Origin of the sequence: Flavobacterium sp. (genome assembly GCF_041392085.1) — a bacterium.
Classification (GTDB): domain Bacteria; phylum Bacteroidota; class Bacteroidia; order Flavobacteriales; family Flavobacteriaceae; genus Flavobacterium.
Genome location: NZ_JAWKMW010000011.1, coordinates 57,672 through 115,342 on the forward strand (window position 1 = coordinate 57,672; position 57,671 = coordinate 115,342).

General features: G+C 33.9%; 54 protein-coding genes (2 of these 54 cut by a window edge). 33 read left to right on the forward strand and 21 right to left on the reverse strand.

Features of this window, described 5'->3' with window-relative positions; translation table 11 throughout:
• Positions 1 to 141, reverse strand: partial view of an Lrp/AsnC family transcriptional regulator gene (locus tag R2782_RS10645; RefSeq protein WP_371268228.1) — the beginning only. Its footprint begins 330 nt before the window's first position; 141 of the gene's 471 nt are visible here — the first part of the coding sequence; the start codon lies at positions 139 to 141; its stop codon lies beyond the left edge, outside the window.
• A gap of 176 nt (positions 142 to 317) precedes the next feature.
• On the opposite strand from R2782_RS10645, the gene R2782_RS10650 reads away from it, so the two are divergent.
• Entirely contained in the window at positions 318 to 923 is a 606-nt protein-coding gene (locus tag R2782_RS10650; protein ID WP_371268229.1) for a tRNA (guanine-N1)-methyltransferase, read from the forward strand.
• On the opposite strand, the gene R2782_RS10655 is transcribed toward R2782_RS10650, so the two are convergent.
• Positions 924 to 2,294 carry a saccharopine dehydrogenase family protein gene (locus R2782_RS10655; protein WP_371268230.1) on the reverse strand — a complete coding sequence of 457 codons (1,371 nt, stop codon included), beginning with the start codon at positions 2,292 to 2,294 and terminating at the stop codon, positions 924 to 926.
• 123 nt (positions 2,295 to 2,417) lie between these two features.
• Here R2782_RS10655 and R2782_RS10660 point away from each other — a divergent pair, with 123 nt between their 5' ends.
• Together R2782_RS10660 and pckA are read left to right on the forward strand one after the other, a co-directional pair.
• A complete protein-coding gene (locus R2782_RS10660) occupies positions 2,418 to 2,804 on the forward strand; it encodes a DUF423 domain-containing protein (RefSeq protein WP_371268231.1) in 387 nt (128 codons plus the stop codon).
• Positions 2,805 to 2,882: 78 nt separating this feature from the next.
• Positions 2,883 to 4,508, forward strand: a complete 1,626-nt coding sequence (pckA, locus tag R2782_RS10665; RefSeq protein ID WP_371268232.1) for a phosphoenolpyruvate carboxykinase (ATP) — start codon at positions 2,883 to 2,885, stop codon at positions 4,506 to 4,508.
• A 79-nt stretch (positions 4,509 to 4,587) separates the two neighbouring features.
• On the opposite strand, the gene R2782_RS10670 is transcribed toward pckA, so the two are convergent.
• Positions 4,588 to 5,337 carry a uroporphyrinogen-III synthase gene (locus R2782_RS10670; RefSeq protein ID WP_371268233.1) on the reverse strand — a complete coding sequence of 250 codons (750 nt, stop codon included), beginning with the start codon at positions 5,335 to 5,337 and terminating at the stop codon, positions 4,588 to 4,590.
• 19 nt (positions 5,338 to 5,356) lie between these two features.
• Positions 5,357 to 6,019, reverse strand: a complete 663-nt coding sequence (locus R2782_RS10675; RefSeq protein WP_371268234.1) for a DUF4271 domain-containing protein — start codon at positions 6,017 to 6,019, stop codon at positions 5,357 to 5,359.
• 108 nt (positions 6,020 to 6,127) lie between these two features.
• Between R2782_RS10675 and R2782_RS10680 the strand changes: the two genes are divergently transcribed.
• Genes R2782_RS10680 through R2782_RS10690 form a run of 3 tightly spaced genes read left to right on the forward strand, consistent with a single transcriptional unit; the run spans position 6,128 to position 8,662 of the window.
• Positions 6,128 to 6,853: a polyprenol monophosphomannose synthase gene (locus tag R2782_RS10680; protein ID WP_371268235.1), complete on the forward strand. Its 726-nt coding sequence runs from the start codon at positions 6,128 to 6,130 to the stop codon at positions 6,851 to 6,853.
• Between the two features lie 12 nt (positions 6,854 to 6,865).
• Complete coding sequence (locus R2782_RS10685; protein ID WP_371268236.1) at positions 6,866 to 8,203, forward strand: dihydroorotase; 1,338 nt, start codon at positions 6,866 to 6,868, stop codon at positions 8,201 to 8,203.
• Positions 8,204 to 8,206: 3 nt separating this feature from the next.
• The gene (locus R2782_RS10690; RefSeq protein ID WP_371268237.1) at positions 8,207 to 8,662 is read left to right on the forward strand and encodes a DUF4296 domain-containing protein; all 456 of its coding nucleotides are present in this window, start codon (positions 8,207 to 8,209) and stop codon (positions 8,660 to 8,662) included.
• Here R2782_RS10690 and R2782_RS10695 read toward each other — a convergent pair.
• The gene (locus tag R2782_RS10695; RefSeq protein WP_371268238.1) at positions 8,634 to 9,638 is read right to left on the reverse strand and encodes an SDR family oxidoreductase; all 1,005 of its coding nucleotides are present in this window, start codon (positions 9,636 to 9,638) and stop codon (positions 8,634 to 8,636) included. The genes R2782_RS10690 and R2782_RS10695 overlap by 29 nt on opposite strands.
• Positions 9,639 to 9,777: 139 nt before the next feature.
• On the opposite strand from R2782_RS10695, the gene tyrS reads away from it, so the two are divergent.
• Positions 9,778 to 11,085, forward strand: coding sequence for a tyrosine--tRNA ligase (tyrS, locus tag R2782_RS10700; protein ID WP_371268239.1), 1,308 nt, complete (start codon positions 9,778 to 9,780; stop codon positions 11,083 to 11,085).
• A gap of 19 nt (positions 11,086 to 11,104) precedes the next feature.
• On the opposite strand, the gene R2782_RS10705 is transcribed toward tyrS, so the two are convergent.
• From R2782_RS10705 to R2782_RS10725, 5 genes are all read right to left on the reverse strand, one after another.
• Positions 11,105 to 12,085 (reverse strand): acyl transferase, encoded by a 981-nt coding sequence (locus R2782_RS10705; protein WP_371268241.1) that lies wholly within the window; start codon positions 12,083 to 12,085, stop codon positions 11,105 to 11,107.
• A gap of 68 nt (positions 12,086 to 12,153) precedes the next feature.
• Positions 12,154 to 13,068 (reverse strand): T9SS type A sorting domain-containing protein, encoded by a 915-nt coding sequence (locus R2782_RS10710; protein ID WP_371268242.1) that lies wholly within the window; start codon positions 13,066 to 13,068, stop codon positions 12,154 to 12,156.
• A 110-nt stretch (positions 13,069 to 13,178) separates the two neighbouring features.
• Positions 13,179 to 13,520: a T9SS type A sorting domain-containing protein gene (locus tag R2782_RS10715; RefSeq protein WP_371268243.1), complete on the reverse strand. Its 342-nt coding sequence runs from the start codon at positions 13,518 to 13,520 to the stop codon at positions 13,179 to 13,181.
• Between the two features lie 107 nt (positions 13,521 to 13,627).
• Positions 13,628 to 14,803, reverse strand: a complete 1,176-nt coding sequence (locus R2782_RS10720) for a hypothetical protein (RefSeq protein WP_371268244.1) — start codon at positions 14,801 to 14,803, stop codon at positions 13,628 to 13,630.
• Positions 14,804 to 14,926: 123 nt separating this feature from the next.
• Complete coding sequence (locus R2782_RS10725) at positions 14,927 to 17,668, reverse strand: TonB-dependent receptor domain-containing protein (RefSeq protein WP_371268245.1); 2,742 nt, start codon at positions 17,666 to 17,668, stop codon at positions 14,927 to 14,929.
• Positions 17,669 to 17,849: 181 nt separating this feature from the next.
• On the opposite strand from R2782_RS10725, the gene R2782_RS10730 reads away from it, so the two are divergent.
• Both R2782_RS10730 and R2782_RS10735 read left to right on the forward strand, forming a co-directional pair.
• Positions 17,850 to 18,533, forward strand: coding sequence for a response regulator transcription factor (locus R2782_RS10730; RefSeq protein WP_371268246.1), 684 nt, complete (start codon positions 17,850 to 17,852; stop codon positions 18,531 to 18,533).
• Between the two features lie 66 nt (positions 18,534 to 18,599).
• Positions 18,600 to 19,643 carry a sensor histidine kinase gene (locus R2782_RS10735; RefSeq protein ID WP_371268247.1) on the forward strand — a complete coding sequence of 348 codons (1,044 nt, stop codon included), beginning with the start codon at positions 18,600 to 18,602 and terminating at the stop codon, positions 19,641 to 19,643.
• Position 19,644: 1 nt separating this feature from the next.
• Here the strand turns inward: R2782_RS10735 and R2782_RS10740 are convergent, their stop codons facing one another.
• Positions 19,645 to 20,673: a LacI family DNA-binding transcriptional regulator gene (locus R2782_RS10740; protein ID WP_371268248.1), complete on the reverse strand. Its 1,029-nt coding sequence runs from the start codon at positions 20,671 to 20,673 to the stop codon at positions 19,645 to 19,647.
• A gap of 153 nt (positions 20,674 to 20,826) precedes the next feature.
• On the opposite strand from R2782_RS10740, the gene R2782_RS10745 reads away from it, so the two are divergent.
• From R2782_RS10745 to R2782_RS10765, 5 genes are all read left to right on the forward strand, one after another.
• Positions 20,827 to 23,463: a TonB-dependent receptor gene (locus tag R2782_RS10745; RefSeq protein ID WP_371268249.1), complete on the forward strand. Its 2,637-nt coding sequence runs from the start codon at positions 20,827 to 20,829 to the stop codon at positions 23,461 to 23,463.
• Between the two features lie 123 nt (positions 23,464 to 23,586).
• Positions 23,587 to 23,925, forward strand: coding sequence for a glutaredoxin family protein (locus R2782_RS10750; protein ID WP_371268250.1), 339 nt, complete (start codon positions 23,587 to 23,589; stop codon positions 23,923 to 23,925).
• A 10-nt stretch (positions 23,926 to 23,935) separates the two neighbouring features.
• On the forward strand, positions 23,936 to 25,312 hold the full coding sequence (locus tag R2782_RS10755) for an MFS transporter (RefSeq protein WP_371268251.1): 1,377 nt from the start codon (positions 23,936 to 23,938) through the stop codon (positions 25,310 to 25,312).
• Positions 25,309 to 26,484: a glycoside hydrolase 100 family protein gene (locus R2782_RS10760; RefSeq protein ID WP_371268252.1), complete on the forward strand. Its 1,176-nt coding sequence runs from the start codon at positions 25,309 to 25,311 to the stop codon at positions 26,482 to 26,484. Before R2782_RS10755 ends, R2782_RS10760 begins: the two co-directional genes overlap by 4 nt.
• A 1-nt stretch (position 26,485) precedes the next feature.
• Positions 26,486 to 27,415, forward strand: a complete 930-nt coding sequence (locus tag R2782_RS10765; protein WP_371268253.1) for a carbohydrate kinase family protein — start codon at positions 26,486 to 26,488, stop codon at positions 27,413 to 27,415.
• Here the strand turns inward: R2782_RS10765 and R2782_RS10770 are convergent.
• A complete protein-coding gene (locus tag R2782_RS10770) occupies positions 27,408 to 28,493 on the reverse strand; it encodes a glycosyltransferase (protein WP_371268254.1) in 1,086 nt (361 codons plus the stop codon). The two genes, R2782_RS10765 and R2782_RS10770, sit on opposite strands and share 8 nt — an antisense overlap.
• Before the next feature lie 71 nt (positions 28,494 to 28,564).
• Between R2782_RS10770 and trmB the strand changes: the two genes are divergently transcribed.
• The 7 genes from trmB to R2782_RS10805 all read left to right on the forward strand — a co-directional run bounded on the left by trmB (position 28,565) and on the right by R2782_RS10805 (position 33,567).
• Positions 28,565 to 29,239: a tRNA (guanosine(46)-N7)-methyltransferase TrmB gene (gene trmB / locus R2782_RS10775; RefSeq protein WP_371268255.1), complete on the forward strand. Its 675-nt coding sequence runs from the start codon at positions 28,565 to 28,567 to the stop codon at positions 29,237 to 29,239.
• Positions 29,240 to 29,265: 26 nt separating this feature from the next.
• Positions 29,266 to 29,898, forward strand: a complete 633-nt coding sequence (locus R2782_RS10780; RefSeq protein WP_371268256.1) for a LysE family transporter — start codon at positions 29,266 to 29,268, stop codon at positions 29,896 to 29,898.
• A gap of 7 nt (positions 29,899 to 29,905) precedes the next feature.
• Complete coding sequence (locus R2782_RS10785) at positions 29,906 to 30,232, forward strand: MGMT family protein (protein ID WP_371268291.1); 327 nt, start codon at positions 29,906 to 29,908, stop codon at positions 30,230 to 30,232.
• 266 nt (positions 30,233 to 30,498) lie between these two features.
• Positions 30,499 to 31,644 carry a P-loop NTPase gene (locus R2782_RS10790; protein ID WP_371268257.1) on the forward strand — a complete coding sequence of 382 codons (1,146 nt, stop codon included), beginning with the start codon at positions 30,499 to 30,501 and terminating at the stop codon, positions 31,642 to 31,644.
• Positions 31,644 to 31,883 (forward strand): NifU family protein, encoded by a 240-nt coding sequence (locus tag R2782_RS10795; protein ID WP_026712115.1) that lies wholly within the window; start codon positions 31,644 to 31,646, stop codon positions 31,881 to 31,883. Before R2782_RS10790 ends, R2782_RS10795 begins: the two co-directional genes overlap by 1 nt.
• Positions 31,884 to 32,111: 228 nt before the next feature.
• A complete protein-coding gene (locus R2782_RS10800; RefSeq protein WP_371268258.1) occupies positions 32,112 to 33,164 on the forward strand; it encodes an NAD(P)/FAD-dependent oxidoreductase in 1,053 nt (350 codons plus the stop codon).
• A gap of 70 nt (positions 33,165 to 33,234) precedes the next feature.
• Positions 33,235 to 33,567, forward strand: a complete 333-nt coding sequence (locus R2782_RS10805; RefSeq protein WP_371268259.1) for a ferredoxin — start codon at positions 33,235 to 33,237, stop codon at positions 33,565 to 33,567.
• Here R2782_RS10805 and R2782_RS10810 read toward each other — a convergent pair whose 3' ends face one another.
• Positions 33,568 to 34,281 carry an SGNH/GDSL hydrolase family protein gene (locus R2782_RS10810; protein WP_371268260.1) on the reverse strand — a complete coding sequence of 238 codons (714 nt, stop codon included), beginning with the start codon at positions 34,279 to 34,281 and terminating at the stop codon, positions 33,568 to 33,570. It lies immediately after the preceding gene.
• Positions 34,282 to 34,286: 5 nt separating this feature from the next.
• On the reverse strand, positions 34,287 to 35,186 hold the full coding sequence (locus tag R2782_RS10815) for a metallophosphoesterase (protein WP_371268261.1): 900 nt from the start codon (positions 35,184 to 35,186) through the stop codon (positions 34,287 to 34,289).
• Between the two features lie 237 nt (positions 35,187 to 35,423).
• Here R2782_RS10815 and R2782_RS10820 point away from each other — a divergent pair, with 237 nt between their 5' ends.
• From R2782_RS10820 to R2782_RS10840, 5 genes are read left to right on the forward strand one after another with little or no spacing between them, the layout of a single operon-like run.
• Positions 35,424 to 37,784, forward strand: coding sequence for a CotH kinase family protein (locus tag R2782_RS10820; RefSeq protein WP_371268262.1), 2,361 nt, complete (start codon positions 35,424 to 35,426; stop codon positions 37,782 to 37,784).
• A gap of 38 nt (positions 37,785 to 37,822) precedes the next feature.
• The gene (locus R2782_RS10825) at positions 37,823 to 38,179 is read left to right on the forward strand and encodes a hypothetical protein (RefSeq protein WP_371268263.1); all 357 of its coding nucleotides are present in this window, start codon (positions 37,823 to 37,825) and stop codon (positions 38,177 to 38,179) included.
• 11 nt (positions 38,180 to 38,190) lie between these two features.
• Positions 38,191 to 38,925, forward strand: coding sequence for a polyphosphate polymerase domain-containing protein (locus R2782_RS10830; RefSeq protein ID WP_371268264.1), 735 nt, complete (start codon positions 38,191 to 38,193; stop codon positions 38,923 to 38,925).
• A gap of 2 nt (positions 38,926 to 38,927) precedes the next feature.
• On the forward strand, positions 38,928 to 39,566 hold the full coding sequence (locus R2782_RS10835) for a DUF4956 domain-containing protein (RefSeq protein ID WP_371268265.1): 639 nt from the start codon (positions 38,928 to 38,930) through the stop codon (positions 39,564 to 39,566).
• Positions 39,559 to 40,266: a DUF2490 domain-containing protein gene (locus tag R2782_RS10840; protein WP_371268266.1), complete on the forward strand. Its 708-nt coding sequence runs from the start codon at positions 39,559 to 39,561 to the stop codon at positions 40,264 to 40,266. The genes R2782_RS10835 and R2782_RS10840 overlap by 8 nt, the downstream gene beginning before the upstream one ends.
• Here R2782_RS10840 and R2782_RS10845 read toward each other — a convergent pair.
• The 5 genes from R2782_RS10845 to R2782_RS10865 form a co-directional block, all read right to left on the reverse strand.
• Positions 40,259 to 41,041: a DUF3050 domain-containing protein gene (locus tag R2782_RS10845; RefSeq protein WP_371268267.1), complete on the reverse strand. Its 783-nt coding sequence runs from the start codon at positions 41,039 to 41,041 to the stop codon at positions 40,259 to 40,261. The two genes, R2782_RS10840 and R2782_RS10845, sit on opposite strands and share 8 nt — an antisense overlap.
• Positions 41,042 to 41,159: 118 nt before the next feature.
• Entirely contained in the window at positions 41,160 to 42,338 is a 1,179-nt protein-coding gene (locus tag R2782_RS10850) for an acyl-CoA dehydrogenase family protein (protein WP_371268268.1), read from the reverse strand.
• Positions 42,339 to 42,461: 123 nt separating this feature from the next.
• Positions 42,462 to 43,169, reverse strand: a complete 708-nt coding sequence (locus R2782_RS10855) for a tRNA1(Val) (adenine(37)-N6)-methyltransferase (protein WP_371268269.1) — start codon at positions 43,167 to 43,169, stop codon at positions 42,462 to 42,464.
• Positions 43,170 to 43,248: 79 nt separating this feature from the next.
• The gene (gene rimM, locus R2782_RS10860) at positions 43,249 to 43,773 is read right to left on the reverse strand and encodes a ribosome maturation factor RimM (protein ID WP_371268270.1); all 525 of its coding nucleotides are present in this window, start codon (positions 43,771 to 43,773) and stop codon (positions 43,249 to 43,251) included.
• Positions 43,774 to 43,785: 12 nt separating this feature from the next.
• A complete protein-coding gene (locus tag R2782_RS10865) occupies positions 43,786 to 44,370 on the reverse strand; it encodes a 30S ribosomal protein S16 (protein WP_371268271.1) in 585 nt (194 codons plus the stop codon).
• 198 nt (positions 44,371 to 44,568) lie between these two features.
• Between R2782_RS10865 and R2782_RS10870 the strand changes: the two genes are divergently transcribed.
• The 4 genes from R2782_RS10870 to trxA all read left to right on the forward strand — a co-directional run bounded on the left by R2782_RS10870 (position 44,569) and on the right by trxA (position 50,677).
• A complete protein-coding gene (locus R2782_RS10870; RefSeq protein ID WP_371268273.1) occupies positions 44,569 to 45,069 on the forward strand; it encodes a DUF6252 family protein in 501 nt (166 codons plus the stop codon).
• 146 nt (positions 45,070 to 45,215) lie between these two features.
• Positions 45,216 to 45,542, forward strand: coding sequence for an RNA recognition motif domain-containing protein (locus R2782_RS10875; RefSeq protein WP_371268274.1), 327 nt, complete (start codon positions 45,216 to 45,218; stop codon positions 45,540 to 45,542).
• 185 nt (positions 45,543 to 45,727) lie between these two features.
• Complete coding sequence (gene dnaE, locus R2782_RS10880) at positions 45,728 to 50,242, forward strand: DNA polymerase III subunit alpha (protein WP_371268276.1); 4,515 nt, start codon at positions 45,728 to 45,730, stop codon at positions 50,240 to 50,242.
• A gap of 117 nt (positions 50,243 to 50,359) precedes the next feature.
• Entirely contained in the window at positions 50,360 to 50,677 is a 318-nt protein-coding gene (gene trxA / locus R2782_RS10885; RefSeq protein WP_371268277.1) for a thioredoxin, read from the forward strand.
• A 61-nt stretch (positions 50,678 to 50,738) separates the two neighbouring features.
• Here trxA and R2782_RS10890 read toward each other — a convergent pair whose 3' ends face one another.
• Positions 50,739 to 52,688, reverse strand: a complete 1,950-nt coding sequence (locus R2782_RS10890) for an ATP-binding protein (protein WP_371268278.1) — start codon at positions 52,686 to 52,688, stop codon at positions 50,739 to 50,741.
• Entirely contained in the window at positions 52,685 to 53,389 is a 705-nt protein-coding gene (locus R2782_RS10895) for a LytR/AlgR family response regulator transcription factor (protein WP_371268279.1), read from the reverse strand. The genes R2782_RS10890 and R2782_RS10895 overlap by 4 nt, the downstream gene beginning before the upstream one ends.
• Positions 53,390 to 53,520: 131 nt before the next feature.
• Between R2782_RS10895 and R2782_RS10900 the strand changes: the two genes are divergently transcribed.
• The 3 genes from R2782_RS10900 to R2782_RS10910 form a co-directional block, all read left to right on the forward strand.
• On the forward strand, positions 53,521 to 56,349 hold the full coding sequence (locus R2782_RS10900) for a tail fiber domain-containing protein (protein WP_371268280.1): 2,829 nt from the start codon (positions 53,521 to 53,523) through the stop codon (positions 56,347 to 56,349).
• A 282-nt stretch (positions 56,350 to 56,631) separates the two neighbouring features.
• Entirely contained in the window at positions 56,632 to 56,988 is a 357-nt protein-coding gene (locus tag R2782_RS10905) for a helix-turn-helix transcriptional regulator (protein WP_313324943.1), read from the forward strand.
• A 67-nt stretch (positions 56,989 to 57,055) separates the two neighbouring features.
• Positions 57,056 to 57,671 carry the 5' portion of a DUF58 domain-containing protein gene (locus tag R2782_RS10910; RefSeq protein WP_371268281.1) on the forward strand. Its footprint extends 311 nt past the window's final position, so 616 of the gene's 927 nt are visible here — the first part of the coding sequence; the start codon lies at positions 57,056 to 57,058; the stop codon falls past the right edge of the window.

Here is a 57,671-nt window from a genome sequence, read left to right on the forward strand (position 1 = left end):
AAGCCGTTGATGAATTGCTGCTCCGGAAATACCAATTTTATTGGCGATTTGCAAAATGGGTTTTCTAGCATCTTCCATCAAATCTCGAAGAATTTCTTTATCAATGCCGTCAATTTCTATTTCTAGCGAATTAATTTTCATACTTATAAATTTTAACTAAAAGTATAAAAATACTTTTTAAAAATAGTAATAAATAGGTTTTAATATTTCAAAATAATACAAATTGTGTATTTAAACTATCTAAACATACAAAACCTATTAGGATACTTAAATTAAAAAAATTAAATTTGTTAATCAACTTGACTAAACATCTTCTTATGAAAAAATATATTTATTCCTTTGTATTTCTATTTTTTACTTCCTTTTTATTAGCTCAGGATTCTATTCAAAATGAAAGTAAAGCTTCTATGAATGGAACACTTGACAAACAATTTGATTATGTAACTCAAAAGTCAAATAACTTTCAGGAATACAAAGTAGTTAAGAAAGATTTTCTGACGATTCTAAAGCGAAACAGCCTTGATTCTGTAAATCGATTTAAAGAAGAATTAGCAAATTTGAAGATTGAATATGCCTCGCATACATCAACTATTAATCAATTAAAAAACGACTTGCAAAAAACTCAAGCAGATCTTGATAAGCTTACAATAGCTCAAGATAATGTTTCTTTTTTAGGAACTCCCATCAGTAAAACTAACTACAACATGATTATGTGGGGAATTGTTTCTCTATTGATGCTAGTTGTATTAGTTTTTTTGTTTCAGTTAAACGGAGCAAAATCAGCGGCAAAAGACGCTAAAAATAATTTAGATAAATTAGAAGAAAATTTTGAAGACTACAAGCGTAAAGCTCTTGAAAAAGAGCAAAAATTAGGACGTCAACTGCAAGATGAAATTAATAAACACAAAAAGAACACGAAGTAATTAACTACCGACATTATTTGGATTATAGCCCATATAAGGAACTTCCTTGTCATTAAAAATTACTCCAAACGTTTCCAATTCCTTTAATATAGGTTTGTAAACTTCCTTGTTAATAGGTAATTGAACCCCTGGAGTTTTTATGTTTCCATTTAAAATTTGAATTGTAGCTATTGCGACCGGTAAACCTACGGTTTTTGCCATGGCCGTAAAGGTTTGGTCATCTCCTAAACAAACCATACTACTGTCGATTTGCTTTTTTTGCCCGTTAAGTTCATAACCAAACTTATGATACATTACAATCATATCTTTATCTTCAGGTTGAAGAGCCCATTTTTCGGCTAAAATATGTTCTAAATATTGAGCAGGTGTTGCATTTTTAATTCCTGCTTTTTTGGTAGAATCAAATAGATCCAATTCCTCAAATTTATCCCAAATCACATCGTCTTGATCAATTTTCAAATAATGACGCAATTTCAATTCCACCGAATCCGAAGGATGATAAGGCAAAAATGAATTCGTAAAATCACGATAAGACATGTTCTCGGAGTTTTCCATCGAATAGGTATCGTCGGTCATTCCTAATTGAACCAACATATCCCACGCTTTTGAATACCCCACTCGTCGCAAAGTTCCTCGATACATCGTCAAAATATCATCTAAACCATAAATACTTCTGTATTTTAGTGAATCGCGATTGGCATAACCTTCAAAACGACCGTAACCTTCTACTTCCATAAATTCGGTTCTACGAAACAATTTATTATAAGGAATATATTTGTATTTCCCTTCCTGAATAAATTTTGAAACACCGCCTTGACCGGCTAGAACTACATTTCTGGGATTCCATGAAAATTTATAATTCCACAAATTTGTATCGCTTTCAGGAGCAACTAATCCGCCACAAAACGATTCAAATTGAATCATTTTTCCTCCTTTAGCTCTAATTTCATCAATGATTTTCATGGCACTCATATGGTCAATTCCCGGATCAAGACCAATTTCGTTCATAAAAATTAATCCTTTTTCTCTAGCTTGTGCATCTAAATCTTGCATTTTTGGACTAATATAAGATGCAGTAACCATATGTTTGTTGAATGCCAAACAATCTTCCGCAATTTCTATATGTAAATGTGCCGGTAACATTGAAATGACAATATCAGCTTTTTGAATTTCTTTTTGACGTTGATCAAGATTAGCAATATCCAATTGAATTGGAAAAGCATTGGGATGATTATTGGTTTTTTTTTGAGCCAATTCTAAAGATAAATCAGCAATAGTTAGCTTTAAATTTTCTGATTCAGATTTGTTTAATAAGTATTTTATTAACGATGAAGCGGAACGACCGGCACCAATAATCAGTATATTTCTCATGAGTATTATTGTATAAAAATCACACAAATGTAGGTAGTTGTTATATTCCTAACAAATTTTAGAATGTTAATTCGGTTTGTGTTTGTAATTTATTTCCGTAAATTTGAATATTTATTGATTAAAATGAACAGAAAAATAATTCTCCTAGCTGCAGTTTTAGGGTTGACTGCTATTGTTTTTGGAGCGTTTGGAGCTCATGCTCTTAAAACAGTTTTAGATGAAAATCAATTGATTTCATTTGAGACAGGTGTGCGTTATCAAATGTATCATGCTCTGTTTCTTTTGTTTTTAGGAACAACCAATTTTGTGGCAGAAAAGACAAAAAAAATAATTTTTTATTTGGTATTAACAGGCGTTTTGTTTTTTTCGGGTTCAATCTATTTTTTAGCAACAAACCACCTTACGTCATTTGATTTAACGTTTTTAGGACCAATTACGCCTATTGGAGGATTGTCATTAATAGGGGCTTGGACTATACTATTTTTGAATATTTTCAATCAAAAAGGATAAATTTTCAACAAATTAGCAATTGTAAAAATTTAATTTATACTTTTGCCAAATATTTAAACACAACTAAAGGGTAAATTTATGGAAACATACGCTCAATTTACGAAATCGATTTCGTTGGAAAAATATGGAATCAAAAACACGCATGAAATTGTTTATAATCCTTCGTTCGAATTTCTTTACGATGAGGAATTAAGTGAAACATTACAAGGGTATGAAAAAGGACAATTGTCAGAATTAGGAGCGGTAAATGTAATGACAGGAGAATTTACAGGAAGATCTCCAAAAGATAAATATATTGTAGAAGATGACGTGACGAGAAATACCATTTGGTGGAATTCTCCAAAAGCTCCTAATGATAACAAACCCATTTCAAAAAAGACTTGGGATGCTTTAAAAGAAACAACAGTTAATCAACTTTCCGGAAAACGATTATTTGTGGTGGATGCTTTTTGTGGAGCAAACGAAAACACAAGACTCAAAGTGCGTTTTATTATGGAAGTAGCTTGGCAAGCCCATTTTGTAAAAAATATGTTTATTCGTCCTACCGAACAAGAACTGGAAAATTTTGGCGAACCGGATTTTATAGTGATGAATGGTTCTAAAACGTCATTTAAAAACTACAAAGAGCATGGTTTAAATTCAGAAGTATATATTGCCTTTAATTTATCCGAAAAAGTACAGATTATTGGGGGAACTTGGTATGGTGGCGAGATGAAAAAGGGTCTTTTCTCAATGATGAATTACTATCTGCCACTACAGGGAATTGCTTCGATGCATTGTTCTGCTAACAAAGGAAAAGAGGGTGATGTGGCGGTTTTCTTTGGTTTGTCTGGAACAGGAAAAACCACTTTATCAACTGATCCAAAACGTGAATTAATTGGTGATGATGAGCACGGTTGGGATGACGAAGGGGTTTTTAATTTTGAAGGAGGATGTTACGCTAAAACCATCGATTTAAGTAAGGAAAATGAACCAGATATTTATGGAGCCATCAAAAAAAATGCTTTATTAGAAAACGTAACTTTAGACGCGAATGGGAAAATAGATTTTAAGGATGGTTCTGTTACACAAAATACAAGGGTGTCTTATCCTATAAATCACATTCAAAATATTGTTAAACCAGTTTCTAAAGCAGGTCATGCAACAAAAGTTATTTTCTTAACTGCTGATGCTTTTGGAGTAATGCCACCTGTTTCTAAATTAACACCTGAACAAACCAAATATTATTTCCTTTCAGGATTTACAGCTAAATTAGCCGGTACGGAAAGAGGGGTTACAGAACCGCAACCTACTTTTTCGGCTTGTTTCGGAAAAGCATTTTTATCTCTCCACCCCACTAAATACGGTGAAGAACTTGTAAAGAAAATGGAGCAGCATAAAGCAACTGCTTACATGGTGAATACAGGTTGGAATGGAACTGGAAAAAGAATTTCCATCAAAGATACAAGAGCAATTATTGATGCAATTTTGGATGGTTCAATCGAAAAAGCGGAAACGAAAGTAATTCCAATTTTTAATTTCGAAGTACCAACTGCTTTGCATGATGTGGATAACACTATATTAGATCCTCGAAATACATATTCAAATGCACAAGAGTGGACAGCGAAAGCAACTAATTTAGCCGGATTATTCATTAAGAACTTTTTGCAATATACCGATAATGAAGAAGGTCAAAACTTAGTGAAGTCCGGACCTCAATTATAATTTTACACTAACTAACCAAACGAAAAGAGTCCCGCAATTTAGTGGGACTCTTTTTTAATTATTTTAAGATATATTGTTATTATTTATCTTTATTTGATTTGGCAATATATTTTTCCAACGCCATCGTCATTGAAGGTGCCTCAGGAGAGGGAGCCATGATATCAACACGTAACCCGTGCTCGATTGCCTCTTTTTGAGTAGTACTGCCAAAAACAGCTATTCTGGTATTATTTTGTTTAAAATCAGGGAAGTTTTTAAACAATGATTTTATACCGGTAGGGCTGAAAAATGCCAATACATCATAATATACATCTGCTAAATCAGTCAAATCACTCATCACAGTACGGTAAAAAACACCTTGTGTCCAATTTACTTTTAGTGCATCTAAAGTTTGTGGCACATCAAAATTTAATTGATCTGAAGCGGGCAATAAAAATTTTTCTTCTTTGTATTTTTTAATTAAAGGAGAAAGCTCAACAAAGTCTTTTTGGCCCACGTAAATTTTTCTTTTTCGGTAAACAACATATTTCTGTAAATAAAAAGCAACAGCTTCGGATTGGCAAAAATATTTTAAATCTTCCGGTACTTTGTATCTCATTTCTTCGGCAACCCTAAAAAAATGATCAACAGAATTTCTACTGGTTAAGATGATGGCAGTGTAATTATTTAAGTCAATTTTTTGACTTCTAATCTCTTTTACAGGAACACCTTCGACATGAATAAAGGGTCTAAAGTCAATTTTTATTTTATGCTTTTGAATAAGCTCAAAATAGGGGGAATTTTCTACTTTTGGTTCTGGTTGTGACACCAAAATTGTTTTCACTTTCATATCGAAACTTGTTGTAAAACTAACGTCTAGTAAACCAATAATACATGAAATAGTAGGGTGCTATTTCAAGGGCACAAAGATACAAAATAAAATAAAACATCTTACTTAATAATAAACTTTGATACGATTTTAATGAAATTAAATAAGTTAAAGCGTTTGCAATCAGTATAATCAGTAGTATTCCGTAAATTATGATACCGGAAGAAGTATCATTATAATACAAAATAATATTAACAGGTAAAATTAGTAAACCAATATACGTACGATAACTCACTTTTTGAAGGTTAAATTGTTCCATAAAATCTTCTATTCTAAACGAAGTAGCAATGATTTTTTCTACCAGATATTTTGAAAGAACAAAAACGCCCAACAAGGTTAGGATTTGAACATATTTTATCCAATCCATTTTGGATGCTAATCCAAAATAGTTTAATAAAATGAGAATGAAAAAAGCAAATGAAATTAATTGAACGAAAAACAAGCTGATAGTAAACCAACTCATCATGTGTGTAGGGTCTTTATAAATTTTAATGTATTTGTCCGTTACAAAAAGCTTCAAAAATTCATTAAATCTCACCTCAAAAAAAGTTTTGGTCATCGCTATTAATACAAAGCTTAAGACAAACAATAGTGTTGCCCAATCTTTATTATCTTCAATTCGATGCTCTAAAATAAAGTCCATAATCTGACTGTAAAATTACTATTTTTTTATTTCAATCACTTTATTATAATTTTATTATGAATCAACGTTTATAAATAGTTTATTTTTGCTTAGAAATTTTGTTTTTTTATGAGTAACGGATTAGTAGTTATACCAACGTTCAACGAAATTGAAAATATAGAGAGTATCATTAGGGCAGTTTTTGCCTTAAAATTACCTTTTCACGTATTGATAGTGGATGATAATTCTCCGGACAAAACTTTCGAAAAGGTTGAGGTACTAAAAAATGAGTTCCCTTCACAACTTTTTTTAGAAATTAGAAAGAAGAAATCTGGTTTGGGAACAGCTTATGTACATGGATTTAAATGGGCATTACAAAAAAAATACGATTTTATTTTTGAGATGGATGCCGATTTTTCACACAATCCTCAAGACTTGGAAAAACTATATGAAGTGTGTCAAAAAGGAGAGGCAGATATGGCAATTGGGTCGCGGTATGTTCGTGGTGTGAATGTTGTCAACTGGCCGCTTAGCCGTGTGTTGCTATCCTATTTTGCATCAATTTATGTTAAATTGATTACGGGAATGAAAATTCATGATGCAACGGCTGGTTTTGTATGTTACCGACGCGAAGTACTTGAAAAAATAAATCTTGATAAAATTAAATTCATAGGCTATGCCTTTCAAATCGAAATGAAATATCGAACATTTTGCAAAGGTTTCACCATAAAAGAAGTTCCGATTATTTTTACTGATCGCACTAAAGGACAGTCCAAAATGAGTAATTCAATTATCAAAGAAGCTGTTTTTGGAGTTATTTCGTTGCGAATTAAAAAAATGTTTAATCGACTGTAACCGAAAAAGAAAATGAAAAGGATTCTAATAAAAAATGCCAAAATAGTAAATGAAGGTAAAATAGTTGAAGGGGATTTATTGATTGAAAATCAATATATTGCTGAAATATCCGAAAATATCAGTGCTAAACCAGACTATAAAGTGATTGATGTTGAAGGAAATTTTCTCATTCCCGGAGCCATCGACGATCAAGTACATTTTCGCGAACCGGGATTAACGCACAAAGGTGATATTGCCTCAGAATCCAGGGCTGCTGTTGCAGGAGGAATTACTTCATTTATTGAACAACCCAACACAATTCCTAATGTTGTTACCCAAGAATTATTAGAGGAAAAGTACCAAATTGCTGCCGAAAAATCATATGCCAATTATTCATTTATGATGGGTGGAACAAACGATAATTTGGAAGAGGTTTTAAAAACAAACCCTCGAAATGTAGCTGGTATTAAACTTTTTTTGGGTTCATCAACCGGAAATATGTTGGTAGATAATGAAGAAGTGTTAGAGAAAATATTTTCCTCAACAAAAATGCTAATCGCAGTTCATTGCGAAGACGAAACAACTATTCGAAATAATATAAAAGAATACAAAGAAAAATATGGTGAAGATGTTCCCGTGAAGTTTCACCATCTAATTAGAAGTGAAGAAGCTTGTTATCTTTCTTCTTCCAAAGCCATTGCTTTAGCCAAAAAAACAGGAGCAAGATTACATGTTTTTCATCTATCTACAGCCAAGGAAATGAATTTGTTTACTAATACAATTCCGCTTGAGGAGAAGCAAATTACAGCCGAAGTATGTATTCATCATTTGTGGTTTACCAATACAGATTATGAAACCAAAGGTAACTTTATTAAATGGAATCCGGCTGTTAAAACAGAAGCAGATAAAACAGCACTTTGGGAAGCATTATTAGATGACCGAATTGATGTGATAGCAACTGATCACGCTCCGCATACACACGAAGAAAAGAAACAGTCTTATTTACAAGCACCTTCAGGAGGCCCGCTAGTACAGCATGCCGTTGTGGCAATGTTTGAAGCATACCATAAAGGTAAAATTACTGTCGAAAAAATTGTCGAAAAAATGGCCCACAACCCGGCTAAAATTTTTAAAATAGAAAACAGAGGTTTTATCAGAGAAGGTTATTACGCTGATTTGGTTGTAGTAAACCCTGCTATGCCGTGGAATGTGAAAAAAGAAAATATTCTTTACAAATGTGGTTGGTCACCATTTGAGGGAACAAATTTTAAATCGAGAATTACGCATACCTTTGTCAATGGAGAATTGGTATACCAAAATGCCAAAGTAAGTGAAATAAAGGCGGGTATGCGATTACTTTTTAACAGATAGAAAATGAAAATAAAGTATCTCTTACTGTTTTTTGGATTATTTTTTCTTTCCTGTAAAAATGAAGGAGCCAAAAAGCCAACTCATTTAATTGAAGAAGAAAAAATGGTTGATATTCTTTATGATATTAGCATTTTAGAGGCGATAAGATCCAGTAATCCGGGAGTTTTAGGAGACAATTCCATTGATGCTCAAACGTATATTTATCAAAAATACGGTATCGACAGTTTGCAATTTTTAGAAAATACAGCTTACTATGCATCTGATTTTAAAAAGTTTAGAAAGATGTATGAAGAAGTTGAAAACAGAATTGCAATAAAAAAAGTGGAAGCGGATAGTCTTTTAAAAAAGAAACAAGAAGAAGATAATAAAAGAGCCATAGAATTGCGTTCGATTTCTAAAGATTCGCTTAAAGCTAGAAAAATGGAAGAGACTACTGCTTTTTCGAAAAAGAAAAAGTAACTTTTTCTACTACTTCTTTGATGGGTTGAAATTCATAATTCAACTTACTCTTTATTTTATCATTTGAATAAATGGCTTCACTGTGAAGTGATTTGGCAGTTGCTCTAGAAAGTTTTCTTTTTTGAAAAAATAAGTTGGAGAAAAACCAGTCTATTCGCCATGCTATTGAGGTCATCCAAGGTTTTGCGTAAAAAGAGGGTTTTTTACGATTAATACCTTCAGAAATCCAAAACAGCAAATTTTTAAAAGTTATATTTTCACTTATTAACGTAAATCGCTCTCCAGAAATATCACTTTTCATAAGTTGATGCAGCACAGCTACAACATCTTCAACCCCAACAAAACCTGTAGAACCTTTTGTATAGAAAGAGATTCCTTTTTGTACTTTTGTAAAAATCTCACCACTGCCCGAATCCCAAAAACCAATACCTAAAATTACACCTGGATTTACAATTACGCAAGGTAAACCTTCTTGTTCGGCTCTCCAGATTTCCATTTCGGCACCAAATTTAGACAAGGCATAGTCACTGTGCGGTTTTTCCGGATTCCATTCTGTTTCTTCGGTAATCACAGTTTCGTTTTGTTTCAGGTCGCCTAAGGCAGCAATTGAACTTACGTAACAGAATTTTTTTATGCCAAATGCCAATGAACAATTTACCATATTAGCGGTTCCCTCAATATTAATTTTTCTTAGCTGTTCTTCGTCATTGCTGTCAAAAGAAATTAGTGCCGCACAATGGTATACGTAACTAATGTTATCAAAGGCTAATTCTAAAGAAGGAATATCGTTTACATTCCCCGAAAACCACTCAATTTGATGAAATAAGTCACTATGTTCGAGTTGGTTGAAAAGATGTTTGGTTTTTTGAATACTTTTTTCAGTACGAAATAAAGCCCTCACTTTTTCGCCTTTTTGTAGCAAATGAAGTAATAAATGTGCCCCAACCAAGCCGGTTCCGCCAGTGATTAAATTCATATAAACAAAGATAAATGTTTCTAGGCTACATTTTCAAATTATCGAATTAAAACTATCTTTGCCAAAATTAGTTTAAATAGAAAATTGTAAGTAAAATAAGTTACTACACCAGAAGAATTTAAAATAAAAGAGACCATACATGAAAAATTTAGTAGAAGAATTACGTTGGAGAGGATTGTTTCACGACATGATGCCGGGAACAGAAGAACAATTGTTGAAAGAATCTACAACAGCTTATATTGGATTTGACCCGACTGCTGATTCGCTGCATATTGGGAGTATGGTACAAATTATTTTGTTGGTTCATCTTAAAAATTTTGGACATCAACCTATTGCGTTGGTAGGAGGGGCAACCGGAATGATTGGCGACCCTTCAGGTAAATCGGACGAACGAAATTTATTGGATGAAGTTACCTTGAACAAAAATGTGGAAGGTATAAAAAATGTTTTGTCTCGTTTTTTAGATTTTAATTCTACTGATGCCAATGCTCCAATTCTAGTAAACAATTATGATTGGATGAAGGATTTTTCATTTATTGATTTTGCACGAGATGTGGGTAAACGAATCACGGTAAACTACATGATGGCAAAAGATTCTGTAAAAAAACGTTTTTTAGGTGAGGGTGAAGGAATGTCTTTTACAGAGTTTACCTACCAATTGATTCAAGGTTACGATTTTTATTACCTTCACAAACATTACGGTTGCAAATTACAAATGGGAGGCTCTGACCAATGGGGAAATATCACAACCGGGACAGAATTGGTGCGTCGGTTGAATGTTAACACCGATGATGAAGGTGCAAAAGCGTATGCTTTAACAACACCTTTAATTACTAAAGCCGATGGTTCAAAATTTGGAAAATCGGAAGGCGGAAATGTTTGGTTAACAGCAGATAAAACTTCTCCGTATAAATTCTATCAATTTTGGTTTAATTCATCGGATGAAGATGCGGAAAAATACATTAAAATTTTTACTTTTTTAGATAAAGCAACGATTGAAGATTTAATTGAAAAGCACAGACAAGAACCGCATTTGCGTTTATTGCAAAAGAAATTAGCAGAAGAAATTACTGTTTTTGTTCATTCAAGAGAAGAATATGAAAAAGCAGTAAAAGCGTCTTCTATTTTGTTTGGAAATTCCACCTCAGAAGATTTAAAAGGGTTGGATTCGCAAACTTTTTTAGATGTTTTTGACGGCATTACGCAAACGGAAATTTCAAAAGCTGATTTGGAAAACGGCATTACAATCGTGGATGCTCTAGCTGGGAAATCCGGTTTTTTATCTTCCAATAGCGAAGCAAGAAGAGCTTTAAAAGAAAATTCTATTTCAGTTAATCGTGAGAAAGTCACTGAAGAATTTACACTTTCAACGAATGATTTAATCAACAGTGAATTTGTATTGTTACAACGCGGAAAGAAAACGTATTTTATTTTACGAGCAGTTTAAACTAGAAACCTGAAACTTTCTAAACAACCATTAAGTTACACCCTCGAATATCACTCGTATCAAAACGTCCCAACACTTCAAACGAATGGTTGGGATATTTTTTGCCCAAATCTTGTGTAGCGATAAAGGAACAAGAATTGATATTTGCTAAATCAATTACATTGATGCCGCCGGTTTTTCCGTAATCAACATACGTTAACGCATCTTCGGTATCTCGAATTAATATCGACATCCAAGGCGGGCATTCAAAAATACCATTGCCTAACGAATAGGCTTGTGATAAAAGTTCTGTCATGCCGTATTCAGAATGAATGGTTGGAACGCCAAAACCCTTACATAAAATGGTGTGTAATTCTTCGCGAATGATTTCTTTTCGTTTGCCTTTCATTCCGCCGGTTTCCATGATAATGGTATTTTTCAATTGAAAGGATTGCTTTTCAATCAAATCTAACAAAGCATACGTAACACCAATTAAAAGCACATTCTGACCGGAAGAATCCAATTTGATAAGTGTATGAATTAGTTCATCATAATTATTCAAATAGAAACCGCTTTCCGGGTGATTAGAACCTGCAATTAAATCATTGACCATATATATTAATGACGAACCTTCTCGTTCTAAATAGGAGGGAAGCAAGGCCAAAATCATATAATCTTCAATATTACCGTAGAATTGTGAGAAGGCGTTTCGAAAGCTTTGTTCATATAAAGTTGCATCAGTAACTAAATGTTTACTCGTCGAAGTTCCGGTTGTTCCGCTACTGCTAAACGTTTCTTGAACCGGGTTTTTAGAACTTAAAATTTCATGACTTTTAAAAAACTGAATCGGCAGAAATGGAATTTCTTCAATTGATTTTACATTGGATTTATCTTTTTTCAAAAGCGTACAAAAATCCTGATACACTTGGTTGTTATCATACTGATATCGAAAAATCTTGAGTGTTATTTTCTCAAATTCTTTTTGGTTTCGGATAGAAAATATGTCAGGATAGTGATTCATGGGTGCTAAAATAGGAATAAAAAAAGCACCAACTTTCGTTGATGCTTTTAAAATTTATGTAACTAAAATTAGTTAATGACTAACTTTCTTGAAGCTGTCTTTCCTTCTTCTTTAATTTTAACAATATAAACACCGGCGTTTAAGTTAGAAACATTGATAGCTTCGTTAGAAGTAACGTTGTTTAAAACTTGTTTTCCTAGGATGTCATAGATTTGAATAGTTCTTTCAGCATTTGCTTGAGTGGAAATGTAAAGAGTACCATTAGTAACAGGGTTTGGATATACTTTTAACCCAGCAATGGCATTTTGATTTAGACCTAGTGTATATGAACCTAGATTTATTGCAGACACTAAAAATTCACAAGTGTTGTTTGGGGTTGCAAATGCTGCATTTCCACCATAAGTAAAAGAAGATGTAACAAATGTACCTCCGTTTGGACCTACACCGTTATTTCTTTTAGCATAACTGTCTTGGTAAGCCCAAGGAGCTGAATAATCTGAAGAACCGGTAATTTCAAGTGGATTACCAAATTGGTCCACAACAGTAACTAAATTTCCAGCAGTTGGAGCGTCATAAATTGCAATTCTATAAGCGTCATTTCCATTAGCATTTGGTAAATTACCAGCTGCTAAACCGGTTGGTAGCGTAATAGATGGATAGATTTCCATAAAAGTATCAGTACCAGATCCTACTAAATACACAAATGCATTGGTTACAGTTCCCAGTGGAGTTAAATCTAAACCACCATTCCAAACAATTGAAGACTCATCTGCTGCACCATTTGATTCAGTTTGAAAACGGTAATTGGTAAAATCAATAGTTCCAGATACATACAATTCAGCAATTTTTGGACTTGAAGATCCAGATGCACCTGCACAACCATCTCCAGGTAATGTTCCATCAACTACTGTCGTAATTACAACACTCTGAGACATACCAAAAGTAGTTATTAGTAATAAAGATAAAGTGTAAAGTTTTTTCATTAGATAAATGTTTAAATAAAATTATGAAACAAAGATAGTAACAATAACTAATTTATAAAAAAATAACGTTATTAAAAAATTGTAAATTGTGAAGAATTGAATCGGACTAACTACTTGATAATCAATTTTCGTGTCGCAGTGGCTTCTCCTTCTTTGATTTTAATCATATAAATGCCCGGAGAAAGTGAGGAAACGTTTAATTCTTTTGAATTGATGGTGCTTTGTAAAACAACCTTTCCTAAAATATCAAAAATGGTTACTTCCTTGGATAAAGATGATTTTGAGGTGATATACACTTTTCCGTTACTTACCGGGTTTGGATAAAAGCTAAGCCCTTCAATAGTAGTTTCTTGAGTTTTGTTGGGCTGTTGAGACTTTATATCCTGAGCTGATGTAGTCAGTGTAAAAAGAAAAACCGCTAAAAGAATAGTATAAAAGTAATTTTTTTTCATCTTTCCGATTTGGTTTGGTAAATGTATAAAAAATATTTCAAATACTATACCAAAAAAATCCCTCTTTGTTTAAAAAGAGGGATTTAGATTTTTTTATAATAATTTTATTACAAACCTACTGTCCAACCATTTGCCCAAGTTGGTTTTGCTGTTCCGTTTCCGGCACCTACAGCTGCTTCATTGATTGTGTATATTGCTGAAACATCTACTGTTTCACCAGCTGTGTTAGTTCCTTTTGATGTTAAAGTTACATTATCAAATTTTACATTCGTAGCTTTCAATTCTTGAGTTCCAACATAATCTACGCTTTCGTTGTGTTGAACATCAAAACCAGTTCCCCAATTGCTCAATACAACATTGTCAAAAATTGCTTTTGTACCCACTCTTAATTTCATGGCTTGGTTTTCAGGTCCTGCATTGTTACCTATTAATGTTAAATTAGAAATAGAGGGGTTTGAAATAGGAGTAGCCATGTGATCATTAGAATTGTTATCCGCTTCAATTCCTCTGTTACCATTGTTTGTTCTTTTTCCATACCAATATTGACCAACACCATTCCAACCTTCTGTCCAGTCAAATAAATCATCACCAACTTCAGAGGAAAAACTTGAAACTACTAAATATTTAGCATCTACAGTCCCACCGAACCACTCAAATCCATCATCTGAGCCATTATGCACTTGAACATACTCAATTGTAGTGTCCTTACCAACACCAAATAATGAAAGCCCATTAAATTCTTTATCAGCATTGTATGCGTATCCTGAATATTCAATTCGTAAATATTTAATTGAGCCTGAATTATCAAATACATCTGTTCCGCCATAGGTAAGGTCTGAAACTTCAGCAGATGCAGAAGTACCTTTATTGATTGGTGCTTTACCACAAATTACTAATCCTCCCCAAGCACCGGGAGTATTCACAGCAGATGTCATTACAACAGGGTTTGTTGAAGTTCCTTGCACATCAATTTTTCCGCCTTGAGCAACAGCAATGTAGCGTACAGATTCAAATTGACCAGCAGCCAATTCAGTAGCTTCGATGACTACTCCCGGTTTAATAACAAGAGTAGCGTTGTTACCAACAACTAATTTACCTGTTAATTTATAGGTTCCGGATTCTAATGTAACCACACCGTCGTTAATAGTCCCTTGAAGATCTTCTCTAACTAACTCAAAAGTAGAACTACTTCCTCCGCCATCATCATCACTTGAACATGAAGTAGTGGCAATTAATACTGATAATACAGTTAATTTAAAAAGTTTTGAAATGGATTTTTTCATTTTTATTGTGTTATTTATGTTTGTACAAATTTGATGATAAACTGTTTTTAATGTGTTAAGTTGTTGTCATCAATTCGTTACGATTAAGTGACTTTTTTGTTAACCAAAAGTTATCAATTATAGCTAGAAGGAATAATTAATACCTAGACCAAATACTATCCCTTTTTTATAGGTCATCGCATCAACATACCCTGATGAATTTTCCTGAACTCTAACAAATTCCGGATTTAAAATATTTCTAACAGTAAAATCAACACCTAATTTTTGACTTAATTTAGATTTAAAAATAAAATCTAATGTGCCCATGCCTTTATCAACTAGGTTTCCTTTTTGTTCAATTCCCAATGCATAGAGTCTGTCTGAATAGTAAGAGTACGCAACAGTAGCCATAATTCCCATATCGTTTTTCCAATCTTTAGCATAGGAAAGGTCTGCGTTTAGAAGTAAATCGGACGCCCCAGTAAATCCGGAGGTTTCGTCTGTTAAATTTAAATTTAATCTGCCATTAGTTTCATTTCTTACCTTGTCTCCATCAAGTTCTTGACTTGTTTTCATGTAGGAAATATTTATTCCTGCAGAAAGTTTATTGGTTTTTTCACCTTCAATATTGATAATATTTTTACGAGCTTCTACTTCTGCACCATAAACATACCCTGAATCACCAATATTCACAAAAGAAATATCATTGGTTGAAGAGGCTAGATTAACTTCGTTAATTGGATCTACGATATATTTTCCAAAAACTGTAAACGAAATTAATTCTTCCGATTTAGGGAACATTTCCCATTTCAAATCAAGGTTATAGTTCTGAGATGGGTATAAATCAGGGTTACCAATTTTGATTTCAGTTACATCTTCGTAAATAAACAATGCTCGCTCTTTAAATTGTGGTAAAGTGTACGTTTTGCTTAATCCCATACGAAGATTTTGTTTTTCATTCAGGCTGTATTTCAAAATGACACTTGGAAGAAATTCGTTTCTATTAAATGTATTAGAATCTCCACCGGCATCTAATTGCGTTCTCCATTTAACGGTTTGATCTATTTTTTCAAAACGCAAACCAATAATTGAACTAAACTTGTCTGAAAAACGATATTCAAGATTACCAAATCCGGCATGAATGTTTTGTTCGCCACTATAAGTTTGCGGTGTTAAACCTGCAAAAGAACTGATTGTAAAGAAACCGTTTTGTAAATTTTGTTGGTTAAAAAACGCATCTAGATTATCGGGGTTGTAAAATTGTGTAAGTTGTTCTTCTGTAATTCTGAAGTTAAATTGAATGGCTTCAAAATCACGGTTTTTAAACCTTCCGTTATATCCTAATGTAATTTTTCCTTTGGATTCGCCAAGGTCATTTACTCCGAGTTTATAGTTTAATGCCAAATTCAAAGCAGCTTCTTCCTCAACTAGATTTTGAAAATACCTATGATTATCAGTTGTTGTTCTTTGAGCTAATACAAAACCGTCATTAGCTTCGTCCTCTCGCCACATTTTATTTTGTGTTCTGTCGGGCATATCGCTTTCAATTTTGTTGAAAGATGTACCCCAATCAAGGCTTAATTTTTCTGTTAATTTATGATTCCCTAACAATTGGTTAATCATAACAGTGTTTTGAACATAGTTACCTCTTCTAACCAATAAGTTATCTTCTTCTTCATAATCCCTATCGTAACCAAAATAACTATCACGAGATTGCTCAGAAGAATTAACATACAAGAAATTGTATTTTATGCTATGTTTAAGATTAATGCGATAATTAGCATTAAACATTCCGGTAGAATTTGTTTTGTAAGTAAATTTTTCTTGGTTAAAAGACTTAAGACGAGCACCTTGAGCACTAACAGTTTGATTAATCCCTTCTCTAAATTCATATCCGTTGTCAAAACTTGCTGTAGCAAATAAATTTAATCTACCTTCTTCACCAAAATTAAAAGACTTCCCAGCCTTTACTCCAATATTTCCACCATAGGGAGTTTTACTTACCGGAGCTAATTTGTTTTCGTATCCAAAACTATTTAATGGATTGTTGGGGATTTCGGTTGATGTAAATCCTGAAAAATTGGGACCGTCATTCAACAAAAATTCACCGTCTTTTTCAATTGCATTGGTGTTTGCTTTAGCACCAATTGTGATTTCAAACATCCCTTTCCCTCTATAATCCTTAGAAGAGATATCAACATTTCCACCACCAAAATCACCATACACTTTAGTATTGTACACTTTGTCAATTGAAATGTATTCCACAATGTCTGTTGAAAATAATTCTAAGTTGATGTTTTTCTTTTCCGGGTCATTTGAAGGAACAGGCAATCCGTTCATGGATGTTGAATTATACCTGTCACCTAATCCTCTTACGTATACATTTCCACTTCCTTCTTGTTTAGACACACCTGTAGTTTTTGCTACAGCCGCGGCTACGTCACCAACTCCTTTTCTTGAAAGTTCTTGTGCCCCAATACTTTGTTTAATCTCAACAGCTTTTTGTTGCTCCAATAACAAAGCACTTTCTTTTTCTCGACTCACCGTTGTTTGTACTATCACATCCTGAAGCATTACGCCACCACCTGCTGTTAGGGCTCTGTTTATAGTTACAGTTTGATTTTCTTTTATAGTTACAGGAACTTCGATAGTCTCATAACCTAAAAAGCTAAGTTGAAGCGTGTGATTTCCCGGTTCCACATTTAAAGAAAAATTTCCATTCTCGTCTGATGTTGTTCCGACAGAAGTTCCTTTCAGTTGAACATTCGCAAAAGGAAGCGGTTCGTTATTCATGTCTTTATCTGTCAAAGTACCTGAAATTGTTCCTTTTTGAGCCAAAAGAGTTGTGCTGAAAAAAAGGATACAAAATAAAAATTTAAGTTTCATTAAGATGTTGTTTAATTTTGGTGCAAAGAAACGGCTGTATTGTAAAATTGATGTTATCCGCTTGTTACGTTTTTGTTTCAGCCGGGTTACCAAATCGTTAATAGATTAAATTACGGTTAACACAATAAATCATTTTGTATTATCTTTACCTTTACATCGCAAAACGCATTTAATTCTGGATATGAAAAAAAAGGATATAAAGATTTTATTGGTTGATGATGAGCAAGATATATTAGAAATTGTTGGTTACAATCTTGCACAAGAAGGCTATCAAATTAGTACAGCAGTAAATGGTAAAGAAGCAGTTCAAAAGGCTAAAAAAGAATTACCACACCTGATTATTATGGATGTAATGATGCCGGAAATGGACGGTATGGAAGCTTGTGAACAAATTAGAAAAACACCTGAATTAAGCAATGTCATTATTACATTTTTAACTGCCCGAAGTGAAGATTATTCTCAAGTGGCTGGTTTTGAAGCCGGTGCTGATGATTATATTGCAAAGCCAATTAAACCAAAAGTTTTGGTTAGTAAAGTAAAAGCTCTTCTACGTCGTTTAAAAGAACAAAATATCAGTAGTGATATTTTGACTGTAGGTAATATCGAGATAAACAGAGAAGAATACAAAATCATTCAAGAAGGGAAAGAGATTATTCTTCCCAGAAAGGAATTTGAATTATTCTATTTATTAGCATCCAAACCGGGAAAAGTGTTTAAAAGAGAGGAAATTCTTGACAAAGTATGGGGCAACGAAGTAGTTGTAGGAGGTAGAACGATTGATGTGCATATTCGAAAACTTCGCGAAAAAATTGGTGACGATTTTTTTAAAACCATTAAAGGGGTTGGTTACAAATTGGAAGTATAGTACTATTGTGTTTTGTTAAAAATAGTTTACTTTTGAGAGCACAACATCGAACAGAAAACTGTTTTAATGGCTATTAGTTTTAAAAAAACGTACAAATTTGCTGTAAAATCAGCTCTCTACGTATCACTTTTTTGCATAGGATTTTTGGTTATAACGACCGCTATTTTTTATGAAATAAATTGGTTGTTTGTAGCCGTTTTTGGACTTTCTGTGTATCTTTTTTCATTCTTCGTCATCCAATATCGTGTGGAACGATTTATTTACAGAAGGGTAAAAAAAATATACGATGATGTTTCATTATTAGACTCCACAACGTTAAGAAGCCAACCAATTACTACTGATATGGCAACTTTAACAAAAGAAGTAAAAAAGTTTGCCACGGATAAAAAATTAGAAATTGAGACCTTAAAAGTGCGAGAAGAATACCGAAGGGAATTTCTCGGCAATGTTTCCCACGAATTAAAAACACCATTATTTACCGTTCAAGGTTATATTGCAACGTTGTTAGATGGAGCAATGAGTGACAAGACCTTGCGAAAAAAATACCTTGAACGTGCAGAAAAAGGGGTGGAACGGTTAATTTATATTGTGAAAGATTTGGATATGATTACCAAATTGGAAACGGGTGATTTGAATTTAGACTTTTCTAATTTTGATATTGTAGAAATTGTTAAAAATGTTTTCGATTTGCTTGAAATGAGAGCGAACAAAAAAAATATTACGCTAACATTCGACACCAAACACACAGAACCAATTTATGTTTATGCCGACCAAGAAAAAATTCAACAAGTAGTTACAAACTTGGTCATGAATTCTATCAAATATGGCAAAGAGGGTGGAACGACAGAAGTAAGTATAGAGAATTTAGTTAAAAATAAAATCATAGTGCGTATTACCGATAACGGAGAAGGGATTCAAAAACAACATATTCCAAGACTTTTTGAACGCTTTTACAGAGTAGATAAAAGTGGTGCTCGTTCAGAAGGAGGTTCGGGTTTAGGTTTAGCTATAGTAAAACATATCATTGAAGGACACAACGAGAAAATCTATGTGGAAAGCCAATTTGGCGTAGGTTCAGAATTTTCATTTACGCTTGAAAAGCAGAAATAAATCATTTTTTTGTAGATTCTCTAACAATGATTTGTGTGTCTAAAACCACATTTTCAATGATTTTTGGTCGTTCCTCTTTTACAGCCTTGATTTCTTTTAATAACAAATTGAAAGCACTTACTCCCATTTCAAAACTGGGTTGATCTACCGTACTTAATTTTGGTTGAATCACTTGTGACATAAACCAATTGCTAAAACCTATGACAGCAATTTGATGAGGAACTTTTATATTGTGTTCATTTAAATAGGCCAAAACTCCCACAGCAACTAAGTCTGTAATTACGAAAATTCCATCTACATCCGGATGATTTTCACAAATTTCTTTTGCAAACGCATAGCCTTCTTCAAACGAAACACGTACACATGTATAAACTAAATTTTTATCGAAAGGAATGTTGTTTTTTTCTAATGCTTTTTTGTAACCTAAAAAACGATCAATGGCATTTTGTGGGTTAATTGGACCTCTGATGTGGGCAATTTTTTTACACCCAACTGAAATCAAATGTTCTACTGCTGCTGATGCAGCTTTTTGGTCGTCAATAATTACTTTAGAACACGGAATCATTTTTGAAATTTTGTCAAACATCACAAACGGAATGTTGCGATGAATAATTTCACGTATATGGTCATCATCATTCGACTCGTTGGATAACGACATTATGATTCCATCTACTCTTTTATTGATAAGAAGTTGAACTTGTTTTTTTTCTAGTTCCAGTGATTCATTTGATTGAAGAATAATGACTAAATATTCATTTTTTTCGGCTTCTGCAATGATACCGTTAATAACACTTGAAAAAAAATGATGAACAACTTCAGGTATAATTAATCCGATAGTTTTTGATTCTTTAGTTCTTAGATTTACAGCAAAAGAATTAGGTGTATAGTGCAGTTCTCTTGCTAATTCCAATACACGTTCTCTCGTTTTTGGACTTACGTCAGAGTAGTCTTTCAAAGCTTTTGAAACCGTTGTTATGGAAATGTTTAATTTCTCAGCAATTACCTTTAATGTTGTCTCCTTTTCTTTCATGTTACAAATATGGAAAAAAATACAATACAAAAAATCGAAAACGTTTTCGGTAATTTCGAAAACGTTTTCGATTTTAAATAGTTAATTTTTTAGCATTAAAAAAAATAGATTCGTAAAAAATATCACTTAATTTTATTAACTAAACAAAACAAAATGAGAACAAAATTACTATTTCAAAAGGTTGCTTTTCTTTTCCTATGTTTTTGTTCATTACCAATTTTTGCTCAGTCCGGTTCTATTGAAGGTATTGTAAAAGACAATGCCGGCAATATTCTACCGGGTGTAAATATTGTTGTAGAAGGAACATCTAAAGGAACATCATCTGACATGGATGGTGTTTTTCAACTTTCTGGGTTAGAAAACGGAAATGTAACTTTAGTAGCCTCTTACATTGGCTACAAAACAAAAAAACAAGTTGTTACGGTAAACGGTTCAACTAAAACAGAAGTCATTTTAGTAGAGGACGCCACTCAGTTAGATGATGTGGTTGTAACAGGTGTTATCAATCCAAGATCAAAATTACAATCGAGTGTATCGATTAGTTCTGTCTCAACCACTCAAATCGAACAAGCTGCTCCAAGAGCAACAGCCGAGATTTTCCGTTCAATCCCGGGTATTAAATCAGAATCTACAGGAGGTGAAGGAAATGCCAATATTACCATTAGAGGTATTCCGGTGGCATCAGGTGGAGCAAAGTTTCTTCAAATTCATGAGGATGGTTTACCGGTAATGCAATTTGGTGATGTTGCGTTTGGTAATGCAGATATTTTTGTTCGTGCCGACCAAACTATTTCCAGAGTGGAGGCTATTAGAGGAGGTTCTGCTTCAACTTTAGCAAGTAATTCTCCTGCGGGTATCATTAACTTTATTAGTAAAAATGGTAAAACAGAAGGCGGTTCATTAATGCAATCTTTTGGTGTTGATTTTGATAATTATCGTACTGATTTTGAATATGGTTCTCCCATTGGAAATGGGTTATTTTTTCACGTTGGAGGTTTTTATCGTCAAGGTGAAGGACCAAGAAATGCCGGTTATACTGGAAATGTTGGTGGACAATTAAAAGCCAATATTACTAAGGAATTTGAAAATGGTCATGTCCGTTTATATTTCAAACATTTAAATGATAGAGCGATTGGTTATTTGCCAATGCCGGTTAGAGTTAGTGGAACAAATGCAAATCCAAATTGGAGTTCATTGCCTAACTTTGATATTTTATCTGACACCCAACATAGTGCTTTGTTTTTAGATAATTTAACAGTAGGACAAGATGGACAAAGAAGAAGAAGCAACATGGCTGATGGTATGCGTCCAATAGCTAGTTCGTTTGGTGGTGAACTTTCTTTTGATATTGGAAATGGTTGGAAAATTGAAGACCGTTTCAGACAAAATTTCCACAGAGGACGATTTGTATCTCCATTTCCAGCACAAGTGCAAACGGCAGCTGATTTTGCTGCTGAATTTGGTGAGCCAAATTTAACCTATGCAAATGGTGCTCAAGCAGGTAATAATGTAAATGGGAATGATTTAGTAATGAGAATCCACACCTTTGATACCGAAATCAACAACTTCAATAATTTCACGAATGATCTAAAATTATCTAAAAAGTTCGGTGATTTCGATTTAACATTGGGCTATTATAAAGCATATCAAACCTTATCTATGTCATGGTTATGGAATTCGTATTTAATGGAAGTAAAAGGTGACAATGCAGCTTTATTAAATGCTGGGACTAATTCAGTTAACGGATTGTATGCCTATGGAGTTCCTTTTTGGGGGAATTGTTGTACCAGAAATTATGATACCAATTATGATATATCAGCTCCTTACATTGCCGGTCAATATAAATTTAGCGATAAATTTAATGTAGATATAAGTTTGCGTTTTGATAGTGGAAAAGTAAGAGGTACGTATGCAGGTGCTGTTCAATCAACTGATTTAGATGTTGATAATAATGGAACAATTGAAGGGCCTGAAACAAGTGTTTCTGTAGTGGATAATGCCAATCGTTTACCGGTAAATTATGATTTTGATTATGTATCCTATTCATTTGGAGGAAACTATATGTTAGCTGAAAATCAATCTCTTTTCGCACGTTACAGCCGTGGTGGTAGAGCAAACGCTGACAGATTATTATTTGGAGCAAACATTCTTCCCTCTGGTGCTGCAGTTTCCGGATTGAGTGCAGATATGGTGAATCAAGCTGAAATTGGGTATAAAAGAAAAGGGTCAAATCACACCTTTTATGCAACCGGTTTTTATGCTTTGACCTCTGAACAAAACTGGGATTTTGCTCCTGCCGGAATTCGTCAAATTCAGAGAGAATACACTGCATATGGTTTAGAGTTGGAAGGAAGTTATAGGGTAAATAAATTCAACTTTAATGGAAGTGTTACTTGGACAAAAGCTGAAATTTCAAAAGACGTAATCAATCCTGCTGTTGAGGGTAACACACCAAGAAGACAAGCTGATTTTATTTATAACGCTATTGCCGCCTATAAGTTTGGTACCGATGGAAAGCATAATGTTGGTGTTTCATTAATTGGAACCACAAAATCTTTTGCACAAGATAACAATGAATTAATTATGCCGGGTTATGTGTACTTCAATCCGTTTGTAAACATAGAATTAACAAAAGGTTTAACAGCTTCATTAAACGTAAATAACGTTTTCAATACTATAGGAATTACTGAAGTAGAAGAGGGAAGTATCGTTGAAAATACAGATAATATTTTAAGAGCTCGTTCGATTAATGGTAGAACAACCTCCTTAACGTTATCTTACAGATTTTAAGAGTTAGGTTTATTTTCATATTTGATTGTTTTAAAGTTAGTTCCTGAATCCTAAGGGATTCGGGAACTTTTACAACTAATAATTATCTTTATAAAGCATTAAACAATAAAAAACAACTGAATCATGAAAAGTTTCTTTTTAACCATCTTTTTTTTGTTTTCAATACAAATTGGATTGTCTCAGGAATATAAACCCAAAAGTGAGCAAAAAACTATATTGATTTATGGAAGTGATACCTGCCATTATTGCATTGATACCAAAAAATTTGCCGAAGAGCATCAATTGAAGTTTATTTATTTCGATATTGATAAAGATGAAAAGGCTTTAAAAGAAATGCTTACTAAACTCCGCCAAAACAATATTAGTACTTCAAATTTAAATTTACCGGTAGTAGATAAAAAAGGATTGGTTTTTACAAACGAAATTGATTTTAGCTCTTTTTTAAAAAAATTAATAGAATAAAAATACTAGCATGATACAAAAAGGTAAAATGAACTTTTGGCAAATCTGGAACATGAATTTCGGTTTTTTCGGCATTCAATTCAGTTTTGGGTTGCAACAAAGTAACATGAGTGCTATCTATAAATTTTTAGGTGCCGACGAAGCCAGTTTACCCATGCTTTGGCTGGCAGGACCTGTTACTGGACTTTTGGTACAACCCATTATTGGTGCTATTAGTGATGGAACATGGTCACCTAAATTCGGAAGAAGAAAACCTTTCTTTTTGATTGGTGCTTTAATTGCCAGTTTAGCACTTGTATTAATGCCTTTTTCAACTACTATTTTTATGGCCGCCAGTTTATTGTGGATTTTAGATGCGGCCAACAACATCGCCATGGAACCCTATCGTGCTTTTGTGGCAGACCGATTGCCCAAAGATCAACATTCTATCGGGTTTTTAATGCAGAGTTTTTTCACCGGGTTAGGAATTACTTTAGCTAATTTTACTCCGGCTATTTTAGTTTCATTAGGAATTTTAGCCATTACGGATAAATTTGAAAACGGTATTCCAACCTATACATACTGGGCATTTTTTATTGGAGCTTTTGCTTCTGTAGTCACGATTTTAATATCCGTATTTACCACTAAAGAAATTCCGCCTTCATCAGAGGAACTAGAGGAACTTTTGGAGAAGAAAAAAACACCGGTCGTTCAACGAACGTTTACAGAAATAAAAGAAGCGTTCATCAATATGCCGTTGACCATGAAACAGTTAATTCCGGTAAAATTTTTTACGTGGTATGCCATGTTTTGTTATTGGCAATATATCACTTCAACCTTATCCATATCTTTATACAATACAACTGACCAAGCCAGCGAAGGTTTTTCTAAAGCTCAATTATTAACCGGAAGTTTAAACGGAACCTATAATATCATTTGCTTTCTGGTGGCTTTTGCTTTAGTGCCATTAGCCTTAAAAATTGGTGCAAAAGGAGTTCATTTTGTCGCTTTAATTTTAGGTGGAATAGGCGTTTTCTCAATTCCCTATTTGAATGATACTACTTTACTGTTTCATTTGTATAATCCATTTGGAGAGTCAATCGCAATAACCACATTATTTCTTTATCCTGTTGGTCTTGGTATTGCTTGGGCTTCTATGTTAGCTATGCCGTATCAACTTTTAGCCGGCTCTATCCCAAAAGAAAAAACGGGTGTTTATATGGGAATTTTTAACATGTTTATTGTTATTCCAATGGCTATTCAAGTTGTCTCCATGCAGTTTTTTGTTTATGATTGGCTCGGTCAAAATCCGGTGAATGTGATTCGTTTAGCAGGAATATTTTTGATTATTGGTGGCATATTAACACTCTTAATCAAAGTAAAAAATAAAAATGAATTGGTTTCATGAGTTCATCTGTTTATCATAAAGCAATTGAATTATTACACAAAGTTTCCTCTCCTCAGGGTTTTGAAGCTTCAGCTAATGATGTGTCCAATTACAAACGCGTTTGGGCTCGTGATGGTGTCATTTGTGGATTAGCAGCTTTGGCTTCTAAAGATGCAAAATTAATCGCTACATTTCAAAAAACCATTCAAACATTAGCCGCTCATCAACATGCAAACGGAACGATTCCATCCAATGTTTATTTTTCCGAAAAAGGAGCTGAGGTGAGTTATGGTGGACTAGCCGGAAGAGTAGATGCGGTTACGTGGTTTATCATTGGTGTTTGCCAATTGGCACATTACAAAAAAGATAGAGAAATAGTAAAGTTATATTCTAAACAAATCGAAAAAGCCATTTATCTTTTAGAATGTTGGGAGTTTAATAACAATCATTTGATGTATGTCCCCATTTCTGGAAATTGGGCAGATGAGTACATCACTGAAGGCTATGTTTTATACGATCAGTTATTGCGAATTTGGGCATTGAAAAGCTATAATCATTTTGCTCAAAGTGAAGAGGTAACACTAAAAATAAAGTCGATTACTAAAAAAATAGAACATAATTTTTTACCCAATTCAAAAAGTGAAAAAGTTCATCCAAAAGCGTATCATGAAGCACAAATAAATGAGTTCATGCCTTGTTCTTTTTCACCGGCGGGATATAAAATGTATTTTGATGCTTTTGCACATGCTTTGGCTGTTTTGTTATCTATTGGTGATACTAATTTCCAAAAAACAGCAATAAATTATGCTGAAAAAATCAAAAGAAACTTACCCTTAAAAATGGTTCCTGCTTTTTGGCCACCCATACAACCCTCCGATTGGGAATGGAATATTTTAAAAAGTAACTGCAAATACGAATTTAGAAACGAACCGTATGAATTTCATAATGGTGGCAGTTGGCCAATGGTGAATGGTTTCTATGGGTTAGCGTTATACTATTTGGGATTAAAAAAAGAGTGTGAAAGTATATTGAATGAATTGAATCAAGCAAATGCTTTATCAGATTTTGGGTTTTATGAAAATTTTAATTCCAAAACAGGAGAGCCCAATGGCGTTCGTTTTTGTGCTTGGAGTGCTGCCGCAACTATTTTGGTTGAAAAAACAATTGAAGAAAATTTTAAATTAGTATTTTAAAGTGGAAAAAAAGATTGACATACTTTCGGTGGGAGAAGTTTTAATTGATTTTATTGGTCATGAAATTAATACTTCAATCAACAGAACCAAAGATTACCACCGCTTTTTGGGAGGTTCCCCTACTAATGTGGCAGTAAATGCCTCTCGATTAGGATTGAATGCAGTGCTTGTTGCTACTTGCGGACAAGATGGTTTAGGGGATTATATCATCAGAAAACTGAAAGCAAACGGCGTCCAAACGGATTATATTTTCAAATCGGAAGAAAAACCAACTTCTGTCATTTTTGTATCAAAATCTACAGAAACTCCTGATTTTATTCCTTACAGAGAAGCTGATTGCGAAATTTATCCCTCCCAAATTTCAGATGAGTTGCTTTTGTCGGCTAAAGTTTTTCATACCACTTGTTTTGCTTTAAGCAGAAATCCGGCTCGCGAAACCATTTTGGAACGTGCAGAACGTGCTAAAGAATTAGGGTTAAAATTGAGTATTGATTTGAATTTTTCTGAACGAATTTGGCCCAACCGACCGGAAGCTATTGACATAATTAAACGTTATTTAGCCACAGATCCATTAGTAAAAATCAGTGAAGATGATTGTTACCGATTGTTTGCCGCAATGAAATCCGAAGATTATATTTTTGATTTTTTTCATGCCATGGGAGCACAAACTATCTGTTTAACAAAAGGGAAGAAAGGAGTTGTTTTGTCCGATAGGGAAAAGGGACTTATTTTTCAAGATGCCTTACCAGTTAAAGAAATTAAAGACGCTACCGGAGCCGGTGATGCCTTTTGGACCGGTTTTCTATACGCTCAACTTCACCAAAGGTCATTAGTAGATAGTGTAACAATTGCTCAAAAATTAGCCGGAATAAAATTGCAAAATGTGGGAAGATTACCCGACGGTATAAACATCAAACAATTGATTATTTGATTTTTTTATCAAAAAGTAAGAATAATTGCTTCCAATTTAAATCCGTTTTAAAATGATGCAATCCTTTGTATAAATCCACTTCATACAAATTTTCAATTACAAATTTTTCCTGCTTGGCATAAGGAATCAATCCGTCTTTTTTATATTTCTTAGCCAAATATTCTTGCTCAAATTGTCCCGGAGTGGGAATAAAAAACGCTTTTTTACCCAATTTTGCTAAATCCATTACGGTGGTGTAACCTGAACGACAAAGCACTAATTCACTTTCGTTGAACGTCTGTTCAAGTTGTTCGGAAGTCATAAAATTATAAAACGTTACATGCTCAATTTGTTCCGATTTTTGTTCAGGTTCAATTACACCACGAACAAAAACAACAGCACCAACATAACGTTTAATTTCTTCTTTCAAGTGCATTTCCAGCATCGTTCGTTGCGGTTCGGGACCGGAAAGTATCACCATCAAGTCATATTTTTTAGGCAATTCTTTTTTATTTAATCGACTTAGCGGACCAATATAATTGATTTTGAAATGCGGATTTTTCAAATGCCCTAATTTCCCGGTAAGATTTGGAATTTCTGCAACATCAGGAACCCAACATTCATCATATTTTTTTATGATGTATTGATGCAGTTTACTGGTAATCCAACTCGTATTTCCCGTTAAAACGTTTAATTGATGGGTAATAAATACAGAAGGTACTTTTTTAGAATAAATGCCTAATCGGTTATCGGAAATGATGCCGGCTAAACCATATTCTTTGACCCACTTTTTCACCATTTTTCGTTCCAAATAAATGGCTTCCATCATTTTTGGACTATTTTTGATCAGTTTCCACTTAAAAAACGCACCGTTTTTGGCATACTCTATTTGATAACAAGGTAATTCCAAAAAAATTAACCCCGGAAATTCTTTCTGTAAAATGTGAAGAGCAACTCCGTCAGAGGCAATAACGGGTTCAAAATGGTTTTCAATTAATGCTTCTATAATAGGAATACAGCGTGTAGCATGGCCTAAACCCCAATTGAGTGGAGCAACGAGAATTTTTGGTTTGTTAGTTTCCAAGTCTTGATAACTCATTTAATAACTGTAAAAGTAGTATTATTTTTGATTGCGTATATTTCCCTAATTTTACCAAAAAATTAAATTAAGTGGGAAGTAAGAATAAATTAAAGCGTTTTAAAGAAAATGAATCCTTTCAAAATGTGATTGAACCGACCCGTGAAGAAGTTGTTTCGGGCGATTTTAAATGGAAAGGAAATTGGAATAAAGATTTTTTTAAAAACGACAATCCGATTGTTTTAGAATTAGGATGTGGTAAAGGCGAATATTCGGTGGGTTTAGCTGAACGTTACCCAAATAAAAATTTTATCGGAATCGACATCAAAGGAGCTCGATTTTGGCGTGGTGCCAAAACGGCTGTTGAAACCGGTTTGAACAATGTAGGCTTTCTTCGTTCACAAATAGAATTGATCGAATATTGTTTTGCCGAAAATGAAGTAGATGAAATTTGGATCACTTTTCCCGACCCACAAATCAAATACAAACGAACAAAACACCGAATGACCAATACCCAATTTTTACAACGCTACAAAAAAGTGCTTAAAAAAGATGGAATTATTCACTTGAAAACCGATAGCGAATTCATGCACGGTTACACACTCGGTTTGTTGCACGGAGAAGGTCACGAAGTGATATATGCCAACCATAATGTGTATCGTAATGAAGGTTCTCCGGAAGTGGTAACAGCCATTCAAACTTTTTATGAAAAACAATATTTAGAAATTAACAAAGCCATTACTTATATCCAATTTAAGATAAAGTAGGCAACCCATTGCCCATCACCCAAAAAATGAACATCACTCTTCCCATTCTTCTCGGACTTTCAGCCGCAGCCATCGGAACAACTCCACCCGGATTGCTCAACATGACTGCCGCAAAAGTGAGCATGAGAGACGGAAGAAACCGTGCCGTATGGTTTGCTTTTGGGGCGTCTGTAATTGTTTTTTTTCAAACGTTATTGGCTGTTTTATTTGCTCGATTTATTGATAGAAGAGCTGATATAAGTGTGATTTTACAAGAAATAGGATTAGTTATCTTTACCGTTTTAACAATTTATTTCTTTTGGATTGCCAAAAAACCTAAACCCAAAAAAAAGAAAGAGGAAATCAAAATGCGAAGCAAATCCAGCCGTTTCTTTTTGGGCATGTTGTTGTCGTCACTTAATTTATTTCCAATTCCGTACTATATTTTTATAAGTATAACGTTAGGGACTTATGGGTATTTTGAATTTGTCCCTTTTTTTATTTATACTTTTTCCATAGCCAGTGCTATTGCCGCTTTTTTAGTTTTTTTTGGGTATATTTCCTTTTTTAAATCGAAAGAAAAAAAAGATACTTTTTTATCCAGAAATATCAATTACATTATAGGTTCCTTAACCGGTGTTGTGGCTTTCATAACTTTATTTAAAATTTTCTCACATTAATTTATTAATCATGGAGGATAATTTTTTTGAAAATGTATATGCCATCGCCAAACAAATTCCTTACGGAAGAGTAACTTCTTACGGTGCCATTGCTAAAGCGTTAGGAACTGCTCGCTCAGCCCGAATGGTAGGTTGGGCCATGAATGCTTCGCATAATCGTGAAGATATTCCGGCACACCGTGTGGTCAATCGAAAAGGAATACTTTCCGGAAAACATCATTTTCAAGGCACAAATTTGATGCAGCAATTGCTAGAAAGCGAAGGAATTGTAGTGGTTGACAACCAAATTGTGGATTTTGAGAAGGTTTTTTGGGAGCCGGAGTTAAATTTGTAATGATTTCCTCCTTTTTCAAAAGTTTACATACAAACTCAAAAACAAAACACTATATCAAGAAATTAAACTGATAATGAAAAACTGTTAACCGAAACTGAACACTGCGACTGAACACTGCGACTCCTCATCTATCTCTCCATAAACATTTTCAATTCTTTAACTACTGTTTCTCTACTTTTCGTATTATCTTTGCAATCTAAATTCAGTTTAAATAAAAACGGATTTTTTTATAAACTAAATAGCTCACAGTTAGAGATAAACAATTTATGAAACTCGACAGAAAAGAAATACTCAAAGCCTTAGAAACTATTTCAGTGGCTGGTGAAGGGAAAAATATGGTGGAAAGTGGAGCCGTGCAAAATGTACTCACTTTTGGCGATGAAGTGGTGGTAGATTTACTTTTGTCAACACCTGCTTTGCACATCAAAAAAAGAGCGGAAGTTGATATTATCAAGACCATTCACGACTTGGTGTATGAAAAAGCCAAAGTAAAAGTGAATATCAAAGTAGAAGCCCCTGAAAAACCTGAAAACCCAAACCTAATCAAAGGGAAACCCATTCCGGGAATCAGTAATATTGTGGCCGTAGCTTCCGGAAAAGGAGGCGTTGGAAAATCTACTGTTACAGCCAATTTAGCGGTAACGTTAGCCAAAATGGGTTTTAATGTTGGAGTGCTTGATGCTGATATTTACGGACCTTCAATGCCCATTATGTTTGATGTAGAACACGAAAAACCAATCTCAGTTGAGGTAGATGGCAAGTCAAAAATGAAACCGGTAGAAAGTTACGAAGTAAAAATTCTTTCCATTGGATTTTTCACTAAACCCGACCAAGCCGTTATTTGGCGTGGACCCATGGCTGCTAAAGCCTTGAACCAAATGATTTTTGATGCCGATTGGGGACAACTCGACTTTTTATTAATCGATTTACCACCTGGAACCGGCGATATTCACCTTTCTATCATGCAATCACTTCCTATTACCGGAGCTGTTGTCGTGAGCACGCCACAAGCCGTAGCTTTAGCAGATGCTAAAAAGGGAGTTTCCATGTTCAAGTCAGATGCCGTTAGTGTTCCGGTTTTAGGAATTATTGAAAATATGGCGTACTTCACTCCGGAAGAATTACCGAATAATAAATATTATATCTTTGGAAAAGAAGGAGCTAAAAACTTAGCTGAAGATTTACAAGTATCGGTTTTAGGTGAAATTCCACTTGTGCAAAGCATTCGTGAAGCGGGAGATTACGGTCGTCCTGCTGCCTTGCAAACGGCTACTCCGTTAGAAACGGCTTTCGAAGAAATTGCTCGAAATGTTGTTCAAGAAGTAGTGGATCGAAACGAAACTTTACCACCAACCGAAGCAATAAAAATAACCACCATGGCTGGCTGTTCAGCTGTAAAAGGGAAAAAATAATGACAAAAGAAGAAATCAAAATCGGAATTGAAAATGCGTTGAATGAAATTCGACCTTTTCTCGAATCAGACGGAGGAAACATTTCGTTAGTTGACATCATCGAAGATAAACACGTAAAAGTACGTCTCGAGGGGGCTTGCGTAGCTTGTAGTGTGAACCAAATGACGTTGAAAGCGGGTGTAGAAACGACCATCAAAAAATACGTTCCTCAAATCGAAACGGTCGAAAACGTAGCTTAAATTTTTTGGGCGTGTTCCGCCGAAGGCGAACGGGCTTTCACCACTCGCTTTTTTGAGTCATCCTGAAAGGCTGTCTCAAAAAGAGCTCAAACAATGGTTCAATCCCTCACGCAATCTGTGCTAACTGACAATTATCATAACCAAAAGAAAAAAGAACAACTATTTTCGCAAAGTAAAATTTAAAAGCTCAGTTACTCAGTAACTCAGCACCTCAGTAACTCAAAAAGAATGATACAAACCGATATACTCATCATTGGTGCCGGCCCAACCGGACTTTTCGCTGTATTCGAAGCCGGATTATTGCAATTAAAATGCCATCTAATTGACGCACTTCCACAACCGGGTGGTCAATTAGCAGAATTGTATCCCAAGAAACCAATTTTTGACATTCCGGGTTATCCCGAAGTAATGGCGGGTGATTTGGTGAATAATTTGATGGAACAAATCAAGCAATTTCAGCCAGGTTTTACATTGGCTGAAATCGCTGAAACGATTGAAAAATTAGAAGACGGTTCTTTTATTGTAACAACTAACAAAGGCACAAAACATCACGCAAAAGCAGTAGCCATTGCCGGCGGATTAGGAACGTTTGAACCCCGAAAACCCGCTATTGAAAACATTTCTTTTTATGAAGAAAAAGGAGTGGAGTATTTTGTAAAAGACCCGGAATTGTTTCGGGATAAAGACATTGTTATTGCCGGCGGAGGAGATTCTGCTTTGGATTGGAGTATTTTTCTATCCAATGTTGCTCAATCCGTTACATTAGTGCACCGCAGAAACGAATTCAGAGGAGCGTTAGATTCTGTTGAAAAAGTGCAAGAGCTAAAAAAAATAGGTAAAATTAATTTAATTACGCCGGCTGAAGTAGTAGCAATTAATGGAAAAGATCATGTTGAAAGCATTATTTTAGAAAACGAAGGTATTCAACAAACGTTAGAAACCGATTATTTTATTCCGCTTTTTGGCTTAACACCAAAATTGGGAGCCATTGCCAACTGGGGATTGGAAATCGAGAAGAATGCCATCAAGGTGAATAACGCATTAGATTATCAAACCAACATCGAAGGAATTTATGCCATTGGAGACGTAAATATTTATCCCGGAAAATTAAAACTCATTTTATGCGGATTCCACGAAGCTACGTTAATGTGTCAAAGTGTTTACAATCGACTAAATCCCGGTAAAAAATACGTTTTAAAATACACCACCGTTTCCGGTGTAGATGGTTTTGACGGTACACGAAAAGAAGCCGAAAAAGCGGTTGTAAAAGCGATTGAATAATATTATTTGTTTCAATTTTCAGGTTTCAAGTTTTTTGGTAACCTGAAACTTGAAACCTGAAACAAAAACTATGTCACAAGACATCACCATTAAAATTACCGATCGAAACGGAGTAAGACACGAAGTACAAGCTCCAACCGATATGAACATGAATATCATGGAACTCATTCGAGCATATGAGTTAGCCGAAGAAGGAACTGTTGGTGTTTGTGGTGGCATGGCCATGTGTGCTTCTTGTCAATGTTATGTACTGAATGATGTTGTTTCCCTTGAAAGAAATCCCGATGAAGAAGCCATGTTGTGGGAAGCCTATCACGTTAAAGAAAATTCCCGTTTAGGCTGTCAAATTCCAATTACTCCTGAAATTGATGGACTGGAAATTGAGATTGCTCCAGAACAGTAGCTAAATTCCCAAAATATTCTTTGCGATAGGAAGTAGTCTTTCCACAAATTTAGAATAGGCCAACTCAGACGGGTGTAAATTATCCGAAGCTACTAAGTTAGGATTATTAAGTCCCTCTCTTGTTATATCTGTGATATTGACAAATGTAACATCCAACGATTCAGTATGGCCCTTAGCAAAAGCATTGTAATTATCCAGTTGACTAGAAATTGATGAGGGATTTGAACTTGATTGACCAAATGGGGTGAAAGCATAATCTGGAATTGACACAACAATTACTTTATTTTTATCACCTTTTGCTAAGTTAATTGCAGTTTGCAACAATTCAGGAAATTCAGTTTCATACAATGAAAAAGGTTTGTTTTGATATTGATTGTTTACACCAATTAATAATGTCACTAAATCATACGATGAGTTAAGATTTTCTGCTTGAATAGCATTTTTTAAGTTGGTTGTAGTCCATCCGGTTTGAGCCACAACTTTTACAAAAATGTTATCAGTAGAAGGTAAATAATTCTTCAAACTATCTTTCAATTGTTTCGGAAAACGACATGTCTCGCAAACGCTTTGTCCGATGGTATAACTATCGCCCAATGCTAAGTAGTTGAAATTCCTAGCAATTTGTTGAGGAATGACCGGTGGTACATCATCAGTTGATGAGCAACCGAGCAAAGGTATGATTCCTAACATCAAAAAGAAAATTATTTTTTTCATATTATTTAGGTTTGATAATCTGCTAATTTAACCGGACCTTCTAAAATTTCTTTTACAATCTGTAGTGTGCCATCCGATTTAGTATCAACAAACCATTTGATTAAGGCAATAGTTCCTTCCACAATTTCAATTCCGGTAATACTTCTAGGATGTACACAACTACCATCATTAAAATAATGCAACGCGTTTTCACTCGGACTTGGAAACCTTGGCCGATGCGTATGACCAGTAATGGTTATTTTATTATTGTTGTCAGCAATCCATTTTTTAATACGTCTTTCTACTTTAATCAGTTCTACATAATTCTTGGCAGGGCTTGTGGGGTCTTTTATTCCCCAAACTTGGAGTGGCTTCCATAGAACTCTTACCAAAAAACGATTGATTTTCCAACCTATATAATTCATAAAATCGGCTTGGTGACCATGGGTTAAAAATAGTTCTTGATTGGTTTCTGAATTTTTTAACACAATAGCTTCATGGTATTTAATATCAGGAAACAGAGGAACATCTTTTCCAATTCTTGCTTCAAAATAAGTTGACAGTTTCTTTTTAACAATTTTGTCATTTTGATAAACGAAATCATGGTTGCCAAAAATCATGTGTAATCTGTTTTCATAATGAAATTTCTGGAGCAATAAATACACATTTTTATTAGCTTCAAAGAGTGTTTTAAAGAATAAATTTTCCCACAGTTCATCACCATCTCCTAGTTCAATGTATGAAAAACCTTCGTTGTAATAAACTTGTAGTGCGTGATAATAAATATTGCGATTATTGGCAAAATCATCTGCAAAACTGGCGTCTCCACGATGACAATCACTGAATAAAATGAATTTATCGTTGTTGGTAAACAGAATTCGTTTAGCTTCAATATAAGCTTTAGTTAATCTCTTTTGAGAAGACATGTTGAAAACCAATTAATTGATAGATTTCAAATGTAACCAATTATTTTGTCAAAAAAACACATCATTTGTTCAAAAATGATGCAATCTTGTTTTTATGAGCAAACTTAATTGATTGTATTCTAGATATAAATAGAATCTTTAATTTGTGATTTTTACCTATAAAATAATTGCTTTTGTCGAAAAAATTTCCACTGTGTTATTTTAATATTACATTTGTGTTAACAAAAAATTACAACAATGAAATTTTTTTTTACCTTTTTACTTCTATTCATTACATTTTTTGGATCGTCTCAAACGTTGCCTAGTGAATTTCACTTTTCTGCAGACGGAAGAATATTGTACACTGGAGGAATAATTCCATCATCAGGTTTATATGATAAAACAATAGTAAAAAATGTTTATTTGAACTTTTCTCAGCCCGATTATTGGACACAATTAACTAATAATTATTCTTCAGAAACCAATATTCCTGCAACGATGATTTTTGATGGTAATGTTTATCCTAATGTTGGGGTTCGCTTCCGTGGAAATACATCCTATGTACAAATAGGTTCATCTCAAAAAAAATCATTCTCGATTGAAACTGATTTTGTTGATGAAGATCAAACGCTTTTTGGATATAATGATTTGAAGCTTAATAATGCTCATCAGGACCCAACCTTTATGCGAGAAGTATTGTATAATAGAATGGCAGCTCGACATATTCCCATTGCAAAAGGAAATTTTGTTCATTTATTTTTAAACAACCAAGATTGGGGAATTTATCCTAACATACAATCTGTAGATAAAACATTTTTAAAAGAGTGGTTTTTAAGCAATGATGGTGCTAGATTTAGGGCAACTACTGAAACTACCGGAATGCCCGGAGGTGGAGGTGGACCGAATTGGGGTGATGGAACTGCCGGAATGAACTATTTAGGAGCTTCTGCCACTGAAGCTACGTATCAACAATACTATAGTTTAAAATCAAATGATGTTGTAGATAATCCGTGGCAAGCACTTATAGATGCTTGTTTTTCGCTCAGTACATTAACGGCCAATAACATAGAAACTGTAAAAACCAAAATAGATATTGATAAAGTTTTGTGGCACATGGCATGTGAAAATATTTTTACGGATGATGACAGTTATGTTATGAAAGGTAAAATGGATTACATGATTTATTATGAGCCAGAAACCGGAAGAACAACTTCGTTAGAATACGATGGTAATTCAACTTTTCAGACGAGTGTAGCTACAAGTTCAAGTTGGTCACCTTTTAAAAATGTAACCAACGCTAATTATCCATTGCTAAATAAGTTGATTTTAACACCCGAATTAAGACAGCGGTATTTGGCTCATTATAGAACAATATTAAATGAAACATTCACAACATTGAATGCAAATGCAATTATTGATGAAATGGATGCCCAAATTAGTGCACTCGTAGCCGCTGACCCTAAAAAACTATATCCAACTTCTCAGTACATAAGTGGTGTGCCGGCATTAAAGTCTTTTGTAGCAAGTAGAAGAAATTTTTTGCTATCTAATACAGAAGTGGCTCAAGTAGCTCCAACAATAACATCAGCTAAATACTATAATAGTTCTAATGAAGAATATGTTGCTCCGATTGCTAACGAGGTAACAAATATAAAAGCAAATGTCACCTCTGCAACGGGAATTAATAAAGTAATTTTATACTACGCAACCGGATTAGTAGGCAATTTTTCTAAAATCCAAATGTATGACGACGGAGCCCATAATGATGGAATTGCAAATGATGGGACCTATGGAGCTCAAATTCCGGGTTATCCTGCAAATACTTTTGTTAGATATTATGTAGAAGCTATCGCTAATAATACGGCTCTTTCAGCTTCCTATTTACCCACAGGAGCCGAGCATGATGTTTTTGTTTATGTAGTGACACAAACAAATGTGGCTAATGGTGTAGTAATTAATGAAATTATGGCTCAAAATACTTCCAGTGGAACAGATGAGGTTGGTGATTATGAAGATTGGGTTGAATTATATAATAACAATAACTATGCTGTCAATTTATCTGGGTATCATCTTTCAGACGATACTTCAATCTTAAACAAATGGCAATTTCCTGAAGGTACAGTTATTCCGGCCAATGGATATTTAATTGTTTGGTGTGATAACGATGCTACCGATGGTCCGCTTCATGCTTCTTGGAAGTTATCGGTAAGTGGAGAATCAGTCTCGTTAACAGATGAGGCTCAAAATTTAGTAGATCAAATTATTTTTGGAGCCCAAACTACAGATATGGGGTATGCTAGAGTGCCCAATGGAACGGGTGATTTTGTAATTCAATCGCCAACGTTTAATGCAAATAACGAAACAAATCTGGGAGTTGATCAGTTTCAATCCAATTCTGTTCAAATGTTAGTTTATCCTAACCCAGGTTCCAATTTAGTAAATGTTGTTGTATCTGAATTAGATAACAATCATAAATTAAATGTTTTTAATCAATTAGGTCAATTAGTTCTTGAGTCAGAAGCTAATTATCATACCACACTTAACGTAGCTACATTAAGTGTTGGAACATATATTGTAAATTATGGTGCAACATCAAAAAAATTAGTGATTATAAAATAAATTTCAAAATGATAAAAAGAATTTTTACAGCATTATTTGTGAGTTTAGTATTTATAGCTTGTTCTCATGACGAAGGATATGGTGGATTGGCTTCCATCAAAGGTAAAATTTATGGGAAAGACTATAATTCTAGTGGCTTCTTAGTTGATGAAGGATATGTAGGCGGGTTTAAAGTATACATAAGTAAGCATGGGGAAACAGCTTATTTTGATAGCATGGATTCTGCTTATGATGGTTCATTTAAGTTTAGTTATTTACACAAGGGCAAATACGATATTTGGGTCTATGGTGATTGTGATTATTGCGATTGGGATTTGGTATATGTTTTAAAAACAATAGAAATAACATCAACAAGACAAAATGTAGAGACTGAAGACTTTGTAATAACATTTTAAATTTAACAGACATGATGCAGTTTATTAATTCGATGGAAAGTGTCTCTTTAATTGAACTAGATGAGGTTGCATTGCAAAATAGAATTGACCACAAATATGTTTTAAATAAAGAGCAATTAGAAATTCTAATTCCAACTATTCTAACACATTATAAGGTTTTAAAGATTAATGGGCATAACGCTTTTACTTATCTAAATAACTATTTTGACACAAAACAGTTACGCTTCTACTTTGACCACCACAATGGATTTTCGAAAAGAATTAAAGTGAGAAGTAGAAAATATTTAGAAACGGATACCAGTTTTTTTGAAATTAAGCAAAAAGAAAATGTTGATAGAACTGCAAAGTTTAGAATTCCGGTTGATAAAATTGTAAAAAAAATAGACAGTGAAAAGAAAGAAACGATACAATCTTTTTTACCCAGAGAATTAAAAAAGATAAAGCTGATTCTGAAAAATAATTTCACCAGAATAACTTTTGTAAATCATGAAAAAACGGAGAGAATGACATTAGATTTTGACATCCAGTTTTCAAACAAAAAGAAGAGCAAAAGTTTCACTAATTTTTATGTCTTAGAAATAAAGCAGTCTAAATCTAATAAAAGATCAATTATAACGGAGATTTTAAAGAAAAACAATATTAGAGAACAAAGTTTTAGCAAATATATATTCGGTATTATATCACTTAAAAAAAATATAAAAAAGAACAATTTTTTACCGGTAATAAAAAAAATAAATAACCTTTAAGAATGGAAACAGAAGACAAAATAGACGCTCTTTTTAACCTTACAGACTTTTCGTTGCGAGCAATAATTGATGTTGTTGCAATAATTATTTTAGTTGGACTAATTTATTATCCAAAACATAAAAACAAAGATTTTATTTTCACGTTTGTGATTTTCAATATCATAAATTTTATGATTTGTTTTTTATTGGGCTCAGCCAAAATAAAAATGGGATTTGCTTTCGGGTTATTTGCAATTTTCTCTATAATAAAATATAGAACTATAGTTGTGTCTATTAAAGACATGGGGTATTTTTTTATTTGTGTGGCATTAGGGATGTTAAATTCTATGGCAAATACAAGTGAAGGATTTACTGTTATTATTATTTGTAATGTTGTAATTTTAATTATTACCTACTTTTTAGAACGTTTAAATTTTATTAATAATGAAAACTCAAAAGGAATTATTTATGATAATGTTCATTTAATAAAACCTGCTTTACGAGAAGAATTAATAGCAGATTTAAAAGATAGAACGGGTTTAGATATCCATAAAGTTGAAGTGGTTTCTATAAATTATTTAAAGGATACGGCTTTGTTAAAAGCTTATTACTACTCGTTAGAAAGTGAAAATACCACTCCAACAATTTCAGATAATGATTAAGACAAAAATAATCGCTTGTTTATTATTGTTAACCTGCTGTTTTGGCTTTGCTCAAGACACAGATACGCAACTTCGCATTGAGCCTACAATCGATTATAGAATAAATAAAAAATGGAAAGTTGCTTTTGATTATCGATATGGTTTAAAAAATGATATTTCTACATTTCAATCCAATATGTTTCAACTTTCGGGGGAATATAAGATAAGTAAAAGAATAAGTGTAGAAGCAGGTTATCGTTATTCTACCTCATTTGAAAAGGATAATCAACGTCTGTTTGCCTCCTTGGTTTATGATTATAAATGGAAGAAATTTACACTTAAATCAAGAACACTTTACCAATTCAGTACCCCTTATTTTGATGAAGATTTTTGGAATGAATATAAAGAGCCTAGACAGATAATTAGAGAAAAGTTTACGATTGATTACAATATTCCAAAAAGTAAGGCCTCAGTATATTTGTCTGCAGAGTTATTTATCAAAATTGATAATCCTCAATGGAAATACAATAGAACAAGATACCGTGTAGGCAGCGATTACAGTTTAAAATATGGAAATACAATCGGCCTTTCAGTATTTTATGAAGATAGATTGAATGTAAGAAAAACAGATCGATTTGTATTCACCACCAAATACAATCTATCCATTGACCAATTACTAAAAAAAGTTAAGAAACAAAAAGAGAAAAGGGATTTTAAATAAGTTCAAATTTAAGTGTTAACTGCTCATTAATTCCATCCCAAAGTTCAATTCGTTTTTGTAAAGCCAGAATAGCAACTTCTTCAACTTCTTGCCATTTTCTTTCCTCATTACCACATAATTCAGCAATCATTTGCATTGCCATTGGGCCATGTTCATCGGCATCAAGCTCGATGTGTCTTTGGAAATAGTAAATCAATTTAGATAAATTATTGTTAGGGAAACGCAGTTCAAATTCTTTTAAGATTTCGGTAAACATATCAGGAATTAAATCTTCTCTACCAAAGGTAAATGCTGCGGCTATTTGATGTGGTTTCCCTTCTTCGATAACTCTGAAAGTAAAATCTAAAAATGCTTTTACAGAAGGATGAAAATTACTTTGTTTTATGGACACGAAAATATTTTGAGTAGCAACAACATCATCTAAAAAAGTAGTTACTTTTTCAGTTTTTGCACCACAAGCTTTCATTGCCTCTAAATACAATTCATAATGGCTTTTACGCTTGCCTTGTTGGTCTACATCCGTTTCCTCAGCTAAAACAATTTCGTTTATTAAGTAACGAACTTCAGGATTTCCAATTGGAATCCATGGTGTAGTTGTACATGTTAAAGTGTTTTGGAGTGCTTTTAACAGCGACATAAAATCCCAAACAGCATACACATGGTTTTCAAGAAAAACGTGTAAATCGTCGATGGTTTTTATTTCACTATACAAAGAGTGTTCTAAAAGTCTCTTTCTATAAGGGGTAATTCTTTTATTAATTGTTTCAATGTTCATGGCAATTTTATTTTAATGTCGAAGAAAGAAATGCATTTAGGTTCTTAATTCAACTACAAAATTAAAAAAGCTTCCCCGTAAGAAGAAGCTTTTTGTATTGATTTTAATTATTGTTTAATTATTTAAACGCCGGTATTCCTGTAATATCAGCTCCAGTTATCAACAAATGAATATCATGCGTTCCTTCATAAGTAATCACCGATTCTAAATTCATACTATGTCGCATGATTGAATATTCACCTGTAATTCCCATTCCGCCCAGCATTTGTCTAGCTTCTCGAGCAATGTTAATTGCCATATCCACATTATTTCTTTTCGCCATAGATATTTGAGCGGTCGTTGCTTTTCCTTCATTACGCAAAACACCTAATCGCCAGGTTAATAATTGAGCTTTAGTGATTTCAGTAATCATTTCGGCTAATTTTTTTTGTTGTAATTGAAATCCAGCTATTGGCTTGTCAAATTGTACTCTTTCTTTAGCATAACGCAAAGCGGTATCATAGCAATCCATTGCGGCACCGATAGCTCCCCATGCAATTCCGTAGCGAGCAGAATCCAAACACATCATCGGAGCACCTAATCCGGATTTACCGGGTAACAAATTTTCTTTAGGTACTTTTACATTGTCAAAAATTAATTCTCCGGTTGCCGAAGCTCTCAAAGACCATTTATTGTGAGTTTCCGGTGTTGAAAAACCTTCCATCCCTCGTTCTACAATCAATCCATGGATTCTTCCTTCTTCATTTTTAGCCCAAACTACGGCAACATCAGCAAACGGTGCATTCGAAATCCACATTTTTGCTCCATTTAACAAATAATGGTCGCCCATATCTTTATAATTGGTTACCATTCCGCTTGGGTTTGACCCGTAATCCGGCTCGGTTAACCCGAAACAACCCATAAATTCACCGGTTGCCAGTTTAGGTAAATATTTCATGCGTTGTTCCTCGTTTCCGAATTTCCAAATCGGATACATCACCAAAGAGGATTGAACCGATGAGGTTGAACGCACACCGGAATCACCTCTTTCAATTTCCTGCATGATTAAACCATACGAAATTTGATCTAATCCTGCACCACCATATTCTTCCGGTATATACGGACCAAATCCACCAATTTCTCCTAAGCCCTTGATAATTTGTTTTGGAAATTCAGCTCGTTGAGCATACTCTTCAATAATAGGCGAAACTTCTCTTTTTACCCATGCACGAGCGGCATCACGAACAAGTTTGTGTTCTTCGGTTAATAAATCATCAAGTAGGTAGTAATCAGGAGATTGAAATAAATCTGGTTTCATTTTTTGAGACATTTGAGATTAATGAATAGTAATTATTCTCACAACTACTATAACGTTTGCAAAAGTAATTAAAGAAATGTAACAAATCAACGAACGATTGTTATATTTTTAAAAAAACAGTGCTTACATGTTTAGGTAAAAATCTTTTGTCAAATTGATGTATTCATCAGTATAATCATGACGACTGATTTCAATAACTAGTTCATCTGCATTTAAAACAGGTAATTCATATCGTTTAAAAGCTAGTAAACTTCTTTTAATTTCTGAGGTAGAAGTGCCTTTTATACGTGTTACTTTTACGGGGAAAAGTTCAACAGCAGCACATAAATCGATGAATTTTTCTTCTTCTTTATATGGAATGATTACAGCAAAAATTCCATTTTCAGAGAGTAATTGGTCAGCAGCATCTACCAAATCTTCAAAAGGCAGTGCATCTTGAAACCGAGCTTTATCTCGCCGCGGATTATCAGTTTTATAATCTTCAGCATAAAAAGGAGGATTTGAAATGATTAAATCGTATTGCTCTTCGGGTTCTGATACAAACTCATCCAAACCGGCATGAAAACAAAATAGACGATCTCCCCAAGGTGAATTTTCAAAGTTTTCTACACATTGTTCGTAGGCATCTTCATCAATTTCAATAGCGTCAATTTGTTCAGATTGACTACGTTGAGCAATCATTAAGGAGAGGATTCCTGTACCGGCACCAATATCTAAAACTGAAAAAGGATGATTATCAATAGGACACCAAGTTCCCAATAAAACACTATCCGTGCCCACTTTCATGGCACAACGATCTTGTTGAATGGAGAATTGTTTGAATTGAAACAAGTTGATTAACGATTTTTGAATGAAGAATATTGATTTCAGATAACAGAAAACTGTGACTGTCAACTGCGACTGAAAACTTCTAAAGATACATTTCCACTAAACCTTCCGGTAAATTCATAATTACCTTCTTATTTTTTCGGTCAATTTTAACCAAAAATTGGTCTATCATAGGAATTAAAATTTCTATTGAACCGTTTACTACTTCAAAAAGAGGTTGAGCAGATGAGTCGTTTATAGACACTATTTTGCCTACAATTCCGGTACGTTGGTCTTCGATTTCAAAGCCAATCACCTCATGATAATAAAATTGATTTCCTTCTAATTTTGGTAAAAAAGAAAGCGGCAGATAAAGTTCGCAACCCATAATTGCATCAGCATCTTCTTCAGTATCCACATCTTCAAATTTAACTCTAAGAAAGTCATTTTTATGAAGTGAACTATTTTCAATAAAAAATGGAATCAAATTTTTGTTGAATTCAACAAAAACTGATTCCATAGTTTCATATAATTCAGGTTCATCAGTGTCTAAATAGACTAAGACTTCACCTTTAAAACTAAATTTTTTAGCGATTTTGCCAAGATAGAAACATTCTTCCTTACGCATTATCGCAAAAAATTAAGCTTCTTTTTCTTCGTTGGCTTCTTCAGCAGTTGGAGTTTCTTCTACAGCAGGAGTCTCTTCTGTAGTTGTTTCAACAGCCTCTTCAGTTACTTCTTCAGCAACTTCTTCTGAAGCTTCAGCAGCTTTTAAAGCCTCAGCCGCAGCATTTGCTCTCTTTTCGTTGGCCACTTTCTCTGCTTTCAAAGCTTCCGCTTTAGCTTTTTCTTGAGCTTTTGTTAAACCTTCTTTTTTAGAAGTAACTTTGTTCGCTTTTTCTTCCAACCAAGCTGCTAATTTGGCATCTGCTTGTTCTTGTGTTAAAGCACCTTTTCTAACACCTCCATCTAAATGATGCTTCATTAAAGCACCTTTGTAAGAAAGAATTGCTCTTGCTGTATCTGTTGGTTGAGCTCCATTGTGTAACCATTGAACAGCACTGTCCAAGTTTAAATCAATTGTAGCAGGGTTAGTGTTTGGGTTGTAAGTTCCAATTTTGTCTAAGAACTTACCATCTCTTTTGGCTCTTGAATCAGCAGCCACAATCCAGAAAAAAGGTTTTCCTTTTTTACCGTGTCTTTGTAATCTAATTTTTACAGGCATAATCGAATGATTAAATGTGAGGTACTCGACCTCTGTTAATTGAGGGTGCAAATATATAAAAGTTTTTTGGATTAAATACGAACTTAAAAAAAATTTATTCAAACAGTTAGGTTCATCTCAATAGGTGTGTTTTTAACAAAAAAGTATGCTTTTTATTCGTTAGAAAAACTACTTTTGTACTTTATAAAAAAATACTTTATGATGAAATACTTTTTTTCTCTTTTAGCTCTAGTCTTTTTATTGGTTTCTTGTGAAGAGGATGTGGTTTTTAATTCACCATCCGTGCAGGGTAGATTGGAAAATTCATTTTGGAGAGCTATTGATGCAGAAGCTGTTTTACAGCCGAATGGTGGATTGGTTATTACTGCAAAAGCACGATTACAAACGTTAACGCTACAAGTTCCCTCCAGAAATGTTGGAACTTACGTTTTAGGACAAAATCTATCAAGAAAGGCTACATTTTTGTTTGAATATGATGAGAGTGAATTGTATTATGCTACAGGAATTACCACAGAGGAAGAGTATGAGGGAGACGGAGAAATAAAAATAACTGAGTTTGATGCAGCAAACGGAACTGTTTCAGGCTCATTCCGTTTTAATGCTATCAATACAATGAACAATCCTTTAGGAGGTGAAATATTAAATTTTAACCAAGGTGTTTTTTATAAAGTTCCTGTTATTGGAAACGAAGAAGACTAAATTAAATTAAACTATTTTAAAAAGCCATTTTAACTTTGTTTGAAGTGGATTTTTTTCTTGTTACAATTAATTTAGCAAATAAAATTATTTTTTAGTCTAATTACCATTATATTAGTTTACCTTTGCTCTAATATAATATTATTTTTATGAACATTTTTGTTGGAAATCTTCCTTGGAGTATTGAGGAAGCAGATTTAAGAGAGTCTTTTGAGACTTATGGAGTTGTTGACTCTGTGAAAGTAATTACTGATAAATTTACAGGAAAAAGTAAAGGATTTGGTTTTGTTGAAATGCCTAATGATGAGGAAGCTCAAAAAGCAATAGAAGAACTGAATGGAGCCACTGTACAAGGGCGTCCGATTGTGGTAAACAAATCAGAGCCTAAACCGGAAGGAGAAAGAAGAAGCTTCAATAACAACCGATCAGGAGGTGGTTATGGAGGTGGAAATAACCGCGGAGGAGGAAGATACTAAGTTTTCTTTTATAATTTTGTAAAGCCGTTCTGAGTATTTCAGAATGGCTTTTGTAGTTATTGTTGATAACTAAAATTGATATTCTCTTGCTTAAAATGTATTTTTGAAATAGAATAAAACAGCGATAATTAATAGGATTTATTTGCTTCTGTGAATCAAAAATCGCAAATCAAACCTTAGTAATAATGTATTTAATTTTCGATACCGAAACAACCGGTTTACCCAAACGTTGGGATGCCCCCATAACTGACATAGACAATTGGCCACGTTGTGTTCAAATAGCTTGGCAGTTGCATGACGAGATGGGAAATTTGATAGAACACCAAGATTATTTGGTACAACCTGAAGGATTTAACATTCCGTATGATGCTGAACGAATTCATGGTATTTCTACCGAATTGGCTCAGCAAAATGGAATTCCATTAGCGGAAGTGTTAGAAAAATTCAACATTGCATTAGGCAAAGCCAAATTCATCGTGGGTCAAAATGTTGCTTTTGATGTAAATATTATGGGATGCGAATTTCATCGAATAAATGTAGATTCAACCATGAGTTCAATGCAGGTTTTAGATACATGTACCGAAGTAACTGCAAATCTGTTGAAACTTCCCGGCGGAAGAGGTGGAAAATTCAAATTGCCAACGTTAACCGAATTACATCAATACCTTTTTGGTGAACCTTTTGCTGAAGCTCACAATGCAACTGCCGATGTGGAAGCAACAACGCGATGTTTCCTCGAATTAATCAAAAGAGAAATTTTTACCAAAGAAGAACTTGATGTTCCGGCCGATTATTTCAAAAATTTTAATGAACACAATCCGAAAGAAATTCAACTCATCGGATTAAAACATATTAATTTAAAAGAAGCTTCTGAAGCTATTCGAAAACAATTTCAAAAAGAACAACCGAAAGAGCTTCACAAAAAAGAGCTAATTGAAAACCAAAAAACGTTAGTTGATGCTGATTTTGTGCATTTACACAATCATTCGCAATTTTCGGTTTTACAATCGACAATTTCCGTTGCGGATTTGGTGAAAGCCGCTGTAAAAAATAAAATGCCGGCTGTAGCGATAACCGATATTGGCAATATGATGGGGGCTTTTCATTTTGTTCGCGATGTTTTATACCATAATAAAGTAGCAGAAGCAAAAAATAAAGCAGCAATTGAAGCGGGAGAAAATCCAACAGAAACAATCATTAAACCAATTGTAGGATGTGAATTTTTTGTGTGCGAAAACCACAAAGATAAAACTAGAAAAGACAATGGATATCAAGTGGTTTTTTTGGCTAAGAATAAAAACGGTTACCACAATTTAGCCAAAATGTCTTCTATTGGTTATACCGACGGATTTTATTATGTTCCTCGAATTGACAAAGAAGTTATCAAACAATACAAAGACGATTTAATTGTATTGTCGGGAAGTTTGTCTGGTGAAATTCCGAATAAAATTTTAAATATTGGCGAAAACCAAGCGGAAGATGCTTTGCTTTGGTGGAAAAATGAATTTGGAGATGACTTTTACATCGAATTGATGCGACACAATCAAGAAGATGAAAATCGTGTGAATGCCTCCTTAATTTCATTAGCCCAAAAGCATGACGTAAAAACGGTGGCTACAAACAATGTTTTTTATGTTGAAAAAGAAAATGCCAACGCACATGATATTTTACTTTGTGTCCGTGATGGAGAAAAGCAAGCCACACCAATAGGTAGAGGCCGCGGTTATCGTTACGGATTGCCCAATCAAGAATATTACTTCAAGTCAGGCGACGAGATGAAAAAACTCTTTGCCGATTTGCCCGAAGCTATTTTAAACATCAATGAAGTAGTTAATAAAATTGAAATTTTCGATTTAGCTCGTGGTGTTTTGCTTCCAAAATTTAATATACCACAAGAATTTTTAGTCACTGAAGATGAGGAAGATGGTGGAAAAAGAGGCGAAAATTTATACTTGCGACACCTCGCTTATGAAGGTGCCAAAAAACGCTACGGAACCATCACTCCTGAAATAGAAGAACGTCTTGATTTTGAATTAAAAACCATCGAAAACACTGGTTATCCCGGTTACTTTTTGATTGTGCAGGATTTTATTAAAGCGGCCCGCGAAATGAATGTCTCAGTTGGTCCGGGAAGAGGTTCTGCTGCCGGCTCGGTGGTGGCGTATTGTTTGTGGATTACTAATATTGATCCTTTGGAATATGATTTACTTTTTGAGCGTTTCCTAAATCCGGATAGGGTTTCGATGCCCGATATCGATATCGATTTTGATGATGAAGGACGGGGGCGTGTGATGCAATATGTAATTGATAAATATGGTGCTAATCAGGTAGCTCAAATTATCACCTATGGAAAAATGGCTACAAAATCCTCATTAAGAGATACTGCCCGAGTACTTGATTTACCACTTTTTGAAGCCGATAAATTAGCCAAACTAATTCCGAGTATGATGCCCGGTAAATGGAGTTTGGCAAGGTTTTTATCAGATTCGATCGAAGAGGTCAAAAAAGCCGTCCGTTCTGATGATTTTGAAAATATCAAAGAATTAATAGCCATTGCTAATGAAGGCGATTTGGCAGGGGAAACCATTCAACAAGCCAAAGTACTTGAGGGGTCGTTAAGAAATACTGGGATTCATGCATGCGGTGTTATTATTACTCCTGATGATATTACTAATTTTGTACCTGTTTCTACAGCCAAAGATTCTGAACTGTATGTTACACAATTTGATAACTCCGTAGTTGAGAGTGCCGGCCTTTTAAAGATGGATTTTTTGGGTTTAAAAACCCTTACATTAATAAAGGATACTGTTAAATTAATAAAATATAGAACGGGTAAAGAACTTAATCCCGATGAATTCCCAATTGATGATGTCAAAACATATGAACTTTTTCAACGAGGAGAGACAGTAGGAATTTTTCAATACGAATCGGTCGGAATGCAAAAATACCTTCGCGATTTAAAACCAACTGTTTTTGGTGATTTAATTGCTATGAATGCATTGTATCGTCCGGGTCCTTTGGAATATATACCATCCTTCGTTAAACGTAAAAATGGGGAAGAAGAAATTACCTATGATTTAGATGCTTGCGAAGAATACTTAGCAGAAACCTATGGAATTACTGTATACCAAGAGCAGGTAATGTTACTTTCGCAAAAGTTAGCCGGATTTTCCAAAGGTGATGCCGACGTACTTCGTAAAGCGATGGGTAAAAAGCAAAAAGATGTATTGGATAAAATGAAATCCAAATTCATTGATCAGGCAGTAGCAAAAGGGCACGATGCTCAAAAGTTGGATAAGATTTGGACCGATTGGGAGGCTTTTGCCAGTTATGCATTCAACAAATCACATTCCACTTGCTACGCTTGGATTGGTTATCAAACGGCTTATCTCAAAGCTCATTATCCTGCAGAATATATGGCGGCGGTGCTTTCTAACAACATGAGCGATATCAAGCAGGTTTCGTTTTTTATGGAAGAATGCAGGAGAATGGGACTAAGGGTTTTAAGCCCGGATGTGAATGAATCCTTCTATAAATTTACTGTAAATGATGATGGGGCAATTCGTTTTGGAATGGGAGCCATCAAAGGGGTGGGAGCAGGTGCCGTAGAAACCATCGTTCAAAGTCGATTAAAAGACGGAAAATATAAATCTATTTTTGATTTAGCTAAACGTATTGATTTGCGGGCAGCGAATAAAAAAGCATTTGAAAACCTTGCCTTGGCTGGAGGATTTGATTGTTTTGGTTCAACGCACCGGGCACAATATTTTTATCAGGATGGAGATACCACTACTTTTTTAGAAAAGGCTATGCGGTTTGGTGCAAAATTTCAAGAAAATGAAAATTCGGCACAAGTTAGCTTGTTTGGTGAAACTAGTGATGTACAAATTGCAGAACCACAAATACCACCTTGTGACGAATGGAGCACCATGGAAAAATTAGCCAAAGAAAAGGAAGTAGTAGGCATCTATATTTCCGGTCATCCACTGGATGATTTTCGTTTTGAGATGAAATATTTTTGCAATTCTAAATTAGAATACCTTAAGAATTTAGAACAACACGTCAATAAAACGTTAACATTTGGAGGTATTATCACCAATGTACAACATCGAGTCGCACAAAACGGGAAAGGCTGGGCTTCTTTTGTGTTGGAAGGTTATGACGAAAGTCATGAGTTCAGAATTTATGGTGAAGAATACTTAAAATTTAGACATTTTATTATTCAAAATAATTTTACATTTCTAAAAATATTAGTCAGAGAGGGTTGGGCAAATAGAGAAACCGGAAAGAAAGGAGAACCTCGAATTACATTTCAATTAATTCAATATTTGCAGGATGTATTACCCCAATTTGCCAAGAAACTAACCATTCAAATGGATATTCTGGCTTTACAGAAAAATTTAATCACAGAGTTGAGTACCATTTTTAAATCATTTCAAGGTGACCATTCTGTTACTTTTGAAGTAATGGAATTGGAAAAAGTGAAAAAAGAAGCAGAAATTAATCCAATTATAATATCCTCGGATGATGATTTAGACGTTGAGAATTTAGAAGAGCTTGAAATGCAAATAGATTCCCCATCTGAAGAAATTAGAATGATAACAAAATTGAGTATGCCAAGTCGTAAACTCAAGGTTCAAATTTCTAATGAATTGTTGAGTCAGTTGGAGAAAAAGCAGGTGGATTTTAGGTTGAATTGATTATCAATTACACAAATACATTCATAATCAAAACTAATTTTCAATTAACACTTCCTTAAGTTTTAAATTTTTAAATTTGCACAATAAAAATTGAATATTAATTTAAAAAAATATAAAATGGCATTAGCAATTACAGATGCTACTTTTGATGAAGTAGTTTTAAAATCAGACAAACCGGTAGTAGTAGATTTTTGGGCAGCGTGGTGTGGTCCGTGTAGAATGGTTGGTCCTGTTATCGATGAAATCGCAACAGAATATGAAGGAAAAGCGGTAGTTGGAAAAGTAGACGTAGATGTAAACCAAGAATTTGCAGCAAAATATGGCGTTAGAAACATTCCAACCGTTTTAGTTTTCCAAAACGGAGAAGTGGTAGGAAGACAAGTGGGTGTTGCACCAAAGAAAAATTATACAGATGCAATTGATGCATTATTATAATTTTGTACAAAATATATTCAAAGGTCTGATTTTCATCAGACCTTTTTTTGTGAGTGAAAAGTTATAACTTTAATGTAAATGTTGTTCCTTCTCCTAATTTTGAATCAACAGTAATTTCGCAATGAATAGCTCTAGCTAAATCTCGAATCAAGTGTAATCCCAAACCGGATTTTATTCCAACCACTTCTTTATCATCATACAATGCTTTAAATTGTTCTGAATCGGCACCCTTTCCATTGTCAGAAATTGATAAATAGAATTTTCCGTTTTCTTGCCAAGCTTTCCATTTTATCGTCGGGTTTTCAATTTCTTTTAATGCTTTTATAGCATTTCCGGTTAAATTTCGAATGATGGTTTTGAGATAATTTTCATCGGTGTTGATGGTAAAATCAATTTGGTTGTCAACTGTAATTTGAATTTTTTCTTCACCTGAAAAATGATTTAAAGTATCTTTAAAAATAGAATTTACAGAAATGTTTTTTGGTTGGGGTTTAAAATTCTCCATTTGACCTTTACTCCAAAGCAGTAGATCTTCCATTGAATTCAATAAATTTTCTGCTCCGGCAATAGTTTTATTTTCTAATCGTTGTTTACTTTCCTCATCTAATAGATCAGGATTATTTTTTTGTAAATGTAAAAAATGAATTAAGTTTGACACTGGGCTTCTTAAATCGTGATTGATTATACTGAAAAACCGCATTTTAGTTTTATTGGCTAAATCCAACTTTTCATTTAACAATTGGAGTTTCAAATTATTTTTTTTGCGAGTATAGCTTTGGTAAAGTAAAAACCCTCCGATACTACTTAAAAATAATAAACCCAAAATGTAAATCATATTTTGTTTTTGATGCAATTCAATTTCCTTGTTTTTTAATTTAAGTGTGTTTGCAACTTCTAATTTAGCTATGTTATTACGATTTTCTTGTGTGTAAATCGAATCGTGAATCGTTTTATATGAAAGTAGATTCAAATAAGCATCTTTAAAATTATTATTTTCAGCATTGATGTTTGAAAGAGTTTGTTGAAAATCCAGATAGTTAACTAAATTACCGGTTTTTTTACTCATTTCAATTGATCGATTCAAGTAATTTTCTGCGTTTTGAAGTAATTGCTTATTTGATTTATCTTCATTATACAAATAATAGTATGCTTTACCTAAACCACCTAAATTGTTCATAATCATTATATTTTCCCCATCAATTGAATCCCAAAATTCTTGAGCTTTCAAACGCATTTCAATTTCTTTTGTGCCACTTTGTAGGTTTGCCCAATTGGTCAATACAGATGCCTTACCAAATCCGTCATTTTCTGTTATATATTCAGCATAAGCCATTTTAAAATACTTGTTCGATTCAGATTTATTATTCATGAGATTGTATGTCTCTGCTATACTAGCCAATGAATGAGCAATATATAATCTGTTTCCGGACTTTCTGGCGTATTTGAGTGATTCAAAAGCAAAAGGCAAAGCTTTTTTATAGTCTTTTTGGTCCAAATAAAGCATTGCAATATTTCTATTATTAATTTCGCATAGTATGGTGTCTTGAATTTTTTTAGAGATTTCGAGCGATTCAAAACCATATTTGGCTTGGAGTGTATAATTAGATTTGTTTTGATAATGAACAGAATAGCTTAGCAAACTTTTTGCAATGCCTTTTTGGTCTTTTAATTTGGTAAAAATCTCTAAAGCTTTTTTATTGTACGTTAGTAGTTTTTTTTCGTCTGGTTTCCTGATAAAAATAACCACTAAACTTTGGTAAGTAGTTCCAAGTTTTTCCTGAGAGCCCAATTGATTGGCAATTTTTATGTTCTCGTATAAATATTTTTCAGCTTCTTCAAGTTCAGAATTCTTGAAGTGAATTTTTGAAATTTTGGTATTCAATTCGTATTTTTCTTCTTTGCTTTTTTTGGATTGTAATTCCAACTTTAAACTATCGAGTTCAAGATTTTGAGAATAACATTCAATTATTATGGATAAAAAAAACACTAAGAATGTCAAACAATTTTTCATACCAACGAATTTAATTTATCTTTAAAACTTCTTCCTATAGGTATTACAATTCCATTACTAAGCGTAACATCATGCGATGTTTTTTTTTCAATAAATTGGGTCTGTACTGCAAAACTACGATGAATACGAATAAATGATTTGAAATGAGACTCTTTCAAAAGTGTCCCAATGTTTGAAAGGACACAATGTCTTTTGTAATGGGTAACAAGTAAAGTGTAGTCTTTTAACGCTTCCAGATATAATATGTCGTGCAACTTAATTTTTGTTTGCTCATGTCCTTCTTTGATGTATATCACATCGCCACCAATAGTAGATTCAAAAAGTGCTGCTTTATGCTTGATTTCCATAAATTCTTGTATGCGGGACATAGTTTGAGAAAAACGATCTAATTTTATTGGTTTAACTATAAAATCAAGAGTATCTAATTCAAAACTCTCAACAGCGTGTTCAGGGTGTGCAGTAATAAAAATACATGCGGGAATTTTAGTAGCTTTTTTTCGTAGCTCAATACCATTTAAACCGGGCATGTCAATATCGAGAAAAAGAATGTCTATGCTTAGATTTTCAATTATCCTTAAAGCTTCGAGGGATGATTCAAAAACACCAATAATATTTAGATTGTCAAATTTTTTGGCAAATGAAACAACTGTCAATCGATCGATTTCATCATCATCAACGATTATACAGTTTAATTGTTTCATTCCAAAATGGTTTATTCAAATATATATAAAAAATAGTTATTTATGTTGTCTGTCTATTTAAAATGTTGTTGGTCTATTGTGGTTTTTTTTTAAAAAAAAAGAATAGCAATTTTGATTAGTAAAAGAATATTATGAGAGCGAAATTATTACAAATAGTTTTTTTGATATCGGTGAATTGTTGTTTTGCACAAGTTGGAATTAATACCACTAATCCGAATGCGCAATTAGAAATACAATCCTCTAATCAGGCAACTCCAGCTAATACTGATGGATTAATTATTCCAAGAGTAGATACGTTTCCTTCTGTCAATCCAACTGCTGCACAACAAGGAATGATAGTCTATTTAACTACTGTTATAGGAACCAATGAATCTGGATTTTATTATTGGGACAATCCTTCGACAACATGGATTCCAATAGCAAATAATAGTAAAAATGCATGGAAAACAACAGGTAATCTGGGCACCGATGCTACAATTAATTATATAGGGACTAATGATAATCAGGATGTTGTTTTTAAAAGAAATTCAATTAGTTCTGGTTTTATAGGAATTTCCAACACTTCATTTGGTAATAATTCAATGACCAATGCAACTGCTGGTACAAATAATGTGGCATTAGGAAATACTGCTTTACAAAATAATACAAGTGGGAGCAGAAATGTTGCAGTTGGTTTTGAAAGTTTAAGGAACAACACCACTGGAACGGATAATATAGCTGTTGGACGACGAACCTTAAATGATAATCTCGACGGTAATAATAATATAGCCATCGGAACAAGTTCTCTTTTCAATAATACATCGGGGTTTCAAAACGTTGCCATAGGACATCAGTCAACCAGTAATAACTCAACAGGTCAAAATAATATTGGTTTAGGTGTGGCAACATTAAATGGAAATTCTACAGGGAGTAGAAATACAGCCATTGGAAGTTTTGCACTTAACGTTAGTAATAATGGAAATCAAAATACAGGTCTTGGAAGTAATACACAAACTATAGGACCATCAAACTTAAATTTAACCAATGCTACGGCTATTGGGTCTAATGCTTTAGTGCAACAAGATAATTCAATGGTGCTCGGAAGTATTAACGGAGTCAACACAGCTACAGCATCGGTCAATGTGGGTATTGGAACCACAACGCCACAAGACAGATTACATGTAGTAGGTAATATAAGAATGGTCGATGGCAATCAAGCAGCAGGACGCGTTTTAACTTCCGATGCCAACGGAACAGCCACTTGGACAAACCCTTCAACCATTTCCAGCGGAACCTTAGACCAAGCTTACGATTTTGGAGGAGCTGGAAACGGTAGAACCATCACCGCCGATACAGGACCTTTCCAAGTTGATGGAACCGATGGTATTCTTTCAACTGGTTCGTTTGGTACTGGAACTCTGGCTCCAAGTGGTGCAGGGATTAGAATGCTTTGGTACCCCAGAAAATATGCTTTTAGGGCAGGACAAGTTACTAATACAAGTTGGGATGATGCCAATATTGGACATGGCTCAGCAGCATTTGGAGTTTCAACACTAGCTTCTGGAGGAAGTTCTTTTGCTTGTGGTTTGTCTTCTGTTGCTTCAGGATTATTTTCTTTTGCCTTTGGGAGTGGAGCTACTTCTTCGGGAACTTACTCTTTTGCCGGATCACATGCCACTGCCTCTGGAGAAGGTTCATTTGCTTTTGGGTTAGGTTCATTGGCTTCAGCTAGTCATTCTTTTGCTTTAGGTTTTGACATTACTGCATCTGCAAACTATTCAACTGCTTTTGGTTATACTACTTTAGCATCTGGCTTTTATTCAACAGCATTTGGGTATTCAAGTCGAGCTACCGCTCATTCTTCCACAGCATTTGGATATGGATCGTCGGCCATAGGGGTGTCAACAACTGCATTTGGTAGGGTAACAACAGCTTCAGGATATATATCAACTGCTTTTGGTGATGAAACAATTGCTTCAGGAAGTCGGTCAACAACTTTTGGTAAAAATACAATAGCTTCAGGATATATTTCAACAGCCTTTGGAGATAGCAATACAGCACCTTCAAGTGGTGAAACAGTAATCGGTATCGGAGCCACAAATTATACACCATCTTTAAATGGGGATACTCAGTTTAGAGCAGCTAATGCAACCGATAGATTATTTGTAATAGGTAATGCAATTGATGCCAATATGAGTAATTCTGTTGATGACACAGAGCGCAGCGATGCCATGGTAGTGTTGAAAAATGGCAATACTGGCATTGGTTCATCAGCACCTCAAGATAAACTCCACGTAGTGGGAAATATCAGAATGGTCGATGGTAATGAGGCAGCAGGAAAGATATTAACCAGCGATGCCAATGGAACTGCCACTTGGCAAAATGCCTCTGCCAATTCGTGGAGCATAACCGGAAACAATAACACTACTGTAGCTAATAATTTTATTGGCACTACAAATCTTCAATCTTTGGCTTTTAGAACGGTAAATGTAGAACGCATGCGAATAACTTCATTTGGCAATGTAGGTATAGGAACTACAGCTCCAGGAGGTCAATTCGAACTATCACTAAATGAAGGAAGAAAACCAACTTCAAATACTTGGACAATACCATCCGATGCCCGATTAAAAACAGTTAACGGAGCCTATCAAAAAGGATTAAACGATATTCTCAAACTAAAACCCATTCGTTACAACTATATCAATACCGAAAAAAGAACCTTCGAACCAAAAGTCCTTCAAAAAGAAGCCTATGGTTTCCTTGCACAAGAAGTAAAAGAAATTTTTCCAGAAGCAGTTGGTCTCGATGCAGATGGTTACTACAACTTCGATTTACATCCAATTCTTATTGCATATACTAACGCTATTAAAGAATTAAACACCACCATCGAAGACCAGAAAGACAAAATACAATCTCTCGAAGACAAACTAAAAACTCTCGAAGAAAAATTCAATTCTCTCGTAACAAAACTAAATAACTAAAAAAGTACTTGTAAATAATAAAGAGATATCACTAAATATCCTCTTTGTATTTATAAATATCCCTATTTAATTTTATGTTCTGCCAATTGTATTTTATATTCTGCCAGTTGTATTTTATATATTACCATTTTACTTTTATATTATAGAAATTTACTTTTATATTTAGCAATAAATATTTTAAATTTTAGAATGTTAATTTTATATTATAGAATAATCATTTTATAAAATAGAATCATACTTTTATATTTTAGAATAAATGTTTTATAATTTAACAAATACAATATGTTAGCTTACAACTTAAAAACCATTTTTGCCGCAAGACAAATTGATAAACCCTATTCATTTCTTGTCAAAATAGGAATCGCTCCTCACACTGCCACCAGATTGCTTAATAACGAAGTAAGAGTAATGCGCATAGACCATGTCGAGCTATTATGCAAAAACCTTCATTGCGAACCAAACGATTTGTTTGTTTACAGAAACTCTAAAAATTCTGTTTTACCTCAAAATCATCCTTTAAATAACTTGCTTCAAAAGCCAGAAGACAACCAATGGCAGGAAACATTAAGAACCATTCCTTTAAAACAACTCAAAGAAATTGCAGCAATAATAAACCAACCAAATCCCGAAAAAGAGTAAACCAATAAAACCATCAAAACTTTTTCAATATCTTTGACTCAACCCAATCTCATCACACGATGTAATTATGAAGATAGAACAACAAAAAGAATTAATCTCAGGTTTCAAACATCTCGAATTGTTAGCCAATCAAGTGGTGGAAGGCTTTATTTCCGGAATGCACAAATCGCCATTTCACGGGTTTTCTGCCGAATTTGCCGAACATAAAATCTACAATTCAGGCGAAAGCACCAAAAATATCGACTGGAAACTTTTTGCAAAAACCGACCGTTTATATACCAAAAGATATGAAGAAGAGACTAATTTGCGTTGTCATTTGATTATAGATAATTCTTCTTCCATGCATTTTCCTCAATTGGAATCGGGACAAACGTTTTATGAAAGTAAGATTGGTTTTTCTGTTTTAGCTTCGGCAGTTTTGATGAATTTACTTAAAAAGCAACGAGATGCTGTGGGTTTAAGTGTTTTTTCGGACACCTATGAATATTATGCTCCTGAAAAAGGAAGTGATCGCCATCATCGGATGATTTTAAACAAATTGGAAGATTTGTTGGAAAACCCAAAAATATCAAAACAGACCGAAACAGTCACTTTTTTACATCTAATTGCCGAAAAAATGCATCGTCGTTCGATGATTATTTTGTTTACCGACATGTTTCAAAATGGAGAAGAAGAAAAATTAT

Coding starts and splice junctions, on each gene's coding strand:
- R2782_RS10650 (WP_371268229.1), top strand. CDS start 318: ATGAAAAAATATATTTATTCCTTTGTATTTCTATTTTTTACTTCCTTT.
- R2782_RS10655 (WP_371268230.1), bottom strand. CDS start 2,294: ATGAGAAATATACTGATTATTGGTGCCGGTCGTTCCGCTTCATCGTTA.
- R2782_RS10660 (WP_371268231.1), top strand. CDS start 2,418: ATGAACAGAAAAATAATTCTCCTAGCTGCAGTTTTAGGGTTGACTGCT.
- pckA (WP_371268232.1), top strand. CDS start 2,883: ATGGAAACATACGCTCAATTTACGAAATCGATTTCGTTGGAAAAATAT.
- R2782_RS10670 (WP_371268233.1), bottom strand. CDS start 5,337: ATGAAAGTGAAAACAATTTTGGTGTCACAACCAGAACCAAAAGTAGAA.
- R2782_RS10675 (WP_371268234.1), bottom strand. CDS start 6,019: ATGGACTTTATTTTAGAGCATCGAATTGAAGATAATAAAGATTGGGCA.
- R2782_RS10680 (WP_371268235.1), top strand. CDS start 6,128: ATGAGTAACGGATTAGTAGTTATACCAACGTTCAACGAAATTGAAAAT.
- R2782_RS10685 (WP_371268236.1), top strand. CDS start 6,866: ATGAAAAGGATTCTAATAAAAAATGCCAAAATAGTAAATGAAGGTAAA.
- R2782_RS10690 (WP_371268237.1), top strand. CDS start 8,207: ATGAAAATAAAGTATCTCTTACTGTTTTTTGGATTATTTTTTCTTTCC.
- R2782_RS10695 (WP_371268238.1), bottom strand. CDS start 9,638: ATGAATTTAATCACTGGCGGAACCGGCTTGGTTGGGGCACATTTATTA.
- tyrS (WP_371268239.1), top strand. CDS start 9,778: ATGAAAAATTTAGTAGAAGAATTACGTTGGAGAGGATTGTTTCACGAC.
- R2782_RS10705 (WP_371268241.1), bottom strand. CDS start 12,085: ATGAATCACTATCCTGACATATTTTCTATCCGAAACCAAAAAGAATTT.
- R2782_RS10710 (WP_371268242.1), bottom strand. CDS start 13,068: ATGAAAAAACTTTACACTTTATCTTTATTACTAATAACTACTTTTGGT.
- R2782_RS10715 (WP_371268243.1), bottom strand. CDS start 13,520: ATGAAAAAAAATTACTTTTATACTATTCTTTTAGCGGTTTTTCTTTTT.
- R2782_RS10720 (WP_371268244.1), bottom strand. CDS start 14,803: ATGAAAAAATCCATTTCAAAACTTTTTAAATTAACTGTATTATCAGTA.
- R2782_RS10725 (WP_371268245.1), bottom strand. CDS start 17,668: ATGAAACTTAAATTTTTATTTTGTATCCTTTTTTTCAGCACAACTCTT.
- R2782_RS10730 (WP_371268246.1), top strand. CDS start 17,850: ATGAAAAAAAAGGATATAAAGATTTTATTGGTTGATGATGAGCAAGAT.
- R2782_RS10735 (WP_371268247.1), top strand. CDS start 18,600: ATGGCTATTAGTTTTAAAAAAACGTACAAATTTGCTGTAAAATCAGCT.
- R2782_RS10740 (WP_371268248.1), bottom strand. CDS start 20,673: ATGAAAGAAAAGGAGACAACATTAAAGGTAATTGCTGAGAAATTAAAC.
- R2782_RS10745 (WP_371268249.1), top strand. CDS start 20,827: ATGAGAACAAAATTACTATTTCAAAAGGTTGCTTTTCTTTTCCTATGT.
- R2782_RS10750 (WP_371268250.1), top strand. CDS start 23,587: ATGAAAAGTTTCTTTTTAACCATCTTTTTTTTGTTTTCAATACAAATT.
- R2782_RS10755 (WP_371268251.1), top strand. CDS start 23,936: ATGATACAAAAAGGTAAAATGAACTTTTGGCAAATCTGGAACATGAAT.
- R2782_RS10760 (WP_371268252.1), top strand. CDS start 25,309: ATGAGTTCATCTGTTTATCATAAAGCAATTGAATTATTACACAAAGTT.
- R2782_RS10770 (WP_371268254.1), bottom strand. CDS start 28,493: ATGAGTTATCAAGACTTGGAAACTAACAAACCAAAAATTCTCGTTGCT.
- R2782_RS10780 (WP_371268256.1), top strand. CDS start 29,266: ATGAACATCACTCTTCCCATTCTTCTCGGACTTTCAGCCGCAGCCATC.
- R2782_RS10790 (WP_371268257.1), top strand. CDS start 30,499: ATGAAACTCGACAGAAAAGAAATACTCAAAGCCTTAGAAACTATTTCA.
- R2782_RS10795 (WP_026712115.1), top strand. CDS start 31,644: ATGACAAAAGAAGAAATCAAAATCGGAATTGAAAATGCGTTGAATGAA.
- R2782_RS10800 (WP_371268258.1), top strand. CDS start 32,112: ATGATACAAACCGATATACTCATCATTGGTGCCGGCCCAACCGGACTT.
- R2782_RS10805 (WP_371268259.1), top strand. CDS start 33,235: ATGTCACAAGACATCACCATTAAAATTACCGATCGAAACGGAGTAAGA.
- R2782_RS10810 (WP_371268260.1), bottom strand. CDS start 34,281: ATGAAAAAAATAATTTTCTTTTTGATGTTAGGAATCATACCTTTGCTC.
- R2782_RS10815 (WP_371268261.1), bottom strand. CDS start 35,186: ATGTCTTCTCAAAAGAGATTAACTAAAGCTTATATTGAAGCTAAACGA.
- R2782_RS10820 (WP_371268262.1), top strand. CDS start 35,424: ATGAAATTTTTTTTTACCTTTTTACTTCTATTCATTACATTTTTTGGA.
- R2782_RS10830 (WP_371268264.1), top strand. CDS start 38,191: ATGATGCAGTTTATTAATTCGATGGAAAGTGTCTCTTTAATTGAACTA.
- R2782_RS10835 (WP_371268265.1), top strand. CDS start 38,928: ATGGAAACAGAAGACAAAATAGACGCTCTTTTTAACCTTACAGACTTT.
- R2782_RS10840 (WP_371268266.1), top strand. CDS start 39,559: ATGATTAAGACAAAAATAATCGCTTGTTTATTATTGTTAACCTGCTGT.
- R2782_RS10845 (WP_371268267.1), bottom strand. CDS start 41,041: ATGAACATTGAAACAATTAATAAAAGAATTACCCCTTATAGAAAGAGA.
- R2782_RS10850 (WP_371268268.1), bottom strand. CDS start 42,338: ATGAAACCAGATTTATTTCAATCTCCTGATTACTACCTACTTGATGAT.
- rimM (WP_371268270.1), bottom strand. CDS start 43,773: ATGCGTAAGGAAGAATGTTTCTATCTTGGCAAAATCGCTAAAAAATTT.
- R2782_RS10865 (WP_371268271.1), bottom strand. CDS start 44,370: ATGCCTGTAAAAATTAGATTACAAAGACACGGTAAAAAAGGAAAACCT.
- R2782_RS10870 (WP_371268273.1), top strand. CDS start 44,569: ATGATGAAATACTTTTTTTCTCTTTTAGCTCTAGTCTTTTTATTGGTT.
- R2782_RS10875 (WP_371268274.1), top strand. CDS start 45,216: ATGAACATTTTTGTTGGAAATCTTCCTTGGAGTATTGAGGAAGCAGAT.
- dnaE (WP_371268276.1), top strand. CDS start 45,728: ATGTATTTAATTTTCGATACCGAAACAACCGGTTTACCCAAACGTTGG.
- trxA (WP_371268277.1), top strand. CDS start 50,360: ATGGCATTAGCAATTACAGATGCTACTTTTGATGAAGTAGTTTTAAAA.
- R2782_RS10890 (WP_371268278.1), bottom strand. CDS start 52,688: ATGAAAAATTGTTTGACATTCTTAGTGTTTTTTTTATCCATAATAATT.
- R2782_RS10895 (WP_371268279.1), bottom strand. CDS start 53,389: ATGAAACAATTAAACTGTATAATCGTTGATGATGATGAAATCGATCGA.
- R2782_RS10900 (WP_371268280.1), top strand. CDS start 53,521: ATGAGAGCGAAATTATTACAAATAGTTTTTTTGATATCGGTGAATTGT.
- R2782_RS10905 (WP_313324943.1), top strand. CDS start 56,632: ATGTTAGCTTACAACTTAAAAACCATTTTTGCCGCAAGACAAATTGAT.